The sequence below is a fragment of the Paenibacillus sp. UMB4589-SE434 genome (assembly GCF_030226685.1).
GTDB lineage: Bacteria > Bacillota > Bacilli > Paenibacillales > Paenibacillaceae > Paenibacillus_B.
In genome coordinates, this window is record NZ_JASOYK010000001.1 from 922,740 (window position 1) to 980,410 (window position 57,671).

Genomic DNA, 57,671 nt, shown 5'->3' on the forward strand with positions numbered 1-57,671 from the left:
GTAGCGGCGTTGTATGTGTACATGGGTTTCTAGTGGGGGTTCAAGCGCGGTGGGCTAAACTAACGGGCAGATTTGCTCAATAAACACAACTAATCTTATAAGGTAATAAATAAGTATAAATGTTTGTTGCTCCCACAATTAGGTAATTTAGTGTTACTATCAATTAGTGCATAGTTAAGAAAAGTACAAGGAGTGGATACTGATGCATGCTGAAATCAAATTCATTCATCACGTCGGCCACGTAGTCTCCGATATGGAAGCTGCACTTGAACTGTACAAAAAACTTGGATTTGTGTGTTCGCCGCCGTCCTATCCGGCGATGTCCGAAAATGAAGGTGAACCGCCGAAGCCGTTCGGAGCAGCCAATTCGCATGCCGAGTTTCTAGGCAACTTTATCGAAATCGTAACGGTTGTCAAACAAGGCGCGAGGATACCAGACAATGCCAAACTCGTTCCGCTGCAGGCATCGCCGGACGTGCAAAAAGCAATGATCGGAAAAATCAAACAGACTGTCGATACTGTCTCAAGGTATCTGTCCCGTTATGAAGGAGCGCATATTCTTTGTTTCGGTACCGAGGACGCGGACAAGACAGCGGATCGTTTCCACAAGAAAGGAATTGCTCATAGCGGCGTTAACACCGTGCAGCGACCTCTTGAGAGGTCCGAGGGGATTCAATTCGTCCCTGTGCGTTATTTGGAAATCGATGGGGGCGTGCATGAAGGCCGTCTAGCCGTAGCAGAAAATCCACCTTCAGCAATCGTGGTGGAGCAAGTACACCCAAACCATCCGAATGGGGCAACGGACCTAATCGAATCAATCCTATGCGTAGACGATTCCGAACTGGACGAATTCATTCGACGATATGGCCAATACTTGGAATGTGAGGTCCAGACGGATGGAGTGGCACACATCTTTAATTTGGCAGGATCTCGTATCACCATCGTTCCCAGAACGAGATTATCAGAACTTCTACCAGGAGAGATGGCCCCCCCAGTTCCGGGATTTGCTGGGTACGTGGTAGCAGTGCGCGACATCTCCCACACCCGAAGCTATCTTGAAAGGAACGATTTACCAGTAGCTGAGACGGCCTCAGGCGACCTCTTCGTACCGGCGGCCTCGGCGCTCGGTTCTGCTATCGTGTTCAAGAAAGGGTAGCCGCGGAAATCAAACAATCCCTGTCAAATCGTGATAGGTTTCTCATTTATAGTCAGGCAGATTAACTCCCACGTTGATTTTTCTAACGGGAAAAGAGAGTTGAGGAGCTAGCTTGGAGGCAGCTCCTTTTTTTGTTGAAGTAACGGGCAGGATAGTTGAAACGGTAGCATCAAAGTAGGGGGCAATTATGAAAAACAAAACAATATTAGATATTAGGTATTTCGGAGTAGAAAATTATCACTTTGACATTTCTTACATTGGAGACAGATATGCAAGAAAACTGCGTGAATTCGATTTTAAAACAAGAGAATATGACCATATATACATTAATTTTAATGATTCATTACAAGATGGTCATATAGAGATTTCACCACAGGATGATTGGCGTATTTACGTTAACATCGGAGTTTCCGTTATTAAATTCAATATCTTAAACCCAGATGAAAAATTCATTTTTATAATTGAATTAACTACTGAAGCCCTACGTGCCCTTTGTGAAAGAGACGGACTTGACTTTGAAGTAGTACAAAGGGTCAAGAATTTGATGCTACAATATAATACCGAATTGGAAATTGTTCATAAGGAAAAGGAAACGGCAAAATATAAGGTCGTAATTAGCTATCAGATAAGACCATTGAACAAGGCTTCAATTTCATTTGTTGAATATACTGATAAAATCACTGGTGTTAGTAAGAAGAAAATACTTACTAAACTTAAAACGTATACAAATATTTATTTTTTGGTTTCAACAATAAGTGTTACAAAGGATGCTGTGACATTAAAACCAAGAAATTCATCAACAACACAAGTGCATTTACGTTCATACAGAACACCTATCCAAATCCCTATTGAGGATTTTTTTACCAACGATGATAAGATTTCTTCACAGGTAATGTTCCGCTAACGGGACACGTTAGTTGAGCAGAACCATGGGATAGTTATTGATATTGAATTATAGGGAGTAACTATGAAGAAAATGAATACTTTAGAAACAAAGCCCTCACGTCGCACTGATTTTGAGGCGATCAAGGAGGGAGAGAAAAACACAAAATTTGCTGATCTGATCATAGATGGGAAATCACTTTATAAAATGTTGATAAGGTATGATAAGGTTCCTTCCCTCGGCTGGATGAGTAATGACTTTCAAAGAGAGATGATTGATTATTTTTTACTTAGAAAACCACATGAAACAATGTGGTACAGATATCCTCTCATGGTATGCTCGTGGTGTGGAGATGAAGGATGCGGATTTATCTCTGTGAAAATTGATAAGGAGAATAATGTTGTTACGTGGAAGGACTTTTACCTTGAGCCTGAGATGAAAAAAATTAATATTGGGCCTTTTTATTTTGAGTGGGATAATTATAAAAAAGTAATCAATAGCACCTTTGGAACTGCAGGCATTCAATAATAAGGCACCACGTTAAGCTAACGGGACACTATAGCTTAATAAATCACTAAAACGCGGCTGTCGGCATGGATCGGCAGCCGCGTTGTGCTAACGGGCAGGATAGCAAAAAATAGGAAGAAATCCTCTTGTGCATCATGTATCAATAATTAGTAAAATTGGTACATGGATATAGAGAAGGGAGCAAGCCGAATGATTGACATGCAATATATAAACGATCTTGAGGCAGAGATGGATGTAATGAAGCTTGTAAATAATTATTATGAAATAAAATCAATCTTGCAGCAGTACCCTCAGGAACAGTGGTCATATGAAATGATTTTAGCATATGCTAGGGCATTGAATTATCTGCAAGATTATTCTGACCAGACCAATCCATTTGAACAAGCATACAGGCTGCTGCAAACTGTTTCTGATAAGGGAATTACGGACTCTGAATGGCATTTAATAATGGCTTCTGTTAGTTTTAATCTACAACTTTACGCTGGGGCAGTAAAACATGCTGAACAAGCAAATACGATCATAGCTGGCTGTGCTGATGATATGCTTGAACTGTACTCACAATATGACTAATTATTGCACCGCAATCAACAGTATTTTGTTACGCTAACGGGTAACGATAGTTAAACATAGAGGGTTCCACATATTAGTCATGCATAATATGTAGAACCCTTTATTTTATTTGATTTCCTTAAGTTTAAGTCTTGATAATTTTCAGTCTATTGGTTTATTTTCTTTTAACATGAGCAGCACTTACTCCGGCTTTGCCTGATCAAACTGGCATTTAAGCAAATTAGCGCACGTTTTATGTTCATGAGTAGCCCGATGCACTTTTGCTATGCGATTATATTTTATTCATGTTCTCAAGATTCATTTTGATTGCAAGCGCGCGTTTTTTTGTTTAAACGTTCAAAGTAGTTCTTTATGAGCAACAGATCACTCATCTTGTCAAAAGAAAATAAAGGATTAGACTGACGTTGCTTTATTAAGTAATGGCCAGTTTTATTGAAAGAGGGAAAAATTACATATGTAAAATAAGGAAATATATTGTTAAGATTTGATAGGTAAAGTATTCCACGGAATATATCGGAACAGTTGCGACTCTCCTTTTTACTATCTGAGCAGGTTATTGATAGAATTACTCATTACTTATCCGAAAATTAGTATTAAAGAGGTGAATGAAAGCGTGCAGCCTACGCGTTATGTAGATTGAGTATGTCTTTCTGTCTTATAGCAACCATCTTTTTGAAAACAGCCTTAACAAAAACTAAAAGGAGTAACCAAATTGAAATTATTTTTAAATGTCACAACTTATTTAGTTACAGCTATTGCCGCAATTCTTGCATCTTTTCCATTGGCAGCAATTTATCAGGATTTAAGTGGTAATGATAATACGTTTTTCTTACTTAATATGTTCATCTGGTCACCAATTATCGCGATTGTTTCGTTTATTATCTGTTATTTTTTAATAAAAAAATAACGATCAAGCCGATACTTTTGGGGACAATAATCGGCTTTTGGTTTATCAAAATTAACATCTTCATTCGCGACACAATTGATCTTAATATTCTGTTAATGCCAATCCTTCTTGTATTTTTATCACATTTCTTATTAAAGAAATATAACAATTGGCTGCATATCAGTGGTTTTACACTTGGAGCAACATTCGGTTTCATTACATCCTACGCAACAGTTCTTTTTATAAGACTGGTTAATAATTCATTAACTTCGTATTTTAATTTCCAGCACAACGAATTAATGATAGTTATTGCTGGAACTGCTATTTTCACGATATTAGGAAGTATTATCGGACTCAAAAGAAGTAAACAGACACAAGAGATGTAGAAGTTTATCTCCACATAACTAGAACTCGGAGTGATGAAATGCGAAAATATTATTTTCCGTATCAGAATGACTTGTTCATTTTATCGAAACTTGTACTTAAACCATAGGGATGCTTTAATTAAAACTAATTGAGTTGCATATGCAGCTCTTTTTTCTTATTGTGCTAACGGAGAACGTTCGTTCAATGATACAGAGACAGTATTGGACTATATTTTCTGTTGACACATCGGCCTCCTCTTGTTGTTTACGGGTATCCGCGACTGAAAGTCACCTGTATAACCACTAACACTTACTTTAGCAAGTGAGCAGAGATGGAGCGTCAAACCTTTCTTATTATATTGACTATTGGTTTGATTAATAAGCCCGAAGCGTAATGGTTAAAAACAGAGTGAAGTAGTGATTTATTTCGTGATTTCATGATGATCACAGTTGTAATGATGACATACAAGCTGTCACTGAGAGTGTGCTAGGATAGAATTCTAACTTGCTCCGTAGAAACTGAAAAGAAAGGAGGAAGCAACAATGAGGCGTATGGATCGCTTGATCGCAATCGTGATTGCTCTGCAGCAACGACAGGAATCTGCGCAGGTGCTTGCTGACAAGCTGGAAGTGTCTAAGCGAACAATTATGCGAGACATGCAAGCACTCTCTGAGATGGGCATCCCACTGTACGCGGAGATCGGTCCGACAGGAGGGTACCGGTTGTCAGAGGGCTACAGTTTGCCGCCATTGCAGCTTGATGTGCAGGAGACTTTGACGGTGCTTGTTGCGCTGCGCGCACTGACAGCCTATGCGGATACGCCATTCAATCGGGAAAGATGGACTGTTATTGATAAAATACGCCATGTTCTTCCGCCGGCAACCCTACATCAAGTTGAGCCTTTACTCGAATTGATGCGGGTAGAGGTGCCAAAACGTTCGTTCAAGGCGCCCCTTTTAAACGAACTGCTCGCTTACTGTTCAGATGGGGCTTGGATGAACGCTCACTATCGCTCGGAGAAGCATCGCCGTTGGCTGCTGCTGAAGCCCAAAAGAGTTTATGCGGAGCACGGCTTCTGGTATTGTGAGGCATACTCGCCTATACATGGGGAAATAAGGACATTTCGTGCCGATCGATTCGACGAGCTGCAAGATGCAGACCCAGCAGCTGCTCAGGATCAAGTGGGGCTGATATCCCCACCTAAAAAAGAAACCGCAGACAAATACATACGGATTCGAGCTGAGTTAAGCTATCGAGGAATGCTGATGGTCGAACAAGACCCTCATATAGGTGAGCGTGTGCACGCATTGCAGGATGACCTGTGGGAGGTTGATTTCCTCTGCCCCGCATCAGAATGGGAATGGGCAAAGAGGTTCTTTTTCTCGCTTGGCTCTGACGCCCATGTACGGGAACCAGATTTGTTGCGAGCTGATCTCTACGAAAGAGCTAAGAATCTGTGTAATCGTTACCGAGCAGAAGCTGAAAAGGAACTGGTCGAAGATAGCCTCTTTGATGCTAAGCGAAATTCACATGTATAATATCCAATACAATTATTAGAAAAGGGGATATCATTATGAGCGGTGTTACACAAATACGGGATCATTTATTAGACGAATTAAATTTAGTCGTCCGCACTGTTGAATCACTGTTGGCCAAAATTCAAACAGAAGAGTGGGAGTATCGCCCAGCTGAAAATATGCGTACGCTATTGGAGTTGACACATCATCTTGTATCCATCCCTGCTTCCGATTTGGCTATTTTACAAGAAAAGACCCAAACAGAAGTAGAGCAAGTGGAAACACAAGTAAGCGGGATCAGGGACCCATTGGTTCTAGCAGCGCAGTTTCGTGCCAACTATGACTTATTACAAGCCTACATGTTGTCATTAACTGAGGCGGAGTTATTAAACAAGTCTACAAAAGCGTTTTATTTGGACCATGGTATCGTTCAAATTAAGTGGCTGATCGAAATTGTTACACATTCGTTTCACCACAGATCGCAGCTTTATAACTACCTGAAACAGTCAGGCCATGAACTTCAATTTTTTATGCTTTATGGCTAAGATGTGTACAAACCTTGAATAGTGTTCCGATTTGAAATCGAAGTGAGTGGAGGAAAAGGAGTCATATTATGCACATAAGAATATTAGAAGAGAGAGACAACCAACACATTGAGTCCATAATTAGGACTTGTCTGAAGGAATTTGGGGGAGACCGAGAAGGATTGGCCTGGGCCGATCCACAGCTAGGCAGTTTATCAATGGTCTATCAAAAGGACCATTCTAGGTACTGGGTTGTAGAGTATAATGGAAAAATAGTGGGGGGCTGCGGCATTGGGCCCGTCGACGATATGGAAGGCGTTTGCGAACTGCAGAAAATGTACTGCTTGCCAGAAGCTCGTGGGACTGGTATTGCTCATAAGCTGATGGTAACGGCGCTTGATTTTGCTAGTAAACATTACAAGCAATGTTATATTGAGACCTTAAGCAATATGGAAGCGGCTAATCAGTTCTATAAGAAATATGATTTTGTTGCACTAGAGAGGCCGCTCGGCAATACGGGGCACTTCTCGTGCGATGTATGGTATCTAAAGACGTTTACTGATAATTGATGGCGCAATAGCAACAACAATGCTGCTGAATAAGGCAGATGATCATTAATATGATAGCCGTGGTAGGAGTCATAAGCGCTCTTGACCTCGCAGGATCATACAGAAACAGGATTAAGCAGAGAATGAAACAATGTAATAGAGCCCTCACCCTGAAGACTAGGTGAGGGCTCTTTAACGATGGGTATGTTAATCAATAACCCTTACACAAATGTAGAAGATTAAATGACCGCAATGCATACTATTTATTATGACCGTGACCTCTTTAGTCATGAGTGGCCACTGATTTACTATCAATTTTATTTTGTAACCCAAAAAGGTTCTTACTCGTATTAAGTTTACATGCCTGTTATGAGAACGTAATTGCGAATTTGGATGCGGCATGATCTTTATGTTGTTTACTTCATTAGTGGAGTCTCTTTTTATCTTATAGATACACATTTAACCTACATAAAAGTTGAGGTCATTCATCTTATGAGTGTGGTATTTACAGATCATGCCGATATATGGTATCGGTCAGCTGAACAGAAGGCAGCCCAGTATTTTGCATCCCTTCGCAAGCAAGTCATGGAAGAGACTTATGTCCCTGTCCTGACAGCAGACATTCAAATGTGGAAAAAGAACCATATTCACCGTCATTCCTTGCTGTCCTTTTTTTCGAAGCGAAAAAGAAAACCTGATTCTCGGGATTACCACAGTTATATCCAGTGGCTGAATTACACTGGGAAACTGGATGAATATTTGGATCGAAGTGTTTCCTATATTTATTTGCGGGATCTGGGCAAGGCGCTTGACTCTTCTGACACACAGACTCGAGTTCAGCGTGTAGTAGCCGATGTCAAAAATCATTTACTTCATTCCAATCCAGTGAACATGGGAAAACAAACAGAGTTAATGAGCCTGAAAGCTTTATATCGATGGGCTCAGACAAAAGGCATCGAATCGGATATTATTTGGGTTATTGATAAACTCAAGGCTGTATCCACACATATTCCGCAGGAATTGAATGCCGAGCATGCGCAGCGCAAGCTGATCAAGATTATTATTGGGGTATTGTTGCATGTCATAGAAGAAATGGATGATACAACTTTGCCGGCAGAACGCACGAAGAGAATGGGCGAAGCTATTAGAATTGGTTACTCCTATGGTCTGACTTATCCGTTTATCGATGATCTACTTGATTCCCAAATTCTAACCTCACATGAGAAAGAACAATATTCTAAGATGATTAGAGCGGCTCTTCTGACTGGATCTGTGCCGGAATTAGGCGAGTGGACAGGGAGTAATCTGGAGTTTATTCAATATGTACATTCAGAACTACGGGATGCTTTTGAATACATTAAACTTCAGCAAGGGAAGGAAACACAAAAGACATTTTTTGAGCAGTCCTACGTGTTTTTTCATGCGCAGGAAATCGATCGTATGAAAGAGCTTGCTAATGCTGAGTACACCAATGAGCAGCTTTACATACCCATCATTTTAAAATCTTCTTCATCCCGATTAATTGTTCGCTCTGTCATTGGTGCATCCACAGACGAGGATTTTGATCAGCGTACTTTCTTTTATGGCATTTACAATCAGTTGGCTGATGATTTCGCGGATATGTTTGATGACATGCAAAATGGTGCAGTAACACCCTATACCTATTATTTAAAATATCGGGACCAGCGTTCAGATCTGATAAACCCCTTTGAGTTGTACTGGGCGGTCATCTCGCATTTGATCCATCATGTGCATCATTCAGATATCAAGACTCGTGAAGTAATCCTGAATCGAGCGATTAATGGTCTAAAACGTTTCAAGGAACGCATCGGCACAGAAAAGTATAATGAAATGATGGAGATATTTGCATCTAGAATTCCAGCATTCAACCTTCTTATCCAGCAGATGGTTCGTAAAGCGGATGATGTGGATTTCTTTGACAAACTGCTGCGTGATCAGATGGTGATCTCGCTTAGAACCGATCGAGAGGAAAAGGAATTTTTCCAAGATACTGTTAAGACAGTACGTCAGCAGATCAACAATCTGCTGCAGATCCCTAAACACAGCGGAATTCCACCGATGAAGGAATCGCTCATTGATGCTGCAAACTACAGCCTCGAAGGGGACAGCAAGCGTTTGCGGCCCATATTGACTTGGGTCATGGGTGTGAATGAATACGGTCTGCATGCTGCGGCTATCGCACCGCTTCTGAGATCATTGGAGTATATGCATACCGCCTCCTTGATCTTTGACGATCTGCCATCGCAGGATAATTCGTCTATCCGAAGGGGACGACCAACTCTGCATCAGGTCCATAATAGTTCTACTGCAGAGTTAGCCGGCCTGTATTTGATCCAGAAGGCGATTGAAGAACAATCGTCGCTTGATGGGTTTGATGCAAAGACAGTGCTTGCCTTGATGCAATATTCCTCTCAAAAGGCTGGCGATATGTGTGTGGGGCAGGCGATGGATTTGGACTCCAAAGGAAGAGTATTGACCTTGGACCAAATGAACATGTTGTGTTTCTACAAAACTGGAATCGCGTTCGAAGCCTCTTTGGTTATGCCTGCCATACTCGCTCAGGTAAAGGGAACGGAAATTGCGACTTTGAAGCGATTTGCCTATCATGCAGGTATTGCCTTTCAGATAAGAGATGATTTGCTTGATCTAGAGGGTGATGTGCTCCTACTCGGTAAGCCTATTGGCATAGATGTTGATAACAACAATTCAACTTTTGTGACTGTACTAGGTCAAGAAGGAGCCAGAAAAGAGATGTGGGAACACTACTGCTTCGCAATGGAAGCGCTAGAAGAGATTCCCCGCAATATTCCCTTTCTGAAGCATTTATTGAATTATTTTGTTAATAGAGACCGTTAGCACCATGTGTTTTAGATCAAGATCCTTAGCAATACATTTTAACCAGTGTGGATGATTCATGTTTTGGTAAGCGTTGGACGTGTACGGGGAGCCTTGGTCATTATAAACGATCACGCCCGTCACGTCTTTCATCTTTTCGAGTTTTCGCTGTTTAAATTAAAAATATGTTAAGAATCGGTATCATCTATTAAAAATTCATAATATAATAAAGAATGTGTCGGAATCTGTTGTCGATTAATTATATACTGGTCGATTAGTGGCGATTTATGATCACCGGTGTCAGTCAGAAGAGGGGCAGATCGATGAAAGCACTCATTTTTTCAGTATGCATGGCTGCGACTCCATTTCTTGTGTATGTCATATTTAGAGGATACCGTAAAAGGGAGCAAAGTCGCCTTGGTGACATGAGCCTACTGCAAGTAAGTAACACGAACAACGCAACCCTTGCTTTTGATCAAACTAGGGAGCAGGCGGAAGGGACTGTGCGGATGCCCTCTGTGCTCATCGTGGATGATCAGTCGTCCATTCAAATGCTGCTGCGCGAAGCATTTGATTCCATGAATGCACAGATTGTAAGTGCTTATTCAGGTCAGGAAGCAGTTGAATACATTCGAGAACAACCCTTTGCGGTCGTATTGATGGATGTTAAGCTGCCTGATATGAGCGGGATGGACTTGCTTCTCAAGTTTCGGGCGATGCGTCCCCAACTCCAGGTCATTATGATGTCTGCCTTCAGTGATGTTAATCGGATTGAATCTGCTAAATCTGCCGGAGCAATCGGTTATTTCTCTAAGCCATTTGATATTGATGAATTAAGATCCTTTGTTGCATCTAGACTTTAATTGTACCTTTATTACGTAGTCGGAGGATGTTATGAGACGACGAACTATTCATACGCAGATGGTTGTTCGAATCGTCATAACGGTAACGATCGCACTGTCCTTTATTTTCGCGTTATCTTATGATGCGATTCGTTCAATCATTCAGGACCAAATTAATCAAAGTTTATTAAGTCAAGCTCAGATGGCTGCGCATGAAGTAGATGCTGCGATTCGACAGCAGAAAACGATGGTCGAGACGTTTGCACGTGTTATTAATGGCATTTACAATTCGGACGATCCACTGGGCAATATCAATCATGCTACCCGAATGTTTGCAGAGCAGCCTAATCCATTAGTCTTTGGTTATTGGTTCACCGCCCAATCTGACTACAAACAACAAGGTAAGTTCACTTCGCGATATGGATATAATGAGAATCACCAACTTCTCAGCTATTACAGTCCGTCACATACTGATGATTCGCTCCCCATTTTCAGAGATAATCCAATGTTTGACTACTATCACGGTGCAGTGAAGACAGGCGCTACATATATCACGTCTCCATATCTGGATCCTCATTTACGAATTCCCATGTTATCCCTTAGCACTCCTGTATATGATAAACAGCTCAAGGTTAGAGGCGTTGCAGGGATCGATATCCGCTTCAATGATTTGCACACCTTATCTACACGGCTCAGTTTTTATCCTAACAGCGAAACGTTATTAATATCCCAGCAGGACGAGGTATTGTACAATCCCGACAGTAAAATTAACTTGCATGACATTAACTATCCTTTTGATACGGACATTAGCAATCTTGTACATGAAATTAAGCAGAACAAGACACAAATGGTAAACGCCAGGTATAAAGACAAGGATGTTATTATATTTGCCATGCCAATTACAGAACCTGGCTGGACAGCGTTAATTATGCTGCCTACATCTGTCATTGACCAAGTATTGGCACGAGTATTGCTGATATCATTGATAACCTTCGCAATTTTGGTGATTACCGTCTACATTTTAGTCCATTTGTGGGTGAAACGGCTAATCACGAAGCCCTTAAAAGTACTGGTGCAGGCGTCGCAGCGCATTGCAATCGGCGATTTTAGTGGTACTGTTCATATTCAAACGGAAAATGAATGGATGCAGCTAGAAAAGCATATGAATCAAATGCTGGAGACACTGCGGCATCATGCAAAGCTGGAACAGGAAATGAAACGTATGAGTGCGCTGAAAGTCGTAGGTGAGATGGCTGCTGCCATCAGCCATGAGATCCGGAATCCGCTGACCACCGTGCGCGGGTTTTTACAGCTGCTTCGTAATAAGCCAGAGCATGCTGCAGAACATGTTTATTTTGACACGATGATGGATGAAATTATTAGAGCAAATACAATTATTACGGAATACTTAACTTTGGCGCAGAACAAACTGGCCCATTTTACCCCGCAATCCTTAAATCATATTATTGAGCAAATTTATCCTCTTGTTCAGGCGTCCGCAACGGCCAATTGCCAGCATATTGTGATGGATCTGCAAACATTGCCAGCTGTAATGCTGGATGAAAAAGAAATACGGCAGCTCCTGCACAATGTGATCCGGAACGGACTGGAAGCGATGGAGGCCAACAAAGTGCTGCAAATTAGAACCCGTGCTGGAGATGAGGCAGTACTGTTGGAAATTGAAGATGAAGGCCCGGGATTTGAACCTTCCATCTTATCTATTGCGGGTACACCATTTATGACAACGAAGGTAAATGGGACTGGATTAGGCTTGGCCATCTGTTACAGCATTGTGCAGCGTCATCACGGCAGCTTGCATATAAGCTCGAAACCAGGGAGGACAGTTATTTCTATTAAGCTTCCTCTCGTCTTCCCCGCTCCTGGCACAAATAATTAAGACAGGCATCGCATGAGCACAGTAGCTTTTGGTGAAATCTGGCGGCTGTGCTCTATCGCTGTCTTCTGTTCATTCCATGACCACATCTCCCTCAGTTTTTCTTCTTATTCTGCCCGGTCTGCTATTAGATGCCGACACGCATCATATACAACAAAGAAGAGGGAAGAATAACTCTTCGATTGCATGAGTACACATAAACATACACTTAAGATGATGAATGATATTTATATTATACGTCGTCTTGTTAGTGCGCTCCAAAATGACGTTGTAAAAATATAGAATATAATGGTATTTACTCAACTTTGACAGCGTTAGATGCTCCTTTTAAATCGCATATTATTTCAAAAATTAAACACTTAGTCATATGTTAACGAAGAAACATTTCATTTTTTATCAGTGTTGACCAATGTTATATAATTACGTGGTTTTCGGCATGATAAGCATGAGCAATAGCTAATGAACACAAAAAAGTATTGTATAAGTATGCAACATTGTGTATACTGGTGTCAGTCCACGAGACATGCAATTGTACTTACATTCAGATAAAGTGGGGAATTAATAATGAATAAGATGAAGGCATTTCAATTGGCAACAGCATGTATGCTGCTTATGGCTCTCGTTGTAGGTTGCGGCGCGAAAGAAGACGCGTATGATAAGGTGATTAAAGAGAAGAAGCTGGTCCTTGGGACAAGTGCAGACTACCCACCTTTTGAATTCCATAAGAAGAACGCAGACGGCAAGGACGAGATTGTAGGATATGATATTATGATCGCTAAGGAGATCGCTAAGGATCTCGGTGCAGAATTAGTTATTGATGATATGAAGTTTGATTCTGTTCTTCAGGCCGTTACTTCTAGTAAAGTCGATTTTGGGATGGCTGGAATGGACGCGACAGAGGAACGAGCAAAAGTAATGTTGTTCTCGAATTCAGTGTATAAGGCTGAAGCAGGGGTTCTAGTCCGCGCAGAAGACAAGGACAAGTTCAAGACACCTGAGGACTTGAAGGGTCTGAAAGTTGGCGTTCAAAAAGGTTCTACATTTGAAGATGTAGCCACACAAATTCCGGACGCTAAGCAGGATCTGCTTGTTAAGGTGAACGATCTTGTTCTCTCACTGGAGACCAAGCGTGTAGATGCCGTATTGGTAGAGAAACCAGTTGGGCTAGCCTATGAGACTAATAATACGAAGGTAGCTCTTTCGCCCGTAGTGCTCAAGCCGGCAAGCGAAGGTTACGTTGCAGGTGTGGGCAAAGAAAGCGTAAAGTTGAAGGAAGCAATCGACAAGACTATTGCACGTCTTAAAGCGGACGGTTCACTTGATAAGTTTATTACAGAAGCCAATGCATTGGCAGATGCTGCTGCAGATGAAGCAAAGTAAGGAATGGCGGATATAAGCAAACGACAGGTGCGGCGTAAAGCCGCGCTTTTTCGTTGGAAAACATATAGGCAAGATGTAGAAAGGGTTGTTTAACATGAACATGTTCCAAGCATTATGGGAATTCAAAATGACTTACTTATCAGGAATGGGCATGACGATACTGTTATCTATATCAGCGATCATAGTTGGTTTTATATTTGGATTAATACTTGTCTTGATGCGGCGGTCAGGGATTGCTCCCTTAAAGTGGTTCTCAGCAACTTATATTGAAGTATTTCGGGGAACTCCATTACTTGTGCAATTGTTTATTATATATTTTGGACTATCGGAGTACGGGGTTGACTTGCCAAAGTTTACTTCCGGTGCGATTGCCGTTGCTTTAAATAGTGCGGCTTATTTGGCGGAGATATTCCGTGCAGGTATTCAAGGTGTTAACCAAGGACAAGTGGAGGCTGCCCGTTCTTTAGGTATGACCCAATCGATGACAATGCGTTATATCGTGTTGCCGCAAGCATTACGTAATGTAATGCCTGCTATCGGTAACGAATTTATTACAATCATTAAAGAATCTTCAATTGTAACTTTTATTGGCATTGCAGATCTTATGTTTCAGACTGAAGTTATTCGAAACACAACTTATTCATCCATGGGACCGCTTTTGGGGTGTGCGCTATGTTACTTTATTATGACGTTTACACTATCCAAAATGGTCGGATTGATGGAAAGGAAGTTAAAGTATAATGATTAACATCACAAACTTACACAAGTCGTACGGCCAATTACACATTTTAAAAGGGATAGATCTTGAAATTAACGCAGGTGAAGTCGTTGTGGTCATTGGGCCAAGCGGATCCGGAAAGAGTACTTTGCTGCGCTGTCTGAATTTGCTGGAGACACCAACGAAAGGTGAGATACGATTCGAGGGTGAGATCATTAACGATAAGAAGCATGATATTAATGCCACACGCGAGAAGATGGGAATGGTATTCCAATCCTTTAATCTGTTTCCGCATATGTCGATTCTTAACAACATTACTATTTCACCAATTAAAGTGAAAAAGATGGACAAACAGAGTGCCGAAACAATAGCGTACGAACTGCTTGAAAAGGTAGGATTAAAAGACAAAGCGAGTGCTTTCCCAGCACAGTTATCTGGAGGTCAGAAACAGCGGATTGCAATCGCCCGTGCATTAGCAATGCAGCCGCACGTTATGCTGTTTGATGAGCCAACTTCTGCGTTAGATCCTGAGATGGTAGGCGAAGTGTTAGAGGTCATGAAGTCACTTGCAGCCGAAGGGATGACCATGGTAATTGTGACACATGAAATGGGATTTGCACGTGAGGTAGGGGATCGCATTATTTTTATGGACGGTGGAAATATCGTGGAGCAAGGATCTCCGGAATTGCTCTTTGCAAATCCACAGCATGCTCGGACACGAGATTTTTTAAGTCGTGTGTTATAACCGGAACAGATGATCTTGGATGTAACATCAATAATAAACATAAATGTAATTATGTAAACTAAATTCAGATCAAAAAGTACTCGCCAAAGCGGGTACTTTTTTGTGTCATTATGAACTGTATAATTTCATCAATCTCTACTTTAATGACGTTTTTGTCATCTTTCTATAAAAAAATGAAAAGCTGAATCCTTTGGGGCTCAAGGGTTTGAGCGTCATGTCATAATCTACCTGCGCACAGGTTACAAAATTGTGATATGATTCTTTCCGAGCCGAGACAAGTAATGTACGGGGGATGATTTACCGGTAGTTGAAATGGGACATACCATTTTAACTATCTCGGGGTGAATCACATTAATGGTTGGAAACAACCCATGATGAGTAGGGTACTCCTTAACCCGAATCCGACAACTAACCCCGCAGGCTTTATACTAAGGAGGTACACATAATGAAGAAACGAATGACCCTTAAGATTGCAGGAGTTATGTTTGGACTTGTCACAATGTTCCATATTTTGCCTGCATATGCTTCACCTTATATAGCAGTAGAAGGAGATACTTTCTATTCTATATCGAAGAAGTACAAGGTAGGATTGGAGGCGCTGTTAGCAGCAAATCCTACGATTAAACCGAAAAATATTTATGGCGGCTTGGAGATTCAGATCCCGGACATAGTGAAGAACAAGGCCGCGAAAGTAGAGATTGCGTCGATTCCGTCACCGAAGACTGAAACAGCGAAAACTGCTGACAAGCAGCCAACAAAAGCATTGTCAGATACAACTCCTGCTACTGAGAAACCAGCTCAGGCCAAGCCAGCAGAGAAAAAGGCGGCAAGCGTGGCCTCTTCTGTACCTAGTAACGTTGTTACTGTTGCTGGGCGTGACATGAAGTATAAAAAGAAGTTGAATGTGAAAGCTACTGCATATACAGCACATCCGAGTGAAAACGGGAAATGGGGCGCAGTTGACTATTTTGGTAATCCATTAAAATTAGGCACTGTTGCTGTAGACCCTAAAGTGATTCCACTCGGCACAAAATTGTTTGTTACCGGCTATCAATTTAAGCATCTGCCACAGGGTGGTTATGTTGCAACAGCTTCTGATATTGGAGGCGCAGTGAATGGCAGCAGGATCGATCTGTTTGTTCCTGTCAGTCAAAAAACAGGCAGCACATTCGGAGTGCAGAGCGTTCAGGTATATGTATTGAAATAAGGAATAGAAACGGCTGATGTACCTAGATAAGGGACATCAGCCGTTTTTATTTGTTTAGAGCTAGAGTGAGCCAGACAACAACTACCGTTCTTTCTTCTCCTTTTGGTCATGAAACAGTTCAGGTACGGTCACAAAGTTATAATTCTGAGCACGCAGCTTTTTAATAATGCTCGGAAGCGCTTTGACTGTATTTTGTAAGTACCCATTCATACCGCTTCCACCGGCATGCTGCAATACAATCGAACCCGCAGATACTTCATTTAAAATATTCCGCTCCATTAAAGAAGAAGGGATACCCCGCCAATCATTAGAATCTACGTCCCAATTAACGACCATATAGCCATTTTCTCCTGCCCATTGCAACTGATCTTCTGAAATTTCGCCAAATGGAGGACGGAAAAAGCGTGGTTTATAACCAACTATGTCGTCTACGATGGCTTCGGTCTGCTTGAGCTGGCTAATAAACGCTTCTATACCCGATCTGGTTAGAAGTGGATGACTGTACGTATGATTGCCGATCACATGTCCTTCAGCGACAATGCGTTTAACCAGAGCAGGATACTGCTTGGCTCGGTAACCAACTAAAAAGAATGTAGCCCGAATACCTTCATCTCGTAATATATCGAGCACAAGAGGTGTAACGCGGTTATCAGGCACGTCGTCGAATGTTAAAGCAATCTTCTTTTCATGAGTACTGTTACTGGCTCTTAGCTTGAAAATGTGAGGATAACGTGTTCTAAGTTGGGCGATAGACAGCTTACGCTGACCTATAATCTGTTTTTGATTGCTTACAGCAGAACGTGCCTTTTGCTGTTGCTGATTCTGTTTCGTCTGAAGGTGCTTTTGTGTCTGCTGTACTCTGCGATATTGTTTTAATTGATTAGACTGCTGTTGTTGTTGTTGTTGTTCTGTGCGAAAGGAGAACTTGAATTTTTTAGTTTCTCTCTCCTTTGATTCTTGGGCATGTTTTTCCATATGCTTTGTCATATGCGAACGTATCGGCCAAGTAGTTCCATTATGCACCGTACTGTTCGATCGCACTTCAGCAGGTGTCGCTGAAGTGGAACTGCTGTGATTGGAAGTCTGGTCAGGGATGTTTGGTAATGGATAACCCGCTTTAGGTTCATGCATCCCGCATCCACTGCTTACAATCAGAAAGGATAAGACAGCGGTTGTGCATAATCGACGCATTTCGATCCCCCCTCCGCTTGTATTCGATGTCATTGTTATGTCCTTCGACATATGGAAATATGCTTGTAAAGGCAAACCATTTATCACGCCTATTAGCAGATGTTTCTAATATTCTGAAAATTTTCGCAAACATAAAGAAAACGTCAATTCAGATGTGATTTCTATCACGGTCGCATAGAAGGGATAATGACATAGTATAGTTGTTAAACCTCGAAAAGGAGTATGACTGTGCATACAATTGTATCTAACGAACGCATCTCAGAAGGCATTTACCTGATGACGGTAGAAGGGCGATTCACTGCGCGCATGGGACAATTTTATATGCTCCGCTCGTGGAATCATTCGCCGATTTTATCACGTCCAATTAGTATTTGTAACATTGAACCGGACAGCATCCAATTTTTGTACAAGGTTGCAGGTGAAGGTACTCGCATGTTCGCTGCTTTGCGTGCAGGTGATCAGATTCAATTGGAAGGCCCATTAGGAAATGGTTTTCCTAATGTAACAGGGAGAACCGCATTAATAGGCGGGGGAATCGGGATTGCTCCATTGCTCTATACGGCAAAGCAACTGGACAAGCCTGATATCTATCTTGGATTCAGAGGACAATCGTATCTGACAGAGGCTTATGAGCCTTATGCAAATGAAGTTTATGTGAGAGTAAACGGGAACCTGTTAGAGGATTTAGACTTATCGAAATACGAGAATGTTCTTGTATGTGGTCCATTGGGCATGATGAAGGCCGTTGCATTAATGATGGAGCATACGGATACCAAGGTGTATGTATCTTTTGAGAAACGAATGGCATGCGGTATTGGAGCATGTTATGTGTGTTCAGTCATGAACAAAGACAAAAACAAAAAGGTTTGTTCGGATGGACCTGTATTTTTGGCAAAGGAGGTGGATTGGCATGCGGAGCTTAGCTTGTAGTGTAGCAGGTATTCATTTTAATAATCCGATCGTTATGGCATCTGGAACATTTGGTTTTGGGAAAGAATATGCCAAATTATATGATATTAATCGATTGGGCGGCATCTCTTGCAAAGGCTTAACGCTGCATCCGCGCACAGGGAATACAGGAACACGTGTATTTGAGACATCAGGCGGCATGCTGAACAGTGTAGGGCTGGAGAATCCGGGAGTTGAGGCATTTCTAAATGAAGAAATGCTGTACTGGGAAACGATCGAGCCCGTTAAGATCGCAAATCTAGGTGGAAGTAACATCGAAGAATATGTGCTGGGAGCACTAAAAATCACGCGTGACGCCGAGGAACGACGCAAGCAGAGTCGTATGGCTGTGGACATGATAGAACTTAATATTTCTTGTCCTAATGTCAAAGAGGGCGGGATTGCCTTTGGCGTAAACACAAATATCGCTCGTGAAGTTATACGCGAAGTTCGTCAAGTCACATCGCTTCCGCTTGCAGTGAAGCTGTCACCAAATGCTGAAAATATTGTAGATATGTCAGTGATGTGTCAAGAAGAAGGAGCCGAATGTGTCTCCTTAGTAAATACATTTTCCGCAATGAAGATCGACATTTATCAACGCAAAAGTGTCTTTAATAATGTGTATGCAGGGTTATCTGGACCAGCAATCAAACCAATTGCACTTCGTATGGTCCATCAAGTATCAAAGGAAGTGACTATTCCCGTGATGGGTATGGGTGGTATTGCATCAGCATCAGACGTCATTGAGTTTATTATGGCAGGGGCTTCTGTCGTACAGATTGGTACTTATAATTTCATGAACCTTCGTGCTGGAGAAGAACTGATCGCGGGAATCCAAAGCTTCATGGAGCTGGAGAACATTAATAGCTTGGACGAGATTAGGGGCATCATATAAAATGAAATGGAATATACCGTCTAACTCGATACAATGCCGGATTGAACGGATAGGTAGAGATTGGCTGGTTACCCTCACAGGTGGAGAGATGCCGGAGGATCATCATATTGGAGCGGTATCGATAGCATACCGGGCTCCGGAGATGCAGTCAGGCTGGAAAGTGGACACGCTCAAGGTTCCTAGGCACAAGGAGCATGTGCTCACGAATCCTATGGCTTTGGAAGCGGCTGCTACACTGGGCGGCACTGTGACTGTTGCAGCAGGCGTGCATTTTGATCAGTTGACTGCAGAACAAATTCAAATCGTCGTGGATGAATGTTGGCGATTGCTGCGCGAAGCATTGAATCATACAGATTAAACATATGGGAACAGGTCGGAATATCCGGCCTGTTTATTCTATATAATTTCAGAATAAAGGATGAAACGGATCATAACTTTCCACGTATAGATTATCATTAAGTTAAAGAAGCTAACCTTGAGGAGGAACTATACACCATGTCACTGTTCAAACGTTTAAGAGATGTTACGATGTCGAATGTGTTTGCCTTAATTGAGAAAGCCGAAGATCCAATTAAGATGACGGATCAATATCTCCGTGATATGCAAGAAGATCTTGAGGAAGCAGAGCGTGCCGTTGCACAGCAGATTGCGATTGAGAAGCGCTTTAAGCAGCAATACGAGGAGCAAGAAGCACTCGTGAAGAAACGCGAGGAGCAGGCTCATCTTGCTGTAGGCGCAGGTAACCTTGAACTGGCTCGTCGTGCGTTGGAAGAGAAAAAGTCCGCTGAGCAGAAAATGACTGAGTTCAAAACTAGCTATGATCAGAACAAAGCTGCAGCAGACAATCTTCGTAGCAAGCTGGAAGAGATGCGTAAGCAGTACACTGACATGAAGAACAAACGTGAAACGCTTGTAGCTCGCTACAATGCTGCAAAAGCACAAAATGAAATCAACAAAGCAATGGCTGGTTTCAGTTCAGATACAGCAATGTCCGGTTTGAAGCGTATGGAAGACAAAATGCTGCAAATGGAAGCACAGGCAGATGCCAGCAATGAACTGAGCGGTAATTCTCGCTCTTTGGACGACGAATTCGCCCAGCTTGGTAAAGACCAGCAGGTCGAAGACGAACTGGCAGCAATTATTAAGAAAATGGAACAGCAGAAATCCGATGGCTCGAGCAGCTAATTGATTACAACACCCAATGCTGAACGAAGACGCTTGCTTACCGCAAGCGTCTTCGTTCGCCAACATGTCCGGAATCAGAAAGAGGAGGAGAAAGCTTGGACATCCTTAATGTAAGCTTTCAGAACATTCAAGCCATGGCACTGTGGACAGGAACAGGTGTAGTCCTGTTATTTATCCTCATGTGCATTGATGCTTTATTCACGAAATATAATGATATACAAGAGATGAAAAATGGGAACGTAGCGGTAACGACCCGCTTTATTATGAAGCTGTTTGCACAAGGCTTCATATTATCCTCATCCATTAAAGTCGCGTACAGCTTGGGCGAGGCGCTAGTTATGTCTGTAGTTTCTTTTATTATGCTGCTCATTATTGAGGCCATTGTTCGAATCGTGCTTCGAGTAGTATTTAATCTTAATCTGGAAGCGGGCACAAAGGACGGAATGATGTCCCATGCGTTGTTAGCCGGCTCTTTGCACGTAGTCGGAGCATTTATTATCGCAGCTTGTCTGTAACAGAGTAAAATGTTCCCTATCTAGGGGTGCAATGAAAGGAGCAACTGCACATGGGATTATGGAAAAGAGTGCGCAAGCTCATGGAGAAACCGGAACCGGTCAAGCCCGAGAAGACACCTATGAGTTTGCAGCCAGGTGATGTATGTGAAGTATCACTTATGACTTATGAAATTATTGGGCGTACGGAGTGGAAAGCGCGTTCAACGATATGGCTAACGCTGCGTGATGGTTCGCGTGTTCAGTACTTACAAGTAGAGAAACGTGAGCAATGGAATTATAACTTATATGAAGCGATTGATGGACGATTAGATGCTGTCGACGAAGTTCCAAGTGAGATCGAACTCGATGGTACATGGTACTACATGGAAGATCAGTATAACGGCCTCGTGCAGGTTCAAGGCCAGACACCGTTTGGCGTACCTGGGGAGCAGTACGTATGGGAGTATCAATCGGACAATCGGAAACGGCTTCGAATTGAGTGGCAGGATGGTCGCTTTCAGCTATATGAAGGCGAATCTGTATTACCTGCTGACGTTCGTGTCATCCGTCAGTCTTAATCGAGGCTGAGATGAAGAATAAATCTCTTTATTGGCTCAAATGGCTGCTGGTCGTCACCTTTATTGTTCCCCTGTTGACGGCATGCGGACAGATGGATATTTCAGAAACGTATCCCCTGGAATCGGTAACTAAAGAAGGCAACAGCAGTTCCTATGTTTACCGTGCTGCTGGGGTAGAAGTTCCTGCAGTTGCCACTGCACTTGCCGATAAGAGGAAGCCGGAGCAGATCTCAAAGGAAGATAAGGAGCGGATGTTCCTCGTTTATCCAGATGAGGTGATACAGCTTCAGCGTGACACGGAAAATCCGGAAGATACACTTATTGAGGTAGATTCCAAAGAGTACGTACAGAAAAATTACGATCGTAGCTTCCTGGAGATGTACATTCAGTACAAGATCGTAGACACATTGTTTGATTCACTAAGTGGATTTGGCAAATATCGAGGTTATACACAACAACGGCAATATGCTCCATCGAAGCCGTACCGGGCACCTACTCAAGAAGATAAGAAAAAAGCACCTCCAATTACGGTAGAACGTAAAGGTTCCATCTTCCGCCGTGGTTCAAATCAAGATTCGACAGTCGGTAGTGGAGGAAGTATATTTAACCGTACTCCATCATCTAAAGGCTCCATCACGCGGGACAAAAGTGGGGGATCCAAATACAATTCCAAGTCACCCACAATTAAGAAGTCCAAACCACCACGAACTAGGATAGGTAAAGGTGGTATTACAAGGCGTGGGCGAAGGTAGCTTGCCTTACGAATTTTTGTAATGAATGCCGCTGTTCTGCATTGCAGAATGGCGGTTTTTTTATGGTACAAGATAGAATATATCTTCGACTTCACTTCGTGTAAATTCCGTTGCGCACGTACTCATTTTGAAACATAGAGCTTGGGTATAATCATCACAATGATTTCAAGTTGAAATAATATAACATAAATATAATTATGTAAACTAATTTACATGATCACTATAAGTAAGAAACAAAAAGGGGCCAGTTCATTTACTGGCCTCTGATTGTAGAGCAATTTCCATATGGTTATGCAAGACACTTTTTCTAAAATATATGTAAACAAATATCCCCTAACGATCGATCGCTTCTGACATCGTCTTATCCGTCAAGTGTGCATAGATCTCAGTTGTTTCCGTGGAGGCATGTCCCAGCTGTTCTTTGGTCTTATAAATATCATTTTGCAAATAATAGTCAGTAGCAAACGAGTGACGAAGCTTATGAATAGTCAAGGCAGGTTTGCCGAACCGTTTAGCGTATTTTAGCACCATTTGCTGCATGGCCCGCTTGGTCATACGGTTGCCTTCTTGTTCACCATTTTTAATAGCGAGAAACAAAGCCTTTTCTCGCTTCGGCGCATGATATCGGGTACTGCGCAGCTGAAGGTATACTTCAAGATGATCCTTAGCTCGTTCTCTATAATAGACTGGGGTCTTAAAAGTCTCATCATTATGACCTTTACGGTAGACGTATATCAGTTTATGATTCATATCAACGTCATCGATATTCAAATTCACCACTTCACTGACCCGTAGACCCGAGTTTAGAATTAGGCTGGCGATAGCAGCATCACGTGCTGCATTCAGCTGGTGCGCATACAACGCTTGTTTATTAGAAGCGACATCAGCAGCATAACCTTCACGTATATAGTGAATGAATGCCTCTAATTCATCTTCTTCCAGCAGCTTTCCTTTTAACTTGGCAGCGCTATCCTTAGGTTTATGTACTCGTTTAATCTCAATCTTCGCCATTACGTTACGTTTCAGCAGAGGGTACAAGTTCTCATCCTCGGCAATCTGGCTTAAGTAGTGAAATAAGGATCTCATCGAGGAGAGCTTACGAGATATTGTAATACGGCTATTCTTTTGTTCCTTATAGGTAGTCAAGTAGATCCGATAGGCAGTAATGTGCTCCATCCGCAACGATTCCAATTGCAGCAGGGTAACATCCTTCATCAAGGGACCTTCACTAATGCCTTCTGTTATAAGCCATCCTAGAAAAATCTCATAATCACGTATATATTCCAGCAAAGTAGAGGGGGATAAGTCAGGAAGCTTGTATTCCATATATTGTTGAATGTACCATGGCATTGTCGGAAGCTTCTGTTCCAAGTGTTCACGGTCTTTTTGTTTCTGAATCGTCATTTTCAGCTTGCTCCTTCATGTGCTCATCATTTCCATCCTTCTCTTTATTTTAACATATCAAAAAAGATTTGACGGTTTCCTTTTCCAGATGTAACGTATAATCTTAGTACAGTAAGATTACCAAGAGAGGTTGCGAAACATGACATGAAACAAACGTACTCGAAGAAGCAGAAATTCCAGCAATTGCTTTACATTTTACTTCCTATATTTGTGACTCAAGTTGCACTGCAGCTTATGACTTTCTTTGATACGGTCATGTCCGGTCATTTTAATAAGGAGAATCTGGCGGGCGTCGCCATTGCTACGAGTTATTGGGTTCCTATATATACAGGACTAAGCGGTATATTTTTAGCTGTTACCCCAATTGTGGCGCAATATGTGGGTGCGAAGCAACGTGAAAAGATTGCATCGAGCGTTATTCAAGCTGCTTATTTATCGATATTGTTTGGTATAGGCGTTATTATCTTAGGTTTTTTTGCCGTGGATCCCTTAATTAATCGGATGAATCTAGAGGCAGAAGTTAGCCGGGTGGCTAAAGAGTTTTTAAGTGCTATCGGTATTGGAGTCATTCCTGTATTTATTTATACGGTCATACGTGCAACCATTGATGGGCTTGGTCTCACTCGTGTCACGATGTTTATTACGCTGTTGTCTTTTCCTATTAACGTTATTTTGAATTATGTTTTTATTTTCGGCAAGTTTGGCATGCCAAGATTGGGTGGTGTTGGCTCGGGGTTTGCAACATCCATTACATATATCATCATTTTAAGTGTGGCTATTCTGTTTATGAAACGTAACACGATGATGCAGGATCTTGGCATGTTCAGACGATTGGAGAAGGTATCCTTAGCGCAATGGAAGGAAGTACTGCGCATTGGTTTGCCAATCGGATTGTCTATCTTCTTTGAAGTCAGTGTATTCTCAATGGTTACGTTATTGATGAGTGGATACGATACAATAACGATCGCCTCCCATCAATCTGCATTGAACTTCGCTTCATTACTGTACATGCTCCCGCTCAGCATTGCGATGTCCTTAACGATTATGATTGGCTTTGAAGTAGGGGCCAAGCGTTATGAGGACGCCAAGCAGTATGCAAGATTAGGTATCTTTTCAGCCATTGGGCTTGCAGGAATATGTGCGGTGTTTCTAGTGATATTCCATTCTAATGTAGCTGCCATGTACACAAACGATCCCACTGTCAAAGAGATGACAGAGACCTTTTTGATGTATGCGATCTTCTTCCAGCTGTCAGATGCAATAGCGGCTCCTGTACAAGGAACTTTACGTGGCTATAAGGATGTTAATATTGTATTTATAGTTGCATTTGTATCCTATTGGGTCATCGGCCTGCCAGTTGGATTCGCACTCTCATCTTGGACATCTCTTGGTGCTTATGGCTTTTGGATCGGCCTAATCACGGGCTTGGCATTTGGGGCAATCGGCTTGTATGTTCGTCTCAGCGTTATTGAACGGCGTGCTAAACGAGGACTGTTAGGGAATTAAGGAGTTAAGGAGGGGGCGGTTATAAGCCGTCTCCTTTTTGCTGTTTGTAAGTGATGAAGCTCAATGCGCTTCATAATATATTTTACTAAGGGAGGAAATATCCAACTGCCGACAAAAGCGGCCGGGTCAGAGTACATCGTCTTCTTTATGAGGACAAATAAGGCGGAGCTTCCTATAAAATCAATCATAATCATTTGTCTTATAGCAGACGCGGGCACGACAATCACAATAAATTCATCATTTCGTTTCTTCCATGGCAAAGGCATTTACTGCTTCCTCCATTTCACATCATAGCAGGACTGTTTATCTTTACTTTATGTGTGCAAGGGATTGTCTTATGTGCCTTGCTTCAGCGCTAGATAGCTAATTGTGAGGGATATAGATGGAAAATGATATATGCGCAGTTTATTGGTTTTTAGATAACCACTACTTCACACTTCCTCCTTGTTATAGCATATAACCTTTATCCTATTTATGAATAATGCACAGCCCAAATGATTACAGTTGGGCTTTTTGTAATGCCCACTAACGTGGGATGATAAGAGGCAGTGGATAATCTGGCTTTTATTATAAATGCTTATTACCTTGGTATGTGGCTCCGTAAGCAGTTTAGCAAGAAATAACGGGCAATATACCTTCACTTGATCGGAATATATTCCATGCCTTCAAAATATATAATGTGTATTATATGCGCCGGATTATCACTATAATACACATTTAATCAAATGTAAGCGAAAATAAATTCGCAAATAGTGTGTATTACTTATTGAATAATCATTAATTATGACGTAATATATAAACAGAGCAAAGGAGGTTCTAACAATATATGCATAAACGACTCGGTGTCAGCGGAACTGGAAGAATTGGCAGATTGGTTATACGCAGCATGTTTATTCATGGAGATGGGACTTCAATCGGCCTTATTAATTCTTCATGTTCCCCCGAACAATTAGCACATCTTTTGAAGTATGATTCGATTCACGGGCGGTGGGAGGAGGAGATTAAGTCTGATGATCATTGCTTAATTATTCGTGGTCACAACATTCCAATCGTTAACGAACGTAACCCCGAACTGCTGCCATGGCAAACGTACGGGATTGACGTAGTCGTGGATGCAACAGGCAAATTCAAAAGCCGTTCAGAAGCATCGAAGCATCTCCAAGCAGGGGCTAAACGAGTGGTTGTAACGGCACCTGGAAAAGAACTGGATTGTACTATTGTAATGGGTGTCAATGAGCATACTTACGATCCGGACCATCACGCGCTCATTTCCACTGCATCCTGTACGACCAATTGCTTGGCACCGCTTCTGCAAGTATTGGACCAGGAATTTGGCGTACAATCGGGCTGGATGACGACCGTCCATGCTTACACGAATGATCAGAAACATCTTGACAATGCACATTCTGACTGGCGAAGAGCAAGAGCGTGCGGAAGCTCCATTATTCCGACTTCGACTGGCGTAGGCAAGGCGCTAAAAGATATCCTTCCGCATCTGGCGGAATGCATCAAGGGTATCTCATTGAGAGTACCCGTACAAAATGTGTCCTTGGTTGATCTTACTGTTCAATTGCATTGTGAAATAACAAAAGAGGATATAAGTCGCGCATTTACAAATGCGATTCAAGAAGGTCTAGGGCCATTTGTAGAGTATAACGAAGAACCCCTTGTATCTTCCGATTACATTGGCAATAACAAATCTGCAATTATAGATGGATTATCGATTCAGACGGCAGGACAACAAGCTAAACTATTGGCTTGGTACGACAACGAATGGGCATATGCATGCCGGGTAACTGATTTTGTGAAGTATATGTTCGTCCAAAATGAAAAGGGGGAATTATTGTGCGGGACCAAATCAATGAATTAATTTCTGATTATGTGAGACAGAATGATCTGGGTACAATTATTTGTCGACATTGCGACGACATCATCGATACATTGCCCACTAATAGTGTAAAGACGAAATATATGGTATGCGAGAAAGAAGCTTGTCGTAAACAAGAGGGGAGTGCTTCGGCTTGACAGTATTAAGAGTGAGCTCATTCCAAAATGGCGGCAAAGAACATATAGAACTTCTGGGTGGAAAAGGCGCTCACCTTGCGGAAATGACAAAGGCGGGACTTCCTGTTCCGCCTGGATTCACCATCACAACAGACGTCTGCAGACATTATTACAACAATAACCGCCAACTGCCTACGGGCTTGAGGGATGAGATCGAACTTGCACTTACTGAGCTGGAGAAAGAGCAAAATCGAGTGTTTGGCGGCACAGACTGTCCACTGCTTGTGTCGGTACGTTCTGGTTCCGTAACGTCAATGCCAGGCATGATGGATACGATTTTGAATTTAGGATTAAATGACGAAACAGTAGAAGGATTAGCGCAGCAGACCAACAATCGAAGATTTGCTTACGATTGTTATCGCCGCCTTATCCAAATGTACGGCTCGGTTGTCTATCATATAGAGGCGATTCATTTTGAGCGTGTGCTCCAAGAGGAGAAGCAACTCCATCAATGTAAAGATGATCAACAACTTACAGAAGAATCGTTGATCACGCTCGTTCGGAAATTCAAACGACTTATTGATCAACGTGCCGATAAAGTATTTCCGCAAAATGTAAGGGATCAATTACAAGGGGCAATAGAAGCCGTGTTCTTATCTTGGTCGAGTCCAAGGGCGAAAGTATATCGCAAAGTTCATCTTATTCCGGATGATCAGGGAACAGCCGTAAACGTGCAGGCAATGGTATTTGGCAATATGGAAAATAACAGTGGAACAGGCGTATTATTTACTCGTAATCCCTCTACTGGGGAGAACGTCATGTTTGGTGAATATTTAATGAATGCACAAGGGGAAGATGTTGTCGGCGGTACAAGAACACCAATTCCGATTACATCTCTGCAGGAAACGCTGCCTGAAGTTTACCAGGAGCTATCCTCCTCTGCGGAGCAGCTTGAAAGGCACTATAAGGACATTCAAGATATTGAATTTACGATTGAAGATGGAAAATTGTATTTCTTGCAAACACGCAGTGCGAAGCGGAATGCGCGTGCTGCGCTCAAGGTAGCTGCTGACCTAGTCAATGAAGGTATGATATCAAAAGAAGAAGCTTTGATGCGCATTGATGTACAGCATTTGAACCATTTATTGCATCGTTCCTTGCAAACCACTGCTGATCACGTTGTCATAGCAACGGGACTGCCTGCTTCTCCAGGCGCAGCCTGTGGGCAAGCCGTATTTGATGCAGACACTGCAGACGAATGGAAACGTGCGGGCAAATCGGTTATTCTGGTACGTCTCGAAACGACACCTGAAGATATTCACGGCGTTATCGCTGCTGAAGGAATTCTTACGCTGCGTGGAGGCATGACAAGCCATGCTGCAGTTGTTGCCCGTGGGATGGGCAAACCTTGTGTGTGTGGTTGTGAAGTCTTAAGGATTGATGAAGAGCAGCAGCAGCTTATCGCCAAGGATATTGTTATTCGAGAAGGTGACTGGCTTACACTCGATGGTGGCAGCGGGCAAGTTATCCCTGGTCAATTGGAGTTAAAAGAAGCGGATATTTTCCCGGAGCTACTGTTAATTCTAGAATGGGCAGATCAGATTCGTTCCTTAAAGGTGATGGCAAATGCTGATTCTCCGCTGGATGCACGTAAAGCAAGGGAGTTTGGAGCAGAGGGTATAGGGTTGTGTCGAACTGAGCACATGTTCTTATCCCCAACGCGAGTTCCAATTGTGCAGCAGATGATTCTGGCTGACAAGGAAATGGATCGCCAAGTGGCGCTAAACCGCTTGCTGCCAATGCAGCGTTATGATTTCGAAGAAATGTTCCGTGAAATGGATGGTTATCCAGTGACGATCCGCTTGCTGGATCCACCACTACACGAATTTCTTCCAAATGTGGAGGAATTGACAGAGCGTTTAATGGTACTGCGTTCAACTGAGGGTGTCATCCATGCCGAACGTTCTGAATTAGAGCGGATGATAAGAAGAGTCCGCGAACTGCAAGAAACCAATCCGATGCTAGGGCAGCGCGGATGTAGACTAGGGATTATGTTCCCTGAAATATATGAAATGCAAATCGAAGCGATATTCCAAGCAGCGCTCAGATGTATATGTGACGGGATCACAGTGCATCCACAAGTTATGATTCCATTGGTGGGGCATGTTAATGAACTGCATTTGCTGCGAAAATTAGTTGACCAAGTGGCAGAACAAGTGTTAGGGCATGAAAAAAGAAACTGTCCGTACAAGGTAGGCACGATGATCGAAGTGCCTCGTGCAGCCTTAACGGCAGGTGAGATTGCACGATCAGCAGACTTTTTCTCCTTTGGCACTAACGATTTAACCCAGATGACATTTGGATACAGCCGAGATGATGCTGAAGGCAAATTTTTAACGCACTATGTCGAGAATAAGCTGCTTCCGCACAATCCATTTCAAGTATTAGATACAGAAGGGGTAGGCAAGCTGATTGAGATGGCAGTCATTCAAGGCCGGTCAAGAAATCCCCTGCTAACCACGAGTATTTGTGGGGAACACGGCGGCGATCTGGAATCCATTATGTTCTGTCAGCGTGTGGGATTGGATTATATCAGCTGCTCGCCGTATAGACTTCCAGTTGCTCGAATTGCGGCGGCCCAAGCTCATATACGCATGCAGTGGGAACTGAAGCTTCAAGAAGAAGCAGTCTGAATCTGGACTTAAATGTAATGTTCATGCAGCCGGATGGTGACATATTCGGTGACTCGCGAAGATCGAGAGTTACGAATATCCCATCCGGGATGCTATAATCTTGTCATAAAGAAGTAGCTCAAAAGCCCGCGCCTCTTCTTTAACAGATATTTATAGCATGAAGCGGAGGGATACAACATCGAACTAACAGCAAGACAATTAGAGATCATTAAGATCGTTAAAAAGCATGCTCCCATTACGGGAGAACAGATAGCAGAGATGCTGACCGTCAGTCGACCGACGATTCGTGCGGACCTATCCTTACTTGTCATGCTGGATTACATTGCTGCCAAGCCGAAAGTGGGCTATTTTCTTGGAGAGAAGGCTGAGAAAAAAGAATCAGACTCCTACGTTCTGCGTGAAATGAAGGTTGGACAGGTTCAAGGCATGCCAATCGTGGTAGATGTGAAGACAACGGTACAAGACGCAGTTGTCACATTGTTTCTGGAGAATATCGGAAGTTTGATCGTAACGGACGAAGAGGGCAAGCTTGCGGGTGTTATTTCACGTAAGGATTTGCTTAAAGTGACGTTGGGTAACCCCAATGCATCCTCCATGCCGGTCAGCATGGTGATGACTAGACAGCCGAATATCGTGACGATCACGCCAGAAGAATCTGTACTGGAAGCAGCACGCAAGATGATCCACCATCAGGTTGACAGCTTGCCGGTTGTTTCTTGTCCGGATGGTACGTCAGAAGCGGAATGTAACGTCGTTGGCCGGATTACGAAGACAACGATCATCAAGCTGCTGCTCGATAAAGTAGAGCAGGAGTAAGCGGGAGGACAGAAGTGTATGGGGAAGGCGTCATATACAATTACCGTAGTATCCGATTCTGTAGGAGAGACAGCGGAAGCGGTTGTGCGGGCTGCCATACGGCAGTTCGAAGCACCACAAATCAAGATCAAGCGCCATATGAATGTACGTAATGAAGAAGAATTATGTATTGTAATGGAAGAGGTCGCCGAATCGGGGGGATTTGTTGCATATACACTCGTCCAACCCGAATTAAGAGCAGCGATTAAGGAGCATGCCATTCGATTGCACGTTCGAGCTGTCGATGTGATGGGGCCGATGATTCAAGCTTTTGTGGACACATTTGCTGATCAGCCCAAACGAATGCCCGGACTGCTCCATCGGTTGGATGAGGATTATTTTCAACGAGTAGAAGCCGTTGAGTTTGCCGTAAAATGTGACGATGGCAAGGATCTGAATGCCATTCTCAAGGCGGATATCGTATTGCTTGGGGTATCTAGAACGTCAAAGACACCATTAAGTGTATTTTTGGCACATAAAGGCAAGAAGGTTGTGAATTACCCTGTAGTTCCCGAGATTCAACCGCCGGAACACTTATATCGTATCTCATCCAACAAAATAATTGGTTTGACAATGAATGCGGAGCATCTTCTCAAAATTCGCTCAGAAAGATTAAAATCGATGGGGCTTCCTGTGTTGGTGCGATATGCATCGTTAGAACGTATTGTTGAGGAGCTAGAATATGCTCGTTCGTTATTTGATCGGTTAGGTTGTCCCGTCATTGATATTACAGACAAGGCAATTGAAGAGACGGCCGGAATCGTGATGGATTTCATATCATAAGATAAAGAGGAGGGAGCTGGAGATGGATCGTCAACTAGCTCTGGAGATCGCGCGTGTTACGGAGGCGGGTGCCCTAGCTTCAGCCTCATGGATAGGGCGGGGTGACAAGCATAGCGCAGATCATGCTGCCACTAGTGCAATTAGAGAAATGTTCGATTCGGTGCCAATCGATGGCACCGTAGTCATCGGCGAAGGGGAAATGGATGAGGCACCGATGCTTTACATTGGTGAAAAGGTAGGCAGTCGTAAAGGCCCCGAAGTGGATGTAGCGGTAGATCCATTGGAAGGGACAGAGGTAGTCGCAAACGGGTTAAACAATGGAATGTCGGTTATCGCGATTGCCGAAAAGGGACATTTCTTGCATGCGCCAGACATGTATATGCGGAAGCTGGCAGTTGGACCCTCGCTTGCTGGGCATCTTAGTCTAGATGATCCAATAGAACTGACATTGGAGAAGGCGGCACGCACACTGGGCAAATCTGTACAGGACTTGACAGTCATGATTCTACAGCGCGAGCGGCACAGCGACTTGGTACAGGCATTAAGAAACAACGGCGTTCGAATCAAACTGCTGGATCATGGAGACGTATCCGGTGCAATTGTGTCCGCTATCCCGGAATGTGGTGTGGATTTATATGTAGGTTCAGGCGGTGCGCCAGAAGGCGTTCTTGCAGCTGCGGCTTTGAGATGCCTCGGCGGCGAACTTCAAGGTCGACTTATGGTAGAGAGTGAAGAGCAATATGCTCGTTGTTTAAGAATGGGTATTAAAGATCCGGACGCATTACTCACGATGACAGACCTTGTAGGTACGGGTGATGTTATTTTTGCGGCAACAGGGATTACCAATAGCGATTTGTTAAACGGGGTACGTCATTTGCCTGGTCAACGAGTTGAGACACATTCTGTCATTATGCGAGCGAATACCGGTACAATTCGTTATTTACGGTGTGTGCATAACATGTCGGTAAAATTAAAGTACGCAGCAGGGATGAATTAAACAATCTGTTACCGAGAAGTCGAGCATTATGCTTGGCTTTTTTTGTATTTTGGATATTACAAAAGCGAGTACTGCTTATGGCGTCATACTAGTAAATAATGGTATAGTAGAAGTTGGTGTTTTTTAAGCCACTTTTCATATTTTATACGCTGCTCCATTTTGTAGCCACATAGTAACCTACAACGTTTGTCGAAAATTTTAGTGATTGGGGTCTTTAGAGAGCAATTCAGGCCTCGAGTCAATTGCTAGATTAGCAGTTAGGAGTAATAGAAATGGATCAGCATATGTTTTTGCCTCCTGTGCGAATTGTTGATATTACGAACAATAAACAGGAAATCCCGCCTGGTGTATCGTTAATATCTGCGCCTGCATTATGGGAAGAAAGTCAACGTGGGGATGGAGTCGTTATCGCGATTCTGGATTCTGGCTGTCAGGTCGATCATCCGGACTTGTGCGGTAGAATCGTCTCTGGAAGAAACTTTACGAATGACGGGGGAGTTGAGGATTACACAGATCAAAGTGGGCATGGCACTCATATCGCAGGAACGATTGCGGCGAATTTGAACAATTATGGCGTGGCAGGAGTTGCTCCTGAAGCAGATCTGCTTATTCTGAAAGTGATAGGCTCAGATGGATCTGCACGGATCCAACAGGTTATAGATGCTGTGGATTATGCGATCGCTTGGAGAAATGGCCCGCAGCGTGTGCGTGTCATCTCCATGTCGCTCGGCTCTACGCATGATAACGCAGACTTGCACGAAGCTATTAAACGTGCTGTCGCCGCTGATATTGCAGTGATATGCTCTGCTGGCAACGAGGGAGACAATTGCGCGGATACGATAGAGATCAGTTATCCAGGCGCCTATCCGGAAACACTATGTGTTGGAGCTATTGATATTGACTTGAATATGGCAGCATTTACGAACACAAACGAGACCGTAGACCTGGTGGCGCCAGGCAATGAGATTCTGTCTACCTGGATGGATGGAAAATATGCGGTCATGTCTGGAACCTCGATGGCAGTACCTCATGTGACGGGAGCAGCAGCACTCATTATTAATGAACGTGAGCGTGAGCTTGGAAGAACTATTAGCGTTCAGGAAATTTATGAGCAACTAAAAAAGCGAACGGAGTCTCTTGGTTATAAGCGAACAGTGGAAGGGCATGGTGTTTTAATGCTGGATACATAGAGTTATTAGATATATAACTTTGGTAGCGCTCGCTTTGAAACAACAGATGTGATACTTTATGGGTTATCACTATAAAAGAAGGACTTGCCAACTGGCAAGTCCTTCTTTCTTCCGATTAGTTAATGGATTTCCAAACTGCAGAGGAACTACTAGGTGTGTCGCCCAGCGTCCACCAGCGTGCTTCGTAGTTAGCGCCATTGTAAGATACTTTGTCGCCAGCCAAGTACACGGTGCCTGCACTCCAAGCTGGGTATGCAGTACCACCATCAGTTAATGTCTTCTTAGACAGTGCTACTGAGGCAGCAGACTTATTGCCGGCAGTATCAACTGCTTTAATCGTGTACACATAAGTCGTGTTCGCTGTTAAGCCAGTATCATTGTAAGAAGTTGTTGTCGATGTTCCTACTAAGGTTCCATTACGATAAACTTCATAATTTTGAATACCAGCAGAAGCAGTAGAAGCAGACCAAGTTAATTGAACGCTGCTTGCTGTCTGTGCAGGTGAAACCACATTGCCTGGGACTGTAGGAAGCTGTGTTCCAGTTCCATTCGTCAAGTTCACGTCAATAACTTGATAGAACGCATTTGGTGTATCTGCAATTTCCCATACGCCAAGAATGAGATGGTAACCACTGCGATCTGTCGGAACGTTACATTGGTGGCTGACGGATGTAGGTGGTTTTGCACCGCCGTCATTAATTTGGCAGAACAGCTCCAGATCGGAACGTTTTAATGCTTGGTTCGGATTCCAATTAGCTTTTGTAATATAATATTTCCATTCACGTGTAGCATGGTTAGCTGTCAGCTTCCATGTGAATGTATTTGTACCACCGTTTAAGTTTACTTTATTCCAGCGTGTAGTTGTTTGCTCGTACAATTCAGGGTAGATGCCGCCGCCTGTAATTTGGCCGTCAGCAGGTCCGCCAGTAGGAAAATGCCCAGGAGCTTCAATGCTTTGCGGTTCGTACTGAATAGCACCACAATTCGTGTTCGTGCCTTGCTTACATTGTAATGCACGGCCTGCTGGAGACTCGATGTAACCATGTGCAGAAGCTTTTCCAGCAAACACAAAAGAACATGCAGCCAGCAGCAAAGCCATAATTACGACAGCTGCGAGTGGAGATAGTTTAGGTAACGAGAGACGATATGAATTCATTAATTGGATCCTCCTATTATTGGTAGATTAGGTGTATAACATGCTATGCGTGTTATTCCTGTTAAACAGTTGTAACGTCTGAAAGTTCACCTCCGGCTTCTGCTATTCCTCAACTTCCTTGGCCAACGTGGTGCGTGGTACATACAGAATAAAAGCGCTAATCTCATGAAGATGGGGCAATCCCACACATCATGAATGAATATACCTTGCTATCTTACTTACTCCATAACACACACTGTTCTCAGCAAAGCTAAACGGTTAAACAAAATGATATCATCGTCTTGAGTTGATAGCGTTTACAACTCGGGTGCATAAACACCACAGTCGCTTGATCTACTCCGAATGATGATTATCCTTAAACAGGTAACCGTTTACATAAGAACCGTACCGATGGCCTCTTCCATAGGAATAATTGAAAATGTGAAAAGTTGAGAGTTAATAAAGGTGTACACCTTATATTGCTTGGGGCTTGTCTAGCTGCGTAGATGAATCGTATAAGGTGTGCTGTAAAAAGTAATAGGCAAATAATGGAGTGGAAGTTGAGTTAATTCTATTATAACGAAACAGAAAGAGGGGTCAAGAAATAAATTGTGTGAAATATCACTCCCGAAATGGCGCAAACGGTTGTGTAATCTAGTTAACGATACACAATATTTGCGTCATTAAACGTAAACTGCGTATAATAATGATTATACGCAGTTATTTTTGAACTAGAATTTGAGATAAATGGTGCTGAATTGTATGATATGAAAGGAGATTTGATTAATGACTGCTACAGTTTGGAATCGAATTGAAATCGAAGACAAGTATGAAGAATCGCTTACTGCATTTCGCCTGTGGATGACAAATGCCGGATACACCGTATATACGCAGCGTAATTATATTGGAGATGTGCATCAATTTCTCAGAACCTTAAATGGAAAACCGGTTACAGACATTAAAAATTTGCAAGTCTTGTCTTATCTCGCACAGGTGAAATCGACTGGTGTGAGTGATTCTACACGCAATCGCAAACATTGTGCGCTTATCAGCTTTTATCGCTCATTAAATGAATTGGAGATTACAGACGTAAATCCAGCGCTGCAAGTGAAAAAGTCTAAGACGGAGTCACAGCGTGCTCCCGTATATTTGGAACCGCCACAGATTAGAGAGTTGATTCAAGGGGTAGACGGCAAGTACCGCAATCGTAATATAGCTATTCTAATGCTGATGGCATATGGAGGCTTACGGGTAGGTGAAGTACATAGACTTAATCTTTCCGACTTTCATCGAGAGCGTCGTACCATCGAGGTGCTGGGTAAAGGGCGCAAGTGGAGAACCGTTCCGCTGCCTGAGCCGGTTGTACAACAGCTGGAATTATCATTGCTAGAACGGTTGCAGCCCTGGCGAGCCGGCGAGGATGCATTATTTATATCGCAGAAGGGCCGTAGACTTTCAATTCGCAACATCCAATCAATCGCTAGTCTGTTATTTGAACAAATGTCGTGGAATGACGAACAAAATAAGTATGCGGGAAAGGGCAGATCGTATTCATGCCATAAGCTTCGCCATTCGTTCGCAACCATGCTCGTACGCAGTGGCACGGATATCCGTACGGTTCAGGAAATGTTGGGGCATGCTTCCATTCAGACAACGACAGTATACACACATGTAAATGATAAGCAGAAAGAAGAGGCAATGTCTCGTTTAGCAGCATGGATGTAGCGGGTTGTAGCGACGTGATATGAATAACTGACGCCAAACGTTCCCAAACTATATAGTACAATAGGAATGGCTGTCTATTGCTTCACCAAAGGAGGAGTGCGTATGAATGCAATCAAGTCAAAGCTTCAAGCGCTATTCCGCCAACGTTGGCTTGTAAAGTCTTTTAAGATCGGTTTTCCGTTGGCTGTTATTTTATTTGTTATTATTCAAGGAAAGAAAGAACTTTCTCGCTTTTCCATCTCAGAGTCGTTAAAAGCGGTTCGATTGTTGTCGAGCGAGAACTTTACAGGGCTAATTATTTTAGGCATATTGGCAGTTTCCACCATGTTTTTCTATGATGTGATGCTGCTGCGCTCAATCAGGGCCAAGATGAGATGGAGTAAAATTTTTCGTGTATCTTGGATAGCTAACACGTTTAACGGTATTTTTGGTTTTGGAGGAGTAGCAGGAGTCGGCGTTCGAACTGTACTTTATCGATCCGTGTCTAAAGATGCGTCTAGATTGCTGCTCGCGATTGCCTGGATGGCACCATCTATGATTAGTGGCTTGTCCTTGTTATCCATTCTTGTTATTATCGGCGTATTCCCAGCGCATGAACTGTTGAATGCTAAAGGCTGGCTATGGATTGTGCTGATCGGGATCGCACTTTTTTTTCCGACTTATCTTTTGCTTTCACGTTGGAAAGGACGTCAGCATGCCAATGTGGGATTGACATTTGGTTATACGCTAGTGTCGTTTATAGAATGGCTGGCAGCTGGGACAGTTGCTTACTCGATATTAGTATGTTTAGGAGTCCCTGTAAGTTACATACAAGTGATTGGCATCTATACAGTTAGTGCCGTGGCTGGAATCATTAGTATGGTTCCAGGTGGATTTGGTACATTTGATATTACTTATCTCATTGGGATGCAGGCACTGGGCGTTGAAGATCATTTGGTGTTTACAGGCTTATTGTTATTCCGGATTATTTATTATTTTATACCATTTGGATTGGGTCTCATCTTCGCTGCATTTGAATTCGGCGAGGTCGCCGTGAAAAAATGGGAAGATCATCCTAAATTCAGTTCTTACATTGAATCGGGAAGTATATTCTGGTTTATACAACGCTCCGTCTGGATGAGCTTATCTGCCTGGTCAATTACTATCCTATTGTTTATGACGTCCATCTTTCTGTTGGCTTATGGCGTCACGACACCAGAGCTTGGGCAATCGTTTGTTCGGATACCGTGGTTGAATTCACAGAGCGCTTATCCAATTGTTAACGGTATGATTATTGGCTCTGCTTTCCTTATTCTAATGATGTTAAAAGGGATATTCGAAAGAACGCTGCGCGCCTATTATATTACATTAATTGCACTGCTCATAAGTACGACAGCTACTTTTTTATTGGGAACAAGTATACGACATACTTTGTGGCTGCTTGGTATGCTTTTATTTGTATTTTTACTGCGCAGCCAGTTCACAAGACTGCGTTATCCCATCACGAAAGCTGCGACTATAGTGAGCACATTATTTATGCTCATCGTCGTCTGGATGTACTTGATTATCGGCAAAGTGTTCAGTTCACTGCACGATTCGATTGAGTTTGGCAGCTATTTGCTGTCACAAGGTGAATGGGCAACCTCCATCGTCACAGCAGGTATCGTATTTGTATGTTTGTACAGTATTGGCTGGGCAGCATTTGAACACCATAATCGTGAGCCCTTTGGGCGTGAATGGTCCTATCATGATCGTCATTATTTTCAGACTGTTCCAAACGGCTGGATATATGAACATGTACCATATAAACGGATGTATGAAACAGACATTCCCAACATGCAGCTGCCAATTGTTATCCGAGGTAGGAGAGTACTGGTACTTGGCCTGCCGCAAATTGATGCAAAGTATCGTGCTAAAGTGATGCAGCAATTGTACGCCCAAGCTGACCGATTCGGGTATGAAGTTGTTTTCACGCAAGTCAATTCGGAGTGGATGCCGCTGCTGCATGACTATGGCAATGACTTCTTCAAAATTGGAGAACGGACGCACATCCGAATGGAAGGTACCATCACGGAAGAAGTTCCTGATATGTGTCATGTGGAAAGGTATGACTTTCCGTTGGACCAATCTGTGCAGAATCATCTTCTGGCCAGCATAAGTCAATGGTCAAATGTAAGTGCAGAGTATGTACAAGGCTTTACACGTGCATTACATCTGATGAACGGTTCGCATTATTTGTTTGTACTGCAGCCCGCTTCGCATGAGACATGGACCGGTTATGCGATTGTCTTTCTAGACACTGCGAACAGGCGGCTTATTATAGAAGATATGCGCTGCACCAGTTTGTCCCAGCAGTATGAACCAAGTGAGGTGACGGATGGAGATCATCATTTGCTTCATACTCTGTATATGTGGGCACGTCACAAAGAAGTCATACTGGAGACGGGCTTTATTCCGCTCGCACACGTCGAGACGTCTCTTGCGCCTTATTCATGGACGGAACGTTCTGCCATTGCCATGTATCGACGCTTGCGAGGTCAATTTCTGCTCTACAATCAGCGTTATCGCTGGCAGACATGGAGTGAACCAGAATGGGAATCGCAGTATGTAGCATTTCCGAAGCGAATGTCACTTAATACGTTAATGTGGAGATATACACGCTGGCTCCAACGAATCCATAGGCAAAGTTTATTGGAAATCGGACGTACAAATACAAAATAAGAACATTTTGAAAACTATAATGAAAAATCATGAAAATAACACTCAAAGGCTCGGAATCACGGTTCCGGGCCTTTAGCATGGAAAAAACCGCTTCCATCTCATGAATACGCCGCTTTCCGCGTGTAGGACAGGGGGGCATATGGTGCTACAATAAGTAATGAAGGAAGGTTAGAACAAGGTTGTTAGAACCTATTTCACACACTAACTGATGACTTCTCTATTTATAATTCAGTAATACAGCATAGATAATAACTTGCAGAAGGTGATTGTACATGGAAGGGCTAATAGGCTTCGCAATTTTGGTCGGATTTAACTTAGCAGGTGTATGGCTGCATAATACGCTGCATATTCCTTTACCGGGGAATGTGCTTGGGCTTGTGTTATTTCTAGCAGCGCTTGGCTTGAAGGTCATTCGATTGGAGTGGGTTGAACGATCAGCTCAATACCTTCTGAAACATATGCTCTTGTTTTTTATTCCTTACGTAGTGGGTATTATCGCGTTCTTCCCGGTTCTTGAAGCCCATTGGTTCAGCATATTTGCTGGAATCGGCGGCAGCACGCTAGCGGTATTGTACGTAACCGGCATGGTTGCCAAGAAGCTGCAATCGACAGATCATAATGAGCCTGTGACCAATAAGGTAGGCAAGGGGGAAGCAGCATGAATGCAGCAGACATTCTCCAAAAAGTTTGGTTTGGCTTAACGATAACGGTTGTGGTGTACATAGCGGCTCGCGCACTGCAACAACGTATTAAATGGATGCATCCTATGATTGTAAGCGCCGGAGTCCTTATATCGATCTTGTTGATTAGTGGCCTGCCGCTTCAGCAATACAAAGAAGGGGCCGACCTATTGTCACTGCTGCTAGGACCTGCTACGATTGCTCTCGGAGTACCAATTTATAAACATCGTCAACACATTAAAGAACAATTTCGTGCGGTAATGCTGTCGATAACGTGCGGATCCATTGTTGGGGTAGCAAGTGTAGCTGCGATTATGTTCTCCTTTAGCGGAGGCAAAGATATTGCGATGAGTATGCTGCCAAAATCCGTGAGTTCGCCGATTGCAGTTGAGATTGCCAAATCCCTTGGAGCTGTTCCAGAATTGGCTGCTGTCTTTACGGTATTTACGGGAATTGTGGGAGCACTTGTAGGCACAGCCTTCCTGCGGAAGTTCGGTATTAGAGATGAAGTTTCGTTGGGGATTGCGCTTGGTACAGCAGCCCATGGCTTCGGAACAGCTAAATGTTTAGCTGATTCTGAGAAGCAAGGAACGTTTAGTGGTTTGGCAATGGGACTAATGGGTGTAATTACATCTGCGCTGTTTGCTGTCTTGTTTTTGGTTATATAACAACATTTATAATTAATTGTGTTAATTGTATGAAGTCTCTCCGCGAGGAGAGGCTTTTTTTGTTTGAATTCCATTTATCAACTCCTTTCCAAAAGTAATCATGTTATAATTAATGGGTAATAATACCTAATTGTGTATACATAATATCGGAGGGGTAAATTTGAAAAAATCACGGTTATGCACTTTGATTCTGGCAATATCCTTACTCATATCAAGTATTGGTGTTACAGGACAAGCAAGTGCAGCAATCAACACAAACACTAAAGGAACGCTGTCCATCTATGAATATCATGTAGTTGAATGGAATGGTAATCGAAACTATGTTAATGAAGCGATCCAATGGTCTGAAGTCAATAAAGAATGGTACATCACTGCTCAGAGCTTTGCTAAAATATTTAATTTGAGCTTTGCATATGATAAAGCGGGCAAGGTTATAACGTTTAAAGACAAAAATCATACATATCAACTCATTTTAGGGTCCAAAATGATAAAAGTGGACGGTGCTGAAAATACGATTAAAACACCAAGTGAAACACTAGAAGGACAAGTAAGTGTACCATTGAGTTTGGCTACAAGTCTTTTCCAAGCTTCAGTTTACTTCAACAATTATTTTACTGAAGAACTTACTATGTATGAACTACCAAATGAAGCAGCATACTCGAATGCATATAATAAAGTAAGTGCTCCGTATGATCAGGTGTATGCGCAGTACTCAAAAGCATTTGATGCATTCGAACAGGCTAAAAATCAAAATCTATACTTTGTTCAGGGGTCTGTTGTAAGTCCAAATAAAGTTCAATTATGGGGGACAACAGAGTCCCAAAGCAGTCATATCTTTGCCGAATTATCTTCCGAAGGCAACATTGTTGTACAGAACCCTGATCGATCTAAAATGACGAATAACTACTATTCTGGAGGATACCACTATTATATCAAAGCTGGGACAGGACACGACATGTATGGTCGGCCGGTGAGCATTTATTACTTTGGACCCGCAAGTGCTGCTCAACAAAAGAACATAAACAACAAAAAAGCTGCACTAACCCAAGCGGAAGCCAAACTCCAAAGTGTCGGCAAGTCTTACGATACGGCCGTTAACAACTGGATTAAAGCTGTGAAAGATATGTACAAAAAGAAGGGAAGCTTTAACGATCCTAAAATTTTAGGTAAGATGGCTATGCATTTAAAGTACATGTCTGTATTTACAGGCTCTATTAAAATGGAACAAGAAGCGGAGTCTGTTGCCAACATCTTATATAATTTAGATAAACGGACGTATTGGTTGGTCAAAACATCATTTAATGGCGATGATTTCAGAGAGAGATTTACTGCGCTTTATGATATCGATAAAGCGTTAGCATTATCGATTGTCGGCAGCCCAGAACAATACAAGGCAGCGGCAGAGATTACCTATGACAAGAGGTCCTATGTGGATTCACTGACCCTTGCGAACATCGCAAAGTCATCGGGATTAAAGATGGACAATTTAATCGTTAAAATTAACAAGAAGCTAGATGAAACCGCAGCGCAACTAGCGGAGAAGCAAGCTGAAACGGAATTCCAAGCTAACATTCAGGAAGAAATGCCAAAATATAAGGAGTGGGAGCAAGAATATTTGACCATTCTGAAAAAATTTAAGCAAGATTATGTAAGTAAGCACGGAAATGCCCAATACTTTGACCAGTTGTCATGGGAAGAGCAGAATGCATTAATCACTGATATGAATGCGCAATATGCTGTTCCTGTAGAGAAACTGAGGGAAAGACTTGAATCTTTCCAGTATGTCAATACGGAAGAGCCTCTACAAAGCATCGTTAGTTTACGACACGTATTTGGGGATTTATCCACTTACTCCACAGAAGCAAGAACGTTGGCTCATGTGAAGATGATAAATGCTCTGACACCGATGGGATTAAAATTGTAATCTAGATTAGAGGATATGATAAGAAGCCACCGCTCATCGTCAGGTGAGAAGTGGCTTCTACATTTATTTTTTATAATGTGAAATTAATCACATTATATGCTGTAAATTTGTGATATAGTAAAGACATCAAATAAGAGGAGTGATTACAATGAGAACATTCAAAACATTTAACGATACAAACAAGGTCACTCAGTACTTCCTGCAATTGTGTTACAACTGTGATGACAAACATTTATGCACAACCGAGGAAGAGTGCAAGCAATGCTGGACAAACCATCATCAAGTAGACGTAGATAATGAACATAATGAAACACGTGATATGTTAGCAGCGTATTACGCATAAGGAACAAAACTTTTTTATCCCCTACATTGTGAAAAAAGTAACATTCTAAAATGGGAATTTGCTCATCTTTTGAACACAACGTTTGAAGAATTGAAGAATTTGAAACATACTGCTGTTGAACCTCCGACCTATTACGGAGGTTTTTTGTTTGAAAGTGTATTTCAAGGCAAAAGGCCGGTCGGTGTCTGTAAGTTGCAGTCATGTGGACTTCCAATATACTTCAAAATAGAATATGATGTACGATAACGGAAAACAACTGTAGTAAAGATGTAAAGAGGTGAGAATTCATGGTGTTCAGATTGGGCAAGCGTATACACTTGGAAGTGTGGTATGACAGTTGGTGTCCACTGTGCACAGGGATTCGCAAGCGATTAATAGCTATCGATTCCTTTCGCGTGCTGCAGTTCCAATCGATTAGAGATGAAATAGCTGTAAGCCAATCTAGTGTGAAGCATATTCCTTTGCCTGAATTGGAACAGAGAATGCATGTAAGAGAGGTTCAGTCGAACCGCTTATATAGTGGGATTGATGCTGTTATTGTGATATCCAAAGTGATTCCGCTCTTATGGATTTTTTGGCCGCTGCTAGTTATCAGTCGTTGGATCGGGTTAGGCGAAAGAATGTATGATTTTATTGCTTCGCGTCGTATAATTGTACCCGCAGGCGCTTGTCAGGATCAACAGTGTGATTGGAGACCACCAGCGTCCAATAAGGATAGTAAATAACCTTTTGTATTCATTGAAAGGGTATTTACTATCCTTAAGATAAAGAGTGACATAAATATTATTATGTAAACCAATTACGTTTCAATCCTATCGTTTGATCCACTTATAAGTGTCTAATTTCTGTCATGTTAAATGAGTTGCAGTGGAATAAACATCTTAAAGAGCAGACAATCCTAGGGATAACCTGCTCTTTATTCATTCATAACTATTAAATCATATTAAATAAGTAATTAGTCTGCACTCCACACCAGTGGGTGAGTCGAATCAATAAGTTCGACAGCCTTGGCATTACTAATCACTTGGGCTTCGTCTTTGCAGCCAGGAATTACACTTGTCACTGCAGGGTGGCGTAAACACCAAGCTAAAGCCCACTGCGCCATATTGACATCATGCGGCACTTCATTACGCTGGATCAGCTCGACTTGCTTTAACGTTTCGTCTAGCTCTACTCCATTATGCCGTGCACGGACATCATTTTCTCCGAATTTCATGCCTGCTTTATACTTCCCAGTCAAAAATCCGCTTGCGAGAGGTACACGTGCCAGAACGCCTAAATTGTGCGCTTCACACTCAGGAAATACGTCTTGTTCTGGGCGACGATCCAAACGATTATATACGATCTGGATTACGCTTGCTCCAATCTCTGTTGCATTTACTGTCTGATGCATGCTGTTGCTCTTGTTTAAAGATATGCCAATATGTCTTATTTTACCTGAATTGATCTGCTTATCGAGCATCGTCCACAGTTCATCATTATTAAAAGCCTCATCATTACCGGAATGGAATTGATACAAATCTATGTAATCTGTATTTAATGCTATTAATGATTTGTCCAATTGTTGCAGCACGTCACTCGCACCATATTTATCAGTGCGGTTCATGTGAGAGTGAAACTGATGTCCGAACTTTGTTGCCAGAATCCAATCTTCACGATTATTTTGTGCCAAATAGCCGCCAATCAATTTCTCTGACAAATGGTCGCCATAACATTCGGCTGTGTCAATGAAGTTGATGCCAACCTCTTTTGCCTGATGCAGAATACGATCCACTTCTGCCTGCGTGTAATCATGACCCCATTCGCCGCCAAATTGCCATGTTCCCACACCGATTACGGAGACTTTCATACCTGTCTTGCCTAACACACGATATTGCATCATTGAACACGTCCTCCCTGCGTCTGGTTTTATGAATAACTACAGTGTAGCATAAATGGCATCGGATATTAAAATCAGAGGGGCTGCGTCAGGCTCTAATCCAGTATCCACAATTCTAGCAATATATAGGAAATGACAGAATAGGATTGAAACCTGAATGAACGGGAGTATTATTAATAAATAAGGGAGTAGGGCAACTTTTGAGTTTTGTTTACGTATGGTTAATAATATACATACATAGTGCTCCTAAGAAATAATGAAGCAAGAAAGTAGAGGACAAACATGAATAATCAAATGATCGATGGAAGATATGAATTAGTACAGACCATAATGCAATCGGATGACGGCACTTGGTACCGTGCACAGGATACATCTCTTAAAAGAGAAATATTTTTATTGTTAAGCACTGGCACACCTGAAGACTCATTAAGAGAACTAACAGCTGAACTGTCTCAGTCATCTAGCGACTCTTTCTTCCAGTTATTGAATGCGGGAACGGATGGTCCCAATGCTTTTATGGTATTTAATGCGTACAAGGGTATGCCCTTGTATCAATATGCAGAGAAGCATGCAGTGCCTTTGCAGACAGCGCTCCAGATTGTATTTCTTGCGGGCCAACGGCTCCAGGAGGGAGGCCGATTAGGCACGTCAGCTTTCTCTGTGAGCTTTGATAATCTCTGGATTACCGATCAGCATGAATTACTCGTAATGAATTACTGGAATGAAGCTAGAAGCAGTCGAACAGGCACGTCTGGCTTGTCACAATTGCTTTATCAATTGTGTACGCTTCATGCACTGGCACCGCGTCAGTACGATATTTATGTGAGTAGAATGCAGTCAGCTTTAAAGCATGAGCTGCCGGCTCAACGCCAATCCGTCTTGACACTGGCTAGACGGGTATATCAGGACGATGAGTCAGTGTTGGGTTATATGACCACGATTACAGAGATCTTAAATCAGCCTAATCTGCCGATTGTAGACAGTTATGCCCAATATGAGGTGAAAGCGACTCAGTCGCCTACTTATGAGTCTTTGTCGTCCACCACACCAGAAGCCTATGTTGCAGATTCGACGCTGTACGATGAACCTGAGACAGCTTATGATACAGTCGAACAGGAGGAGCGACCGCAAACGCTCGTTCGAGAACGGACACAGCCTGATAAGCGAGTACAGCAGGCTCCTAAGCGGAAGCTGAGAACGCCGCTTATTATTGCAGGCTGCATTTTATTTGTCAGTTTGCTTGGCGGAGCAATTATCTGGGCTAATTCTTTAAGCAAATCAAGCGATGCGGCAACTGAACCAGAATCAACAGTCACAACGCCAAACGATGCAGATCAACATAAAGAAGAAACATCAGAATCCAATCAAGTAGATAACGGGGATGGTTCTACTTCTACTGATAATGGATCATCTGCGGGAACTGACTCAACAACAGGACAAGTAGAACCGGGTACTACAAATCAAGGTGGTACGTCAGAGAGTGGAAATACTGATTCTACCAGCAATGAAAATGGCGAAGGAAGCGTGCAGCAGCCAAATCAAGGACAAACAACCGATCCGGGTACAACAAGTCCGAACACAGGGGTGGAAACAGAACAACCAACTACGGGTGGAACCGATGGGACAACTACTCCTGGCACAAACCCGGGAACAACTACACCGCCGGTCACTACTGACCCAACGGCGCCAACGGAACCGACAGTTCCAACAGATCCGAATGGCAATACGACACAACCAACGACACCAAGCGGAACGGCACCTAATTTGGTTGGTCTTACACAAGCCGAAGCAGAGAAAGCGGCATTGGCGGCAGGCATGAAATATAGCTTTGCTAAAGAAAATGCTGAGGGTCAGGAAGCAGGCAAAGTCTTTAAGCAGGAGCCCGCAGCAGGAACAGCAGTGAAAAAAGGAGACCGTGTAACGTTTTACATCGTTCGTGAAGCGAAGAAGTAATACACGAGCTTATCAGATCAAATTAAGTTAACATATACAAGAGCATGCCTCCAAGATATGCTGTTTCGGGAAATACAGATAGTATTTCCAACGGAGAGGCCATCAGAAGAGCCAAGTTACGACTTGGTTCTTCATGCATCTCTGGTAAAGCGACTGCTGTCGTAGAAAGATCGTATATTCTGTCTGATGCACTTGATTTCTAGCGATTATTGCGCTTGCCTGGGAAATAAGCATAAGGAAATGGCAGCTTAAATTATTATATTTCCTAGGTTCTCATGAATGGATAAACATCAGTTTTAACGATATCAGGAACAAAACTTATTTTTGCTTTAATTTTGACATGCCAGCGTGAACAAGTTTGACCTTTACTTGAATATTGTCCAGATCACCAGGGGAAAGTGTTATGTTTCTGCCGTTACCTTGGCGTTTCCAATGCGTTACCTGTTGGCGGTATACATATTGATGCAAGCTGTATAGATCCGCATTATGATCCAACCCCACCTTGAACGTGTGTTTTATCTCAGCCTTCACTTTATCTTCTGCAAGTTCCTCTATTTCAGACTCTGGCAGTGGAGCCAACATTTCATCAATACTACCAGTAATATTGGCTTTAATGGCATAGGAGAGCACGGCTCCTTGAGTACGCACGTGAATGTCCCATTTCGATGTTTCCATCGATAATAAGACCTGGTGTTTGTTATTGTCCCGCCCAATAGCCAATGCCGTTCGTGCTGAACTCGAATTAATCCATCTTAAGCCCAAACTGTCCGCTTTGGACTGCCATCCTTTATACGAATTGTCGTCAATGACAAATATACCATCCACTTCATACTGCTCATTGGGTTTAATGTCTTTGAACCACTGCTTGCTATTTGTGGCCAATGAGGGCAGGAGTAGGGTTGCCCCGGGTTCTACTAGCTTTATTAACATTTCACGCAGTGACAGCGGCTTGATATAGGCTTGTTGCTCGTACATGTCCATCGGATTATGAAGCAGGGAATTGATAGGCGCCAAGTTAAATGTGTTATTGACTGCAAACAGCTCCTTAATCGAAACATGCGTACCAAACACCCAAGGTGAATATCTAATTTCATGATAACGCAGCATCGAATCCATCATGCTTTTCATATTTTGCGATAACACTCGTTCGTGAAACACAATAGCAGTGGTATGTTCCCAAACAATAGGCAGTTGTGAGGAATTATAAATATTATTGATCGCTGCGTCTAACGTTACACCTTCCCCGCGTCCTAGCCATACGGGTACTTTATCTTTAGGCTTAACTCCTTCTTGCTTGGCTACATTTGAAAAATCAAGGGATTGCGTATATACAATGTATTTATCATTCTGAAAATCGATACCAATAGCTGTGACATAATTGTTATCCTGCACATTTTTATAATCCCAGCATCCGCTTAAGCTAAGTAGCAGCAAGAGTAAACTTCCAACATACAGCCCTCGAATTGGGATACGCGCACTCATTATTTCTTATCTCCTTCCCGTGTTTTATCCACCGGATAAATATATTCCGGTCGTCTATTTTTCCATTTAGAGGGCAACTCAATCAAGGATTTGGCAATATCATGAAACGATGGTGGGGACAATGGAGCCAGGTAAGGAATCCCAAAGGACTCCAGTGTTGATAAATACAGCAGTATTGACAGCATGGCGATAAAGAATCCATACATCCCTAGAAATGACGACAAGAGAACAACACCTAATCTGATTACACTCACAGTGCCGCTTAGTGACTGATTTACTAGTGTGAAGGTCGCAACTGCAGTGACAGCGGCTACAACCAATGTTGTAGGAGAGCCAAGTCCAGCCCTTATAGAAGCGTCACCTACAATAAGACCGCCGACAACAGCTACAGTCTGGCCAACGGCCTTGGGGAGCCTAACACCAGCTTCACGAAAAATCTCAAACAGTCCTAACATTAGGATTAACTCCATTGATGCAGAGAAAGGTAACCCGGATCTGGCATTGGTGACAGTTGCGAGTAATGGCAGAGGAAGCTGCTCTACATTAAAGGCAATTAATGCTATCCAGAATCCTGGGATAAATATAGATACAAACAAACCTACAAGTCGCAGTAGACGTTGGAATGTAACAAAGTAATATGGAAAATGCGCATCCTCAGGTGATTTTAAAGCTAACATCAGGTCAGCTGGACCGATCAGCGCCATGGGAGTCGTATCAACCATAATGACAAATCGTCCTCTGACGAGTGATTGGACGACATGATCAGGCCTGCCAATATAGTCGAGCAGCGGGAACAGGGCATATTGGGAATCGCCAATTGCATCACCTAGCTGCGAGCTGCTAATCAGCGCATCAATGTCTAGACGATTAAGGCGATCTCTGACATCGGCGACTAAATCAGGATTTGCGATATCTTTAATGTATAACAGTGCGACGTCGGTATGTGTGCGCCTGCCTATCGTAAGACTTTCGACCTTCAAGCTGTCGGACTTCATTCGTTTGCGAACTAGTGCAATATTAGTCGTAAGGCTTTCTGTAAAGCCATCCTTTGGCCCTTTGATCGAGATTTCCGTACTTGATTCCTCTGGAGCCCGATTAGGCGGCTTGGCAATATCAATCGTATAGTAACGCTCAACATCAGGAAAGCACACCAGTAGGTGACCATCGAACAAACGTGCTTCTGCTTTTAACAACCCAGAGGATGACGCTAATGGAATCAATGACAGACTAGAATGGTCGTCTAAATGAGATACCTCTTCTACCGACTGCATAAGATCTCTGAACCTTGGTATTATATACTGATTAAACTGCTGGAAGTCGGCCATTCCCTCGCACCATGCAAACACCACCTCAATTTCCTGATGTAAAGTGTTGTACTTGCAGGTGTGGAAATGGATATCTGAGCAAGTTAAAAGATGTTTTTTTAGGCTCAATATAGTTAATGGTGCTAATTCATTTAGTCGATTCGGCAATTTGTCGCTAGAAATATTTGTTGGATCCTCATTCATGTCAAATAGTCCTTTTAGGTGTGTTGGAAAAGCAAGCAAGAAGGGCAAAGATGCCTGAGCATACAAGGATTCCAATGGTAACAACAGGATAATAGTAGTCATGCAGCCATGAAAGAAACATCATCTCGCTCATACTAATCTGTATTACACTGATCAAGAGCAGTCCGGATATTATGCATACGGCAGCCCTGGCCCCTTTACTGCGAAAGGGCATGAGATCGTAGATCAGGAACATGGCCAATGATATGCGAATAAACGCTCCAGATAACCATTGGAAAATGGAAAAGAAGTCTACGTGATTGATGTACTTGCCTACGGTAACCAGTCGCCATTGCTCAAATGTAGGGAACCGTAAGCTGACAGCTGTGTCTCGGCCAAAGTTAGCGATTGCTCCAATGTAGGGACCTATAGTAAGCCCACCTAAAAAGATTGCTAACACTGCCATTCCCCAAAAGTTAACCTTGGTAGACATATGATGATGCAGGAAAAGTACCATAATGAGTTCAACCATGCCGGCGCCTCCATAGATCGTTCCCTGGAGTACGGGAAGAGTTCCATTCTCAAGAAGGGGAAACATCAACGAATAGTTTTTATACTGCATGTTGGCTCCCATCACAAAGTAACCTAAAACAATAACGACCGGCAGCAGCATACCTGAACATATAGCTATCGATCGAATACCTGCAAGAGCGCATGCTGCGGATAAAATTGCCAACGTTATGACGATAACAAATAGCGGAGTGTGGGGTAAATACGATACGGTTGTCCAACTGGCAGTATCCTTTAATGTGATGAAGGCTACTGTTAGCAAGTACGTAACAAGAATGATAATGACTAGCCATGCCACAAATGGGCCTGTTTTTCTGTTAAGCCATTCAAATAAAGTTTGCTTGCCTTTCTTTTTTATGGTCCACAGAATGACCGGGATCCAGAGCAGGCTAAGAGCCATAACCATTACAATGCTTAACCATCCGTCTCTGCCGGATTGCTGTAGCAGAAGAGGGATGATAATCACATGATTCAACATGCCGGTCGATAGCAGTAAGATCATGCACACTTGTAAAAAGCTAACGGAAGTCTTGGATACGCTCATATGAACCTCCTTACAAACAGTTGCAGTAGCATTGTGTTAATTTGCTCCAAAAGAAGAGAGTTCATCCACGACCAATTAATTATACATATAATATATTATGTAAACTAATGATAAAAGATGTGCAGCCACCCATTTTTACATTCTGGATAAGCTTATTAAAGCAATCATTGTTTGTGATAGGAATGATCTTTGTAAATGAAAAAAGAAGAAGCGATACTCGCTCCTTCTTCAGCTATATTTGGTTTCTGTTTTAGTGTAAGCCACAAAACGAATGGGGGAGTCACTAATGTTGATGAGAGTATACATCTACAACTTTACATAATGAGACTGTCCTATTTGTGGCTTACAGATTAGGCTCCCGCTCTGAAAACTCTTGAAGCAACCCACCTATCTGTTCAACCAGTGGGGCAGGTGCTTTCTTCGTTGAACCCGCATCAAATGGTGGCTGAGGATCGTATTCCAAAATCAACTGGACTCCTTTACCCAGATCATCCCCGAACTCCCAAGATACTAATTGGAGAGCCATATCAATACCTGAAGATACACCAGCTGCGGTTACAATTTTATCATGGCGAACCACTCTTTCTTCTGTTGGAATGGCTCCAAGAGAATGAAGCAGGTTGAAGGAGGCCCAATGAGTGGTCGCGTTCGCTCCATTCAATAAGCCTGCAGCGCTCAAAATAAGCGAGCCAGTACATACCGAAGTCGTCCATTTTGTCGTTTCATGTATTTTACGAATCCAATTCAATGTTTCTTCGTCATTGATTGGTGTTTTATAGTTAGGAGGGCTGCAGCCGGGAACAACAAGAATATCGGCTGTATTAACTTCAGAGAAACTATAATCGGCATACAAACCACCCATTTTTGAATCTAGTTTGATGAGTCCTTTCTGCTTGGCTACAAATTTCACATTACATTTCATTGTTGCAGCAAATACTTCGTATGGACCAATTGCATCTAATGCTGTAATACCATCGTAAAGCAGGACAGCGATTTCCATGATGATCTCTCCTTTGAGCATGATGTTAATTCATTCACGCTCCAAGTATACCATACCCCCCTATAGTATATTGGTGTATATATTGTGAAGTCTTCTTATTTTCGAAAGTACTTTCTACTTATAATCTCCAGAAATAATTCTGATCTCTTTCGAGTCTGATTGGGATAGACTTCATAGCTTGAAGTAGAGGCGCAATACGGTAAGCGATAAATCGGGGTGTAACAGTGAGCCCGCTGCAGCAGCGGGCTTTAAATTGATTGTTGATTAAGCTAAAACTGCCAGCACATCATCAATTTTTCGTTTGTGTGACAACACACCGTAATTCATCCAGGCTATAAAATCAACTTCATACACATGCCCGTGTTGAACAGCAGGAAGCTGATTCCACAAAGGTGTGTCCAGTAGTTCTCTGCCTTCTCCTTCACGTTTATCAAATGTAATAAACAAGTGATCTGCATCAAGCTGGGCGATCCATTCATTCGTAAGGGATATCCGCCTTTGTCCAGTAGTCAGCTTATTTACAAGCGGGTGGGGCGTGAGTCCCAAATCCTTATAAAGAACACCGCCAGTATAACCTAGTTGTTCACCTCCATATAGATTAATTCCGCATGCTGAAATACGCAGACAAGCAACAGTTCCGTTGCTGACAGACCGTCGGAGTATCTCACGTGCGGCAGCGGCTTTTTGCTCATAACTTTGAATTACTTCTTCTACCTTGCCAGATTTGTCGAAGATGGAAGCTATCGTTCTGAGCGTTGCTCGCCAGTCCTCTCCCATAAATGGAAGCTTAAATAGCGGGGCAATATGGCGGCAGTCCTCAAGTTGCCAGCGGCGGTACCCTTCATCCAACAGAATAAGATCCGGCTCATATTGGGATAGTTGAGCCCAATTCCCGGACGAAATATCGAAATGTGGGACCTGATGAAGTCCTAAATATTCTTGCTTTCCCCATTGCGCATGTGAATACTGGGCAACTGGAACAATATCCAGCGCAAGCAAATAATCCTCAAGAAATGGGGCAAACACGCGAATATTGCCTTGATGTGTGCGACGATACTGGCCGGGAGTAACACCTACGGTACCTTTAAATCGCCTGTTGAAATAGTATTCGTTGCTATAGCCGACCGATTGTGCAATATGATGCAAACGGTCGTCGCTCATAAGCAGCAATTGCTGAGCGCGCTCAATACGTACACCATTCAAATAGTCGAGTGGAAGCTGTCCGGTGATTTCCCTGAATAGCTGTGTGTATCGAGAACGATTGATTTGTACCATTGCAGCTAACTGATCTACTGTTAATGCTTCAATGTAATGATGATCTATAAAGTCAATGGAACGTTCTACTGCAGCTCGGTTAAAGGCGTCCTGATTCTCCACGCTACTTTGCTGGCAAAGCAGCAGAAGCTCCTGAAAACGGATATGTCTTGTCAATCGTTGTGTATCCCCATTGTCACCACGATTGTAATACAAAGATTCGAGCAGCAGGACACAGTGGGAGAAGGGATGAAAGGTAACCAAGCCATGCTGTACCAAATTATTGCCTATCGATGCCTGAATACGAGCATATCCGGATTCAGTCTTACCAATCATTTCAAAGCTTAGTTGGTAAAAAGCAAGTCCTTCTCCTTCACAGCGCATGTCACTGCCTGTCCCTGGGGCAAGCATAAATCCCATTCCTTTTTTGAGTGGAAACCGGGTTCCATCTACGAACAGGATTCCGTTCCCCTGTGTTATGATGATCAATGTCCAGTCTTGAACTACTTCCTGTAAAGTATTAGAGTAAGCAGATCTGCTTAACAGTTCTATCTGGTTAAGGGAGTAAAAAAGAACGTCTGCTGATGGCAACTGCTGTGTGTGATTCACTATTTCTCGCCTCTTTTGATTGAGAATTATTTTCAATTATATTAGTGTAAAGCAAAAAAGAAAGCTCATCAACTGAAGTTGACAATCTTTCTTTTTTAAATTCAATCTTTACATGTGGCAATAGGTTACTTCACCATATATCGAAGCAAGTCATCCAATTTCATGGAATTGGCTGTAATAGCACCTGACTGCCAATGCGTACGGTCCATCTTATACACCTTACCGTTCTTAATTGCCGGAATGTTCTTCCATAATGGCCCGTTCAGCTTGTTGTAAGCCTCCTGATTTCCAGCGTCATCCCATGTCCCGTTGGCAGGGAATACAATTATATGATCAGCTTCCAGCTGAGGGATGACTTCCTCAGAGACGATAACATGATAGTCGGTCATATTTGCTGCCATAGGTACAGGTTCAAGCCCAAACTCTTTATAAATAACACCTGTATAGCGGTTTTTAACTCCGAAGAGAGCCATACTTTTGTCTGCAACGTTTAAACGAATAACAGCCACTTTCTCTTTGCCCACAGTTTTCTGTAATTTAGCCTTGCTTTCTTCGACTTTTTGACGATAGTCCTTCAATACTTTTTCAGCCTTTTCCGGAATGCCTAAAGCATCAGCAATGGATTTTAAAATTTCTGTAGAGTCTTCAAGCACTTCTTCCTTTATGCGATATGTAGGCGCTACTTTTGAATATTGCTCATACTGGGCTTGATTAGCCCCGCCATCGAGAATGATGAGATCTGGACTTTGCTCGAGCAGAGCTTCGATGCTGCCAGTGATGTCGAATTGCGGAACATCAAGCTGAAGATAGTCCTGCTTGCCCCAGCTCGGATGGTACCATTGTACAACCGGAGTCACATCTAATGCTTTCAAATAATCCTCTACATAGATTCCTGCCACCCTTTGGGGGTGAGTGGGAATTGTTACGTCTCCAAATTCGCCGCTGACAACTCGCGTCTCTGGTTTAGTTTGCTTGCCAGATGCACCATCTTGCCCTTGAGCATTTTCTGTATTAATTTGTTCAACTGGTTCTGGATTCACTGAATTCGACGTATTACAAGCAGTCAAACTCATCATCACAACTATAGCTAAGGTTAGCGTAATAACGTTGCATCTTTTTTTAAACATTTTATTTCCCCCAGACATTATTGTAATTGATTATCATTCTCAAAAAGGTTGCTTTGTGAATATTAACTTATAATTAGTTTCTATTCAATGCATATTCTCTGAGAATTTCTTATCTAATCTCTTATCAGACTTCATTAAGATCGCACGGCATAGATTCAGAACCAGCACAGTGCATCGTAAGGTTGTTTTTGGTAGAGCAGGCTAGTAGTAGCATGAGTTATGCACTTTGTGGTAACACCTGGTAGTAATTCTGGGGTTTAGGTGGTACCCCAAAGAAGCATTAAATAATGCTCTTCCTTGGTTTCAGGTTAATGCCAAATCGAATAGGATAAGGGATACTCTAACCCAAGCTGCAGGCAGATAAAGATATTGTTGTTGCGACAGTGCCGTATCATTTGCACGAGTAGAGATGTAGAATAATAGGGAGAATCAAATACTAAAGTGAATTCATTATGGCTAAGATAATAGCAAAGGTTACCCCTGCTTTCACATTGCTGGACAAGTCGCTGATCGAGCGATATGCGGCCAGTAGTCCATCGAAATGGGGAGAGAATATCTCCAGTGCGCAAACACATTTGGCTACGAAAGAGCGAGTCATTGCCTGTGGGGAAAAGAAGGCAGCGGTTACGATGAGAAGTTGATCTAATATTTGAGCAAAGAAAAATTCCAGCGATGCTATTCATCAATGTGAGATAGATAGCAGCCAATCCGGACATTTTGCCGCTTTGGCTGCTAACCCCTTATTTAAGATCGAAAATCATGGAACAGAACACCGCCCGTCGTTCATGATTTAGGCTTTGAAATTGCCAGATACAACGTACTCGCCGATGCGGAGAAGGATACCGCCGAGGGCGTGATGAAAGCAATACCTGAGCTGTGCAAAGCAGGTTTTCACTTCGTACAGCTCGCTGCTATAGAGCATAAGGGGACCTAAGTGTTGGGCTGACTACCCTACTCAAATTCATCCATCAACAACGATGATACTTCATAATTTCGGCTTGCCAAACGCGCAAAGTACCCCAAGAAAGGACGGAGTGACTCCGCGGACTTCACGTCCATAACGCGAGTCGCGCATATGCCATGCTGATACGAACGTATACGCCACAAGCACCATTGTCAGGTTTTGTGGATTATTTCTGGTATTTTGAAGGATATGCACCACCTCATTCAAAGGAGCTTTCGCTACCTGATGGTTCGATTGAACTCGTGATCAATCTGCATAACGATAAGATTAAATTGTTCGGCCGAGAGTACAAGGACCCAATACGGACATACGGCAGCTCTGTTATTTGCGGGCCGCATTCCGAATATTTCATTATCGATACTTCCGCAGAGGCCACTGTTTTGGGCATACATTTCATACCGGGCGGCATTTCCCCATTTCTTAAAATGCCAGTGAATGAACTACATAATACGCATGTTTCCTTGGATGAACTGTGGGGCGCAAGCGCTTATGATCTGCGTGAGATGCTGCTTCAATCACAAACGGTAGATGATAAGTTTCGAATACTTGAAGCAAATCTGATCAAACTGGCTTCCCGACCACTAATACGCCATCCGGCAGTAAGCTTCGCACTTAACGAGTTTATGCGGTTGCCGCATACAAGACCCCTTTCGGATGTGATTGATCAAATCGGTTTAAGTCAACGGAGATTTATTCAGATCTTTAAAGAAGAAGTGGGGTTGACGCCCAAGCTTTTCTGTCGTCTTCGTCGTTTTCAGGAGGTATTGAACAGATTAGACCACACGAAATGCGTCAATTGGTTGGATGTTGCCATCGCTTGCGGATATTATGATCAGATGCATTTTATTAAGGATTTTCAGGCTTTCTCCAGTCTAAATCCTACTGATTATTTATCAGCGCAAGGTAGGCATCACAATCATGTTGCGATCCATAACTAAGGGGTCAATTTTTTACTATACCCTCGTTTGAGGGGCGGTTAAAATAGTGAAAAAAGAGAGGTGAATGTAAATGGTTAATGTAACCCCGTTTCTATGGATCAACAACACTGCGGAGGCGATTGAGTTCTACAAGAAGGCTTTTGATGCCGTAGAGAAATATCGCTTGACGGAGCCGGAAGGCAAAGTCGCTCATGCTGAAATTGTAATCGGCGAAGCTCTCATACAGCTCGCTGGCGAATATCCCGAATACGGCATTTTAGGGGCGGAAACGATAGGCAATACAACGGTCGGTATCCATCTTTTGGTCGACGATGTAGATAAGCTGTTCCATCAGGCGGTTGAAGCTGGAGCGACAATCGTCAATCCGATAGCCGATCAATTCTACGGTGAACGAGCGGGAAGTGTGAAGGATCCATTCGGACATTATTGGATGATCTCAACCACACTTGAAACCTTGGAACCTGAGGAAATACAGAAGCGATTTCTCGCCATGTATGCGAGCTAAGCTGGTTACATAAATAACTTAATAAAGATAAATAAACAAAGCAGGTCCGCATGACCTGCTTTGTTTATTTGTATCCTCGTAAAACAAAA

The 57,671-nt window shown here is 42.7% G+C and carries 52 protein-coding genes and 1 riboswitch; of the genes, 41 read left to right on the top strand and 11 right to left on the bottom strand.

Features of this window, described 5'->3' with window-relative positions:
* Window positions 1–202 precede the first annotated feature (202 nt).
* From QP775_RS03835 to QP775_RS03905, 15 genes are all read left to right on the top strand, one after another.
* Window positions 203–1,156: a VOC family protein gene (locus tag QP775_RS03835; RefSeq protein WP_285103740.1), complete on the top strand. Its 954-nt coding sequence runs from the start codon at window positions 203–205 to the stop codon at window positions 1,154–1,156.
* A gap of 187 nt (window positions 1,157–1,343) precedes the next feature.
* Entirely contained in the window at window positions 1,344–2,060 is a 717-nt protein-coding gene (locus QP775_RS03840) for a hypothetical protein (protein ID WP_285103742.1), read from the top strand.
* Between the two features lie 63 nt (window positions 2,061–2,123).
* On the top strand, window positions 2,124–2,567 hold the full coding sequence (locus QP775_RS03845) for an oxidoreductase (protein ID WP_285103744.1): 444 nt from the start codon (window positions 2,124–2,126) through the stop codon (window positions 2,565–2,567).
* 189 nt (window positions 2,568–2,756) lie between these two features.
* Window positions 2,757–3,137, top strand: coding sequence for a hypothetical protein (locus QP775_RS03850; protein WP_285103746.1), 381 nt, complete (start codon window positions 2,757–2,759; stop codon window positions 3,135–3,137).
* Window positions 3,138–3,849: 712 nt separating this feature from the next.
* Window positions 3,850–4,044: a hypothetical protein gene (locus QP775_RS03855; protein ID WP_285103748.1), complete on the top strand. Its 195-nt coding sequence runs from the start codon at window positions 3,850–3,852 to the stop codon at window positions 4,042–4,044.
* 887 nt (window positions 4,045–4,931) lie between these two features.
* Window positions 4,932–5,927, top strand: a complete 996-nt coding sequence (locus QP775_RS03860) for a helix-turn-helix transcriptional regulator (protein ID WP_285103750.1) — start codon at window positions 4,932–4,934, stop codon at window positions 5,925–5,927.
* A gap of 35 nt (window positions 5,928–5,962) precedes the next feature.
* Window positions 5,963–6,451: a DinB family protein gene (locus QP775_RS03865; protein ID WP_285103752.1), complete on the top strand. Its 489-nt coding sequence runs from the start codon at window positions 5,963–5,965 to the stop codon at window positions 6,449–6,451.
* A 68-nt stretch (window positions 6,452–6,519) separates the two neighbouring features.
* Complete coding sequence (locus QP775_RS03870) at window positions 6,520–6,999, top strand: GNAT family N-acetyltransferase (RefSeq protein ID WP_285103754.1); 480 nt, start codon at window positions 6,520–6,522, stop codon at window positions 6,997–6,999.
* A gap of 471 nt (window positions 7,000–7,470) precedes the next feature.
* Window positions 7,471–9,855 carry a polyprenyl synthetase family protein gene (locus tag QP775_RS03875; protein ID WP_285103756.1) on the top strand — a complete coding sequence of 795 codons (2,385 nt, stop codon included), beginning with the start codon at window positions 7,471–7,473 and terminating at the stop codon, window positions 9,853–9,855.
* 302 nt (window positions 9,856–10,157) lie between these two features.
* Entirely contained in the window at window positions 10,158–10,697 is a 540-nt protein-coding gene (locus tag QP775_RS03880; RefSeq protein WP_285103758.1) for a response regulator, read from the top strand.
* Window positions 10,698–10,728: 31 nt separating this feature from the next.
* Window positions 10,729–12,573: a sensor histidine kinase gene (locus QP775_RS03885; protein WP_285103760.1), complete on the top strand. Its 1,845-nt coding sequence runs from the start codon at window positions 10,729–10,731 to the stop codon at window positions 12,571–12,573.
* Between the two features lie 561 nt (window positions 12,574–13,134).
* Window positions 13,135–13,950, top strand: a complete 816-nt coding sequence (locus QP775_RS03890; protein WP_285103762.1) for a transporter substrate-binding domain-containing protein — start codon at window positions 13,135–13,137, stop codon at window positions 13,948–13,950.
* 100 nt (window positions 13,951–14,050) lie between these two features.
* Window positions 14,051–14,698 carry an amino acid ABC transporter permease gene (locus tag QP775_RS03895; RefSeq protein WP_285103764.1) on the top strand — a complete coding sequence of 216 codons (648 nt, stop codon included), beginning with the start codon at window positions 14,051–14,053 and terminating at the stop codon, window positions 14,696–14,698.
* Window positions 14,691–15,413 (top strand): amino acid ABC transporter ATP-binding protein, encoded by a 723-nt coding sequence (locus tag QP775_RS03900; RefSeq protein ID WP_285103766.1) that lies wholly within the window; start codon window positions 14,691–14,693, stop codon window positions 15,411–15,413. The genes QP775_RS03895 and QP775_RS03900 overlap by 8 nt, the downstream gene beginning before the upstream one ends.
* A gap of 257 nt (window positions 15,414–15,670) precedes the next feature.
* Window positions 15,671–15,851: riboswitch (cyclic di-AMP (ydaO/yuaA leader) on the top strand.
* A 7-nt stretch (window positions 15,852–15,858) separates the two neighbouring features.
* Window positions 15,859–16,620, top strand: a complete 762-nt coding sequence (locus QP775_RS03905; protein WP_285103768.1) for a 3D domain-containing protein — start codon at window positions 15,859–15,861, stop codon at window positions 16,618–16,620.
* A gap of 81 nt (window positions 16,621–16,701) precedes the next feature.
* Here the strand turns inward: QP775_RS03905 and QP775_RS03910 are convergent, their stop codons facing one another.
* Complete coding sequence (locus QP775_RS03910; protein ID WP_239330956.1) at window positions 16,702–17,811, bottom strand: polysaccharide deacetylase family protein; 1,110 nt, start codon at window positions 17,809–17,811, stop codon at window positions 16,702–16,704.
* A 228-nt stretch (window positions 17,812–18,039) separates the two neighbouring features.
* Here QP775_RS03910 and QP775_RS03915 point away from each other — a divergent pair, with 228 nt between their 5' ends.
* The 7 genes from QP775_RS03915 (at window position 18,040) to QP775_RS03945 (ending at window position 22,663) form a co-directional block, all read left to right on the top strand.
* Complete coding sequence (locus QP775_RS03915) at window positions 18,040–18,741, top strand: dihydroorotate dehydrogenase electron transfer subunit (protein WP_239330959.1); 702 nt, start codon at window positions 18,040–18,042, stop codon at window positions 18,739–18,741.
* Window positions 18,722–19,654: a dihydroorotate dehydrogenase gene (locus QP775_RS03920; RefSeq protein ID WP_239330962.1), complete on the top strand. Its 933-nt coding sequence runs from the start codon at window positions 18,722–18,724 to the stop codon at window positions 19,652–19,654. Before QP775_RS03915 ends, QP775_RS03920 begins: the two co-directional genes overlap by 20 nt.
* Before the next feature lies 1 nt (window position 19,655).
* The gene (lpdD, locus tag QP775_RS03925) at window positions 19,656–20,012 is read left to right on the top strand and encodes a prenylated flavin chaperone LpdD (protein WP_239330965.1); all 357 of its coding nucleotides are present in this window, start codon (window positions 19,656–19,658) and stop codon (window positions 20,010–20,012) included.
* A gap of 137 nt (window positions 20,013–20,149) precedes the next feature.
* Window positions 20,150–20,839, top strand: a complete 690-nt coding sequence (locus QP775_RS03930) for a PspA/IM30 family protein (RefSeq protein ID WP_239330967.1) — start codon at window positions 20,150–20,152, stop codon at window positions 20,837–20,839.
* Between the two features lie 101 nt (window positions 20,840–20,940).
* Window positions 20,941–21,354, top strand: a complete 414-nt coding sequence (locus QP775_RS03935; protein ID WP_483312000.1) for a DUF350 domain-containing protein — start codon at window positions 20,941–20,943, stop codon at window positions 21,352–21,354.
* A gap of 50 nt (window positions 21,355–21,404) precedes the next feature.
* Entirely contained in the window at window positions 21,405–21,911 is a 507-nt protein-coding gene (locus QP775_RS03940) for a DUF4178 domain-containing protein (protein WP_239330969.1), read from the top strand.
* Between the two features lie 11 nt (window positions 21,912–21,922).
* Window positions 21,923–22,663 carry a DUF4247 domain-containing protein gene (locus tag QP775_RS03945; RefSeq protein ID WP_285103775.1) on the top strand — a complete coding sequence of 247 codons (741 nt, stop codon included), beginning with the start codon at window positions 21,923–21,925 and terminating at the stop codon, window positions 22,661–22,663.
* A gap of 333 nt (window positions 22,664–22,996) precedes the next feature.
* Here the strand turns inward: QP775_RS03945 and xerS are convergent, their stop codons facing one another.
* Window positions 22,997–24,067 (bottom strand): tyrosine recombinase XerS, encoded by a 1,071-nt coding sequence (gene xerS / locus QP775_RS03950; RefSeq protein ID WP_285103777.1) that lies wholly within the window; start codon window positions 24,065–24,067, stop codon window positions 22,997–22,999.
* A gap of 144 nt (window positions 24,068–24,211) precedes the next feature.
* On the opposite strand from xerS, the gene QP775_RS03955 reads away from it, so the two are divergent.
* Window positions 24,212–25,573: an MATE family efflux transporter gene (locus QP775_RS03955; protein ID WP_285103779.1), complete on the top strand. Its 1,362-nt coding sequence runs from the start codon at window positions 24,212–24,214 to the stop codon at window positions 25,571–25,573.
* Here the strand turns inward: QP775_RS03955 and QP775_RS03960 are convergent.
* The gene (locus tag QP775_RS03960; RefSeq protein WP_239330980.1) at window positions 25,570–25,839 is read right to left on the bottom strand and encodes a hypothetical protein; all 270 of its coding nucleotides are present in this window, start codon (window positions 25,837–25,839) and stop codon (window positions 25,570–25,572) included. The genes QP775_RS03955 and QP775_RS03960 overlap by 4 nt on opposite strands.
* A 560-nt stretch (window positions 25,840–26,399) precedes the next feature.
* Here QP775_RS03960 and gap point away from each other — a divergent pair.
* From gap to QP775_RS03995, 7 genes are all read left to right on the top strand, one after another.
* Complete coding sequence (gene gap, locus QP775_RS03965) at window positions 26,400–27,443, top strand: type I glyceraldehyde-3-phosphate dehydrogenase (protein WP_285103782.1); 1,044 nt, start codon at window positions 26,400–26,402, stop codon at window positions 27,441–27,443.
* Complete coding sequence (locus tag QP775_RS03970) at window positions 27,419–27,598, top strand: GapA-binding peptide SR1P (RefSeq protein ID WP_036698173.1); 180 nt, start codon at window positions 27,419–27,421, stop codon at window positions 27,596–27,598. Before gap ends, QP775_RS03970 begins: the two co-directional genes overlap by 25 nt.
* Entirely contained in the window at window positions 27,595–30,270 is a 2,676-nt protein-coding gene (gene ppdK, locus QP775_RS03975) for a pyruvate, phosphate dikinase (protein ID WP_285103786.1), read from the top strand. Before QP775_RS03970 ends, ppdK begins: the two co-directional genes overlap by 4 nt.
* Window positions 30,271–30,447: 177 nt before the next feature.
* A complete protein-coding gene (locus QP775_RS03980; RefSeq protein ID WP_285105691.1) occupies window positions 30,448–31,086 on the top strand; it encodes a CBS domain-containing protein in 639 nt (212 codons plus the stop codon).
* A gap of 18 nt (window positions 31,087–31,104) precedes the next feature.
* Window positions 31,105–31,908, top strand: coding sequence for a pyruvate, water dikinase regulatory protein (locus QP775_RS03985; protein WP_239330990.1), 804 nt, complete (start codon window positions 31,105–31,107; stop codon window positions 31,906–31,908).
* Window positions 31,909–31,930: 22 nt separating this feature from the next.
* Entirely contained in the window at window positions 31,931–32,905 is a 975-nt protein-coding gene (glpX, locus tag QP775_RS03990) for a class II fructose-bisphosphatase (RefSeq protein WP_285103788.1), read from the top strand.
* Window positions 32,906–33,177: 272 nt separating this feature from the next.
* On the top strand, window positions 33,178–34,095 hold the full coding sequence (locus QP775_RS03995; protein WP_285103790.1) for a S8 family peptidase: 918 nt from the start codon (window positions 33,178–33,180) through the stop codon (window positions 34,093–34,095).
* 115 nt (window positions 34,096–34,210) lie between these two features.
* Here the strand turns inward: QP775_RS03995 and QP775_RS04000 are convergent, their stop codons facing one another.
* Entirely contained in the window at window positions 34,211–35,251 is a 1,041-nt protein-coding gene (locus QP775_RS04000; RefSeq protein WP_285103792.1) for a lytic polysaccharide monooxygenase, read from the bottom strand.
* Window positions 35,252–36,016: 765 nt separating this feature from the next.
* Between QP775_RS04000 and QP775_RS04005 the strand changes: the two genes are divergently transcribed.
* The 7 genes from QP775_RS04005 to QP775_RS04035 all read left to right on the top strand — a co-directional run bounded on the left by QP775_RS04005 (window position 36,017) and on the right by QP775_RS04035 (window position 43,995).
* On the top strand, window positions 36,017–36,955 hold the full coding sequence (locus tag QP775_RS04005) for a tyrosine-type recombinase/integrase (RefSeq protein ID WP_285103794.1): 939 nt from the start codon (window positions 36,017–36,019) through the stop codon (window positions 36,953–36,955).
* 102 nt (window positions 36,956–37,057) lie between these two features.
* Window positions 37,058–39,655 (top strand): flippase-like domain-containing protein, encoded by a 2,598-nt coding sequence (locus QP775_RS04010; RefSeq protein ID WP_285103796.1) that lies wholly within the window; start codon window positions 37,058–37,060, stop codon window positions 39,653–39,655.
* A gap of 272 nt (window positions 39,656–39,927) precedes the next feature.
* Entirely contained in the window at window positions 39,928–40,317 is a 390-nt protein-coding gene (locus tag QP775_RS04015; protein WP_285103798.1) for a CidA/LrgA family protein, read from the top strand.
* Entirely contained in the window at window positions 40,314–41,003 is a 690-nt protein-coding gene (locus tag QP775_RS04020) for an LrgB family protein (protein WP_239331007.1), read from the top strand. The genes QP775_RS04015 and QP775_RS04020 overlap by 4 nt, the downstream gene beginning before the upstream one ends.
* A gap of 160 nt (window positions 41,004–41,163) precedes the next feature.
* Window positions 41,164–42,927, top strand: a complete 1,764-nt coding sequence (locus tag QP775_RS04025; protein WP_285103800.1) for a stalk domain-containing protein — start codon at window positions 41,164–41,166, stop codon at window positions 42,925–42,927.
* A 148-nt stretch (window positions 42,928–43,075) separates the two neighbouring features.
* A complete protein-coding gene (locus tag QP775_RS04030) occupies window positions 43,076–43,270 on the top strand; it encodes a hypothetical protein (RefSeq protein ID WP_239331008.1) in 195 nt (64 codons plus the stop codon).
* A gap of 287 nt (window positions 43,271–43,557) precedes the next feature.
* Window positions 43,558–43,995, top strand: a complete 438-nt coding sequence (locus QP775_RS04035; protein WP_285103803.1) for a thiol-disulfide oxidoreductase DCC family protein — start codon at window positions 43,558–43,560, stop codon at window positions 43,993–43,995.
* Window positions 43,996–44,225: 230 nt separating this feature from the next.
* Here QP775_RS04035 and QP775_RS04040 read toward each other — a convergent pair whose 3' ends face one another.
* On the bottom strand, window positions 44,226–45,149 hold the full coding sequence (locus tag QP775_RS04040) for an aldo/keto reductase (RefSeq protein ID WP_285105693.1): 924 nt from the start codon (window positions 45,147–45,149) through the stop codon (window positions 44,226–44,228).
* A gap of 282 nt (window positions 45,150–45,431) precedes the next feature.
* Here QP775_RS04040 and QP775_RS04045 point away from each other — a divergent pair, with 282 nt between their 5' ends.
* The gene (locus tag QP775_RS04045; RefSeq protein ID WP_285103805.1) at window positions 45,432–47,102 is read left to right on the top strand and encodes a Stk1 family PASTA domain-containing Ser/Thr kinase; all 1,671 of its coding nucleotides are present in this window, start codon (window positions 45,432–45,434) and stop codon (window positions 47,100–47,102) included.
* A gap of 318 nt (window positions 47,103–47,420) precedes the next feature.
* Here QP775_RS04045 and QP775_RS04050 read toward each other — a convergent pair whose 3' ends face one another.
* From QP775_RS04050 to QP775_RS04075, 6 genes are all read right to left on the bottom strand, one after another.
* Entirely contained in the window at window positions 47,421–48,584 is a 1,164-nt protein-coding gene (locus tag QP775_RS04050; RefSeq protein ID WP_285103807.1) for a Ger(x)C family spore germination protein, read from the bottom strand.
* Window positions 48,584–50,092: a spore germination protein gene (locus QP775_RS04055; protein WP_483311985.1), complete on the bottom strand. Its 1,509-nt coding sequence runs from the start codon at window positions 50,090–50,092 to the stop codon at window positions 48,584–48,586. The genes QP775_RS04050 and QP775_RS04055 overlap by 1 nt, the downstream gene beginning before the upstream one ends.
* 1 nt (window position 50,093) lies before the next feature.
* Entirely contained in the window at window positions 50,094–51,185 is a 1,092-nt protein-coding gene (locus tag QP775_RS04060; RefSeq protein WP_285103809.1) for a GerAB/ArcD/ProY family transporter, read from the bottom strand.
* 343 nt (window positions 51,186–51,528) lie between these two features.
* Entirely contained in the window at window positions 51,529–52,185 is a 657-nt protein-coding gene (locus tag QP775_RS04065; RefSeq protein ID WP_285103811.1) for a DJ-1/PfpI family protein, read from the bottom strand.
* Window positions 52,186–52,449: 264 nt separating this feature from the next.
* Window positions 52,450–54,048, bottom strand: a complete 1,599-nt coding sequence (locus QP775_RS04070; protein ID WP_285103814.1) for a helix-turn-helix domain-containing protein — start codon at window positions 54,046–54,048, stop codon at window positions 52,450–52,452.
* A gap of 125 nt (window positions 54,049–54,173) precedes the next feature.
* Window positions 54,174–55,175 (bottom strand): ABC transporter substrate-binding protein, encoded by a 1,002-nt coding sequence (locus QP775_RS04075; protein WP_285103816.1) that lies wholly within the window; start codon window positions 55,173–55,175, stop codon window positions 54,174–54,176.
* A 452-nt stretch (window positions 55,176–55,627) separates the two neighbouring features.
* On the opposite strand from QP775_RS04075, the gene QP775_RS04080 reads away from it, so the two are divergent.
* The 3 genes from QP775_RS04080 (at window position 55,628) to QP775_RS04090 (ending at window position 57,582) form a co-directional block, all read left to right on the top strand.
* Window positions 55,628–55,816: a hypothetical protein gene (locus tag QP775_RS04080; protein WP_285103818.1), complete on the top strand. Its 189-nt coding sequence runs from the start codon at window positions 55,628–55,630 to the stop codon at window positions 55,814–55,816.
* 439 nt (window positions 55,817–56,255) lie between these two features.
* Window positions 56,256–57,077, top strand: coding sequence for a helix-turn-helix domain-containing protein (locus QP775_RS04085; RefSeq protein ID WP_285103820.1), 822 nt, complete (start codon window positions 56,256–56,258; stop codon window positions 57,075–57,077).
* A 70-nt stretch (window positions 57,078–57,147) separates the two neighbouring features.
* Entirely contained in the window at window positions 57,148–57,582 is a 435-nt protein-coding gene (locus tag QP775_RS04090; protein WP_285103822.1) for a VOC family protein, read from the top strand.
* Window positions 57,583–57,671 lie beyond the last annotated feature (89 nt).

What these genes read in the sequence shown, in the direction of transcription:
- gap (WP_285103782.1), top strand. Translation starts at nt 26,400, where the DNA reads ATGCATAAACGACTCGGTGTCAGCGGAACTGGAAGAATTGGCAGATTG.
- QP775_RS04080 (WP_285103818.1), top strand. Translation starts at nt 55,628, where the DNA reads ATGGCTAAGATAATAGCAAAGGTTACCCCTGCTTTCACATTGCTGGAC.
- QP775_RS03850 (WP_285103746.1), top strand. Translation starts at nt 2,757, where the DNA reads ATGATTGACATGCAATATATAAACGATCTTGAGGCAGAGATGGATGTA.
- QP775_RS03895 (WP_285103764.1), top strand. Translation starts at nt 14,051, where the DNA reads ATGTTCCAAGCATTATGGGAATTCAAAATGACTTACTTATCAGGAATG.
- QP775_RS03865 (WP_285103752.1), top strand. Translation starts at nt 5,963, where the DNA reads ATGAGCGGTGTTACACAAATACGGGATCATTTATTAGACGAATTAAAT.
- QP775_RS03985 (WP_239330990.1), top strand. Translation starts at nt 31,105, where the DNA reads ATGGGGAAGGCGTCATATACAATTACCGTAGTATCCGATTCTGTAGGA.
- QP775_RS03995 (WP_285103790.1), top strand. Translation starts at nt 33,178, where the DNA reads ATGGATCAGCATATGTTTTTGCCTCCTGTGCGAATTGTTGATATTACG.
- QP775_RS03835 (WP_285103740.1), top strand. Translation starts at nt 203, where the DNA reads ATGCATGCTGAAATCAAATTCATTCATCACGTCGGCCACGTAGTCTCC.
- QP775_RS04000 (WP_285103792.1), bottom strand. Translation starts at nt 35,251, where the DNA reads ATGAATTCATATCGTCTCTCGTTACCTAAACTATCTCCACTCGCAGCT.
- QP775_RS03920 (WP_239330962.1), top strand. Translation starts at nt 18,722, where the DNA reads ATGCGGAGCTTAGCTTGTAGTGTAGCAGGTATTCATTTTAATAATCCG.
- QP775_RS03860 (WP_285103750.1), top strand. Translation starts at nt 4,932, where the DNA reads ATGAGGCGTATGGATCGCTTGATCGCAATCGTGATTGCTCTGCAGCAA.
- QP775_RS04050 (WP_285103807.1), bottom strand. Translation starts at nt 48,584, where the DNA reads ATGAGTGCGCGTATCCCAATTCGAGGGCTGTATGTTGGAAGTTTACTC.
- xerS (WP_285103777.1), bottom strand. Translation starts at nt 24,067, where the DNA reads ATGACGATTCAGAAACAAAAAGACCGTGAACACTTGGAACAGAAGCTT.
- QP775_RS03945 (WP_285103775.1), top strand. Translation starts at nt 21,923, where the DNA reads ATGAAGAATAAATCTCTTTATTGGCTCAAATGGCTGCTGGTCGTCACC.
- QP775_RS04005 (WP_285103794.1), top strand. Translation starts at nt 36,017, where the DNA reads ATGACTGCTACAGTTTGGAATCGAATTGAAATCGAAGACAAGTATGAA.
- QP775_RS03900 (WP_285103766.1), top strand. Translation starts at nt 14,691, where the DNA reads ATGATTAACATCACAAACTTACACAAGTCGTACGGCCAATTACACATT.
- QP775_RS04040 (WP_285105693.1), bottom strand. Translation starts at nt 45,149, where the DNA reads ATGCAATATCGTGTGTTAGGCAAGACAGGTATGAAAGTCTCCGTAATC.
- QP775_RS03930 (WP_239330967.1), top strand. Translation starts at nt 20,150, where the DNA reads ATGTCACTGTTCAAACGTTTAAGAGATGTTACGATGTCGAATGTGTTT.
- QP775_RS04075 (WP_285103816.1), bottom strand. Translation starts at nt 55,175, where the DNA reads ATGTTTAAAAAAAGATGCAACGTTATTACGCTAACCTTAGCTATAGTT.
- QP775_RS03940 (WP_239330969.1), top strand. Translation starts at nt 21,405, where the DNA reads ATGGGATTATGGAAAAGAGTGCGCAAGCTCATGGAGAAACCGGAACCG.
- QP775_RS03875 (WP_285103756.1), top strand. Translation starts at nt 7,471, where the DNA reads ATGAGTGTGGTATTTACAGATCATGCCGATATATGGTATCGGTCAGCT.
- QP775_RS04015 (WP_285103798.1), top strand. Translation starts at nt 39,928, where the DNA reads ATGGAAGGGCTAATAGGCTTCGCAATTTTGGTCGGATTTAACTTAGCA.
- QP775_RS03870 (WP_285103754.1), top strand. Translation starts at nt 6,520, where the DNA reads ATGCACATAAGAATATTAGAAGAGAGAGACAACCAACACATTGAGTCC.
- QP775_RS04045 (WP_285103805.1), top strand. Translation starts at nt 45,432, where the DNA reads ATGAATAATCAAATGATCGATGGAAGATATGAATTAGTACAGACCATA.
- QP775_RS03955 (WP_285103779.1), top strand. Translation starts at nt 24,212, where the DNA reads ATGAAACAAACGTACTCGAAGAAGCAGAAATTCCAGCAATTGCTTTAC.
- QP775_RS03960 (WP_239330980.1), bottom strand. Translation starts at nt 25,839, where the DNA reads ATGCCTTTGCCATGGAAGAAACGAAATGATGAATTTATTGTGATTGTC.
- QP775_RS03890 (WP_285103762.1), top strand. Translation starts at nt 13,135, where the DNA reads ATGAATAAGATGAAGGCATTTCAATTGGCAACAGCATGTATGCTGCTT.
- QP775_RS04035 (WP_285103803.1), top strand. Translation starts at nt 43,558, where the DNA reads ATGGTGTTCAGATTGGGCAAGCGTATACACTTGGAAGTGTGGTATGAC.
- QP775_RS03910 (WP_239330956.1), bottom strand. Translation starts at nt 17,811, where the DNA reads ATGCGTCGATTATGCACAACCGCTGTCTTATCCTTTCTGATTGTAAGC.
- QP775_RS04090 (WP_285103822.1), top strand. Translation starts at nt 57,148, where the DNA reads ATGGTTAATGTAACCCCGTTTCTATGGATCAACAACACTGCGGAGGCG.
- QP775_RS04065 (WP_285103811.1), bottom strand. Translation starts at nt 52,185, where the DNA reads ATGGAAATCGCTGTCCTGCTTTACGATGGTATTACAGCATTAGATGCA.
- QP775_RS04060 (WP_285103809.1), bottom strand. Translation starts at nt 51,185, where the DNA reads ATGAGCGTATCCAAGACTTCCGTTAGCTTTTTACAAGTGTGCATGATC.
- QP775_RS03885 (WP_285103760.1), top strand. Translation starts at nt 10,729, where the DNA reads ATGAGACGACGAACTATTCATACGCAGATGGTTGTTCGAATCGTCATA.
- QP775_RS03880 (WP_285103758.1), top strand. Translation starts at nt 10,158, where the DNA reads ATGAAAGCACTCATTTTTTCAGTATGCATGGCTGCGACTCCATTTCTT.
- QP775_RS03905 (WP_285103768.1), top strand. Translation starts at nt 15,859, where the DNA reads ATGAAGAAACGAATGACCCTTAAGATTGCAGGAGTTATGTTTGGACTT.
- lpdD (WP_239330965.1), top strand. Translation starts at nt 19,656, where the DNA reads ATGAAATGGAATATACCGTCTAACTCGATACAATGCCGGATTGAACGG.
- QP775_RS04085 (WP_285103820.1), top strand. Translation starts at nt 56,256, where the DNA reads ATGCTGATACGAACGTATACGCCACAAGCACCATTGTCAGGTTTTGTG.
- QP775_RS03840 (WP_285103742.1), top strand. Translation starts at nt 1,344, where the DNA reads ATGAAAAACAAAACAATATTAGATATTAGGTATTTCGGAGTAGAAAAT.
- QP775_RS04020 (WP_239331007.1), top strand. Translation starts at nt 40,314, where the DNA reads ATGAATGCAGCAGACATTCTCCAAAAAGTTTGGTTTGGCTTAACGATA.
- glpX (WP_285103788.1), top strand. Translation starts at nt 31,931, where the DNA reads ATGGATCGTCAACTAGCTCTGGAGATCGCGCGTGTTACGGAGGCGGGT.
- QP775_RS04030 (WP_239331008.1), top strand. Translation starts at nt 43,076, where the DNA reads ATGAGAACATTCAAAACATTTAACGATACAAACAAGGTCACTCAGTAC.
- QP775_RS03845 (WP_285103744.1), top strand. Translation starts at nt 2,124, where the DNA reads ATGAAGAAAATGAATACTTTAGAAACAAAGCCCTCACGTCGCACTGAT.
- QP775_RS04055 (WP_483311985.1), bottom strand. Translation starts at nt 50,092, where the DNA reads ATGAATGAGGATCCAACAAATATTTCTAGCGACAAATTGCCGAATCGA.
- QP775_RS04010 (WP_285103796.1), top strand. Translation starts at nt 37,058, where the DNA reads ATGAATGCAATCAAGTCAAAGCTTCAAGCGCTATTCCGCCAACGTTGG.